This is a genomic window from Ezakiella coagulans (assembly GCF_003096635.1).
Taxonomy (GTDB): Bacteria; Bacillota; Clostridia; order Tissierellales; family Peptoniphilaceae; genus Ezakiella; species Ezakiella coagulans.
The window spans coordinates 57672-115342 of sequence record NZ_QEKV01000004.1; the positions used below are offsets into that span (position 1 = coordinate 57672).

Annotated in this window: 55 protein-coding genes (1 of these 55 only partly in view); 43 read left to right on the forward strand and 12 right to left on the reverse strand. The window is 35.2% G+C overall.

Translation table 11 applies throughout. The features are described from left to right. Together C7381_RS04130 and C7381_RS04135 are read left to right on the forward strand one after the other, a co-directional pair. Window positions 1-409 carry the end of an MATE family efflux transporter gene (locus C7381_RS04130; RefSeq protein ID WP_116479994.1) on the forward strand. It extends 965 nt beyond the left edge of the window, so the window shows 409 of its 1374 coding nt (coding positions 966-1374); its start codon lies beyond the left edge, outside the window; its stop codon occupies window positions 407-409. A 15-nt stretch (window positions 410-424) separates the two neighbouring features. After that, window positions 425-1303, forward strand: a complete 879-nt coding sequence (locus C7381_RS04135) for a DegV family protein (protein ID WP_116479995.1) — start codon at window positions 425-427, stop codon at window positions 1301-1303. Between the two features lie 119 nt (window positions 1304-1422). Here the strand turns inward: C7381_RS04135 and C7381_RS04140 are convergent, their stop codons facing one another. The 4 genes from C7381_RS04140 to C7381_RS04155 all read right to left on the reverse strand — a co-directional run bounded on the left by C7381_RS04140 (window position 1423) and on the right by C7381_RS04155 (window position 7196). Then, window positions 1423-2706: a stalk domain-containing protein gene (locus C7381_RS04140; RefSeq protein WP_116479996.1), complete on the reverse strand. Its 1284-nt coding sequence runs from the start codon at window positions 2704-2706 to the stop codon at window positions 1423-1425. Window positions 2707-2854: 148 nt separating this feature from the next. Continuing rightward, on the reverse strand, window positions 2855-4237 hold the full coding sequence (locus C7381_RS04145; protein WP_116479997.1) for an ABC transporter permease: 1383 nt from the start codon (window positions 4235-4237) through the stop codon (window positions 2855-2857). Continuing rightward, complete coding sequence (locus C7381_RS04150) at window positions 4230-6416, reverse strand: COG1361 S-layer family protein (protein ID WP_116479998.1); 2187 nt, start codon at window positions 6414-6416, stop codon at window positions 4230-4232. Before C7381_RS04150 ends, C7381_RS04145 begins: the two co-directional genes overlap by 8 nt. 18 nt (window positions 6417-6434) lie before the next feature. After that, window positions 6435-7196, reverse strand: coding sequence for an ABC transporter ATP-binding protein (locus tag C7381_RS04155; protein WP_081935411.1), 762 nt, complete (start codon window positions 7194-7196; stop codon window positions 6435-6437). 150 nt (window positions 7197-7346) lie between these two features. On the opposite strand from C7381_RS04155, the gene C7381_RS04160 reads away from it, so the two are divergent. Further along, window positions 7347-9005, forward strand: coding sequence for a nucleoside kinase (locus C7381_RS04160; protein ID WP_116479999.1), 1659 nt, complete (start codon window positions 7347-7349; stop codon window positions 9003-9005). Window positions 9006-9045: 40 nt separating this feature from the next. Here C7381_RS04160 and C7381_RS04165 read toward each other — a convergent pair whose 3' ends face one another. Genes C7381_RS04165 through C7381_RS04180 form a run of 4 tightly spaced genes read right to left on the reverse strand, consistent with a single transcriptional unit; the run spans window position 9046 to window position 11460 of the window. After that, window positions 9046-9291, reverse strand: a complete 246-nt coding sequence (locus C7381_RS04165) for a hypothetical protein (protein ID WP_034545401.1) — start codon at window positions 9289-9291, stop codon at window positions 9046-9048. Further along, window positions 9291-9869, reverse strand: coding sequence for a DUF1700 domain-containing protein (locus tag C7381_RS04170; RefSeq protein ID WP_034545398.1), 579 nt, complete (start codon window positions 9867-9869; stop codon window positions 9291-9293). The genes C7381_RS04165 and C7381_RS04170 overlap by 1 nt, the downstream gene beginning before the upstream one ends. Beyond that, window positions 9859-10308: a hypothetical protein gene (locus tag C7381_RS04175; protein WP_116480000.1), complete on the reverse strand. Its 450-nt coding sequence runs from the start codon at window positions 10306-10308 to the stop codon at window positions 9859-9861. The genes C7381_RS04170 and C7381_RS04175 overlap by 11 nt, the downstream gene beginning before the upstream one ends. Before the next feature lie 12 nt (window positions 10309-10320). Further along, on the reverse strand, window positions 10321-11460 hold the full coding sequence (locus C7381_RS04180; protein WP_116480001.1) for an FtsW/RodA/SpoVE family cell cycle protein: 1140 nt from the start codon (window positions 11458-11460) through the stop codon (window positions 10321-10323). A gap of 85 nt (window positions 11461-11545) precedes the next feature. On the opposite strand from C7381_RS04180, the gene C7381_RS04185 reads away from it, so the two are divergent. Together C7381_RS04185 and fusA are read left to right on the forward strand one after the other, a co-directional pair. Next, window positions 11546-12499: an epoxyqueuosine reductase gene (locus C7381_RS04185; protein WP_052085342.1), complete on the forward strand. Its 954-nt coding sequence runs from the start codon at window positions 11546-11548 to the stop codon at window positions 12497-12499. Between the two features lie 232 nt (window positions 12500-12731). Beyond that, on the forward strand, window positions 12732-14789 hold the full coding sequence (gene fusA, locus C7381_RS04190) for an elongation factor G (RefSeq protein WP_116480002.1): 2058 nt from the start codon (window positions 12732-12734) through the stop codon (window positions 14787-14789). Between the two features lie 180 nt (window positions 14790-14969). Here fusA and C7381_RS04195 read toward each other — a convergent pair whose 3' ends face one another. After that, window positions 14970-16787 (reverse strand): ATP-dependent helicase, encoded by a 1818-nt coding sequence (locus tag C7381_RS04195; RefSeq protein ID WP_116480003.1) that lies wholly within the window; start codon window positions 16785-16787, stop codon window positions 14970-14972. A 142-nt stretch (window positions 16788-16929) separates the two neighbouring features. On the opposite strand from C7381_RS04195, the gene C7381_RS04200 reads away from it, so the two are divergent. The 15 genes from C7381_RS04200 to C7381_RS04270 all read left to right on the forward strand — a co-directional run bounded on the left by C7381_RS04200 (window position 16930) and on the right by C7381_RS04270 (window position 30701). Then, window positions 16930-17562, forward strand: coding sequence for an MBL fold metallo-hydrolase (locus C7381_RS04200; RefSeq protein ID WP_116480004.1), 633 nt, complete (start codon window positions 16930-16932; stop codon window positions 17560-17562). Continuing rightward, on the forward strand, window positions 17562-18953 hold the full coding sequence (hemZ, locus tag C7381_RS04205; RefSeq protein ID WP_116480005.1) for a coproporphyrinogen dehydrogenase HemZ: 1392 nt from the start codon (window positions 17562-17564) through the stop codon (window positions 18951-18953). Before C7381_RS04200 ends, hemZ begins: the two co-directional genes overlap by 1 nt. A gap of 52 nt (window positions 18954-19005) precedes the next feature. Next, complete coding sequence (gene aspS / locus C7381_RS04210) at window positions 19006-20793, forward strand: aspartate--tRNA ligase (RefSeq protein WP_116480006.1); 1788 nt, start codon at window positions 19006-19008, stop codon at window positions 20791-20793. Continuing rightward, window positions 20780-21469 carry a tRNA threonylcarbamoyladenosine dehydratase gene (locus C7381_RS04215; protein WP_116480007.1) on the forward strand — a complete coding sequence of 230 codons (690 nt, stop codon included), beginning with the start codon at window positions 20780-20782 and terminating at the stop codon, window positions 21467-21469. Before aspS ends, C7381_RS04215 begins: the two co-directional genes overlap by 14 nt. A 4-nt stretch (window positions 21470-21473) precedes the next feature. Continuing rightward, window positions 21474-21875, forward strand: coding sequence for a SoxR reducing system RseC family protein (locus C7381_RS04220; RefSeq protein ID WP_034545376.1), 402 nt, complete (start codon window positions 21474-21476; stop codon window positions 21873-21875). 101 nt (window positions 21876-21976) lie between these two features. Continuing rightward, window positions 21977-23209 (forward strand): serine hydroxymethyltransferase, encoded by a 1233-nt coding sequence (locus C7381_RS04225; RefSeq protein WP_034545373.1) that lies wholly within the window; start codon window positions 21977-21979, stop codon window positions 23207-23209. A 101-nt stretch (window positions 23210-23310) separates the two neighbouring features. Beyond that, window positions 23311-24627 (forward strand): ribosome biogenesis GTPase Der, encoded by a 1317-nt coding sequence (der, locus tag C7381_RS04230; RefSeq protein WP_116480008.1) that lies wholly within the window; start codon window positions 23311-23313, stop codon window positions 24625-24627. Next, window positions 24627-25214 carry a glycerol-3-phosphate 1-O-acyltransferase PlsY gene (gene plsY, locus C7381_RS04235; protein ID WP_116480009.1) on the forward strand — a complete coding sequence of 196 codons (588 nt, stop codon included), beginning with the start codon at window positions 24627-24629 and terminating at the stop codon, window positions 25212-25214. The genes der and plsY overlap by 1 nt, the downstream gene beginning before the upstream one ends. Further along, window positions 25214-26218: an NAD(P)H-dependent glycerol-3-phosphate dehydrogenase gene (locus C7381_RS04240; RefSeq protein WP_034545366.1), complete on the forward strand. Its 1005-nt coding sequence runs from the start codon at window positions 25214-25216 to the stop codon at window positions 26216-26218. The genes plsY and C7381_RS04240 overlap by 1 nt, the downstream gene beginning before the upstream one ends. A gap of 14 nt (window positions 26219-26232) precedes the next feature. After that, on the forward strand, window positions 26233-27411 hold the full coding sequence (locus C7381_RS04245; RefSeq protein WP_133240925.1) for a biotin/lipoyl attachment domain-containing protein: 1179 nt from the start codon (window positions 26233-26235) through the stop codon (window positions 27409-27411). A gap of 18 nt (window positions 27412-27429) precedes the next feature. Next, on the forward strand, window positions 27430-28113 hold the full coding sequence (locus C7381_RS04250; RefSeq protein ID WP_116480011.1) for a YggS family pyridoxal phosphate-dependent enzyme: 684 nt from the start codon (window positions 27430-27432) through the stop codon (window positions 28111-28113). 9 nt (window positions 28114-28122) lie between these two features. Next, window positions 28123-28584 carry a cell division protein SepF gene (locus C7381_RS04255; RefSeq protein ID WP_052085341.1) on the forward strand — a complete coding sequence of 154 codons (462 nt, stop codon included), beginning with the start codon at window positions 28123-28125 and terminating at the stop codon, window positions 28582-28584. Continuing rightward, window positions 28578-29354, forward strand: a complete 777-nt coding sequence (locus C7381_RS04260) for a YlmH family RNA-binding protein (protein ID WP_116480012.1) — start codon at window positions 28578-28580, stop codon at window positions 29352-29354. The genes C7381_RS04255 and C7381_RS04260 overlap by 7 nt, the downstream gene beginning before the upstream one ends. Then, window positions 29351-29797, forward strand: coding sequence for a signal peptidase II (gene lspA, locus C7381_RS04265; RefSeq protein WP_034545357.1), 447 nt, complete (start codon window positions 29351-29353; stop codon window positions 29795-29797). Before C7381_RS04260 ends, lspA begins: the two co-directional genes overlap by 4 nt. Beyond that, entirely contained in the window at window positions 29784-30701 is a 918-nt protein-coding gene (locus tag C7381_RS04270; protein ID WP_116480014.1) for an RluA family pseudouridine synthase, read from the forward strand. Before lspA ends, C7381_RS04270 begins: the two co-directional genes overlap by 14 nt. Here C7381_RS04270 and C7381_RS04275 read toward each other — a convergent pair whose 3' ends face one another. Next, window positions 30702-32414, reverse strand: a complete 1713-nt coding sequence (locus tag C7381_RS04275) for an Rqc2 family fibronectin-binding protein (protein WP_116480015.1) — start codon at window positions 32412-32414, stop codon at window positions 30702-30704. Between the two features lie 155 nt (window positions 32415-32569). Here C7381_RS04275 and gmk point away from each other — a divergent pair, with 155 nt between their 5' ends. Genes gmk through C7381_RS04340 form a run of 13 tightly spaced genes read left to right on the forward strand, consistent with a single transcriptional unit; the run spans window position 32570 to window position 45528 of the window. Beyond that, window positions 32570-33184, forward strand: coding sequence for a guanylate kinase (gmk, locus tag C7381_RS04280; protein WP_034545352.1), 615 nt, complete (start codon window positions 32570-32572; stop codon window positions 33182-33184). Next, the gene (rpoZ, locus tag C7381_RS04285) at window positions 33177-33368 is read left to right on the forward strand and encodes a DNA-directed RNA polymerase subunit omega (protein ID WP_034545349.1); all 192 of its coding nucleotides are present in this window, start codon (window positions 33177-33179) and stop codon (window positions 33366-33368) included. Before gmk ends, rpoZ begins: the two co-directional genes overlap by 8 nt. Continuing rightward, window positions 33368-34546: a bifunctional phosphopantothenoylcysteine decarboxylase/phosphopantothenate--cysteine ligase CoaBC gene (coaBC, locus tag C7381_RS04290; RefSeq protein ID WP_116480016.1), complete on the forward strand. Its 1179-nt coding sequence runs from the start codon at window positions 33368-33370 to the stop codon at window positions 34544-34546. Before rpoZ ends, coaBC begins: the two co-directional genes overlap by 1 nt. After that, entirely contained in the window at window positions 34546-36885 is a 2340-nt protein-coding gene (gene priA / locus C7381_RS04295; protein WP_116480017.1) for a primosomal protein N', read from the forward strand. The genes coaBC and priA overlap by 1 nt, the downstream gene beginning before the upstream one ends. Window positions 36886-36894: 9 nt before the next feature. After that, entirely contained in the window at window positions 36895-37362 is a 468-nt protein-coding gene (gene def / locus C7381_RS04300; protein WP_034545343.1) for a peptide deformylase, read from the forward strand. Continuing rightward, window positions 37352-38275 (forward strand): methionyl-tRNA formyltransferase, encoded by a 924-nt coding sequence (gene fmt / locus C7381_RS04305; RefSeq protein WP_116480018.1) that lies wholly within the window; start codon window positions 37352-37354, stop codon window positions 38273-38275. Before def ends, fmt begins: the two co-directional genes overlap by 11 nt. Continuing rightward, window positions 38259-39518, forward strand: a complete 1260-nt coding sequence (locus C7381_RS04310; protein ID WP_116480019.1) for a transcription antitermination factor NusB — start codon at window positions 38259-38261, stop codon at window positions 39516-39518. Before fmt ends, C7381_RS04310 begins: the two co-directional genes overlap by 17 nt. 1 nt (window position 39519) lies before the next feature. Further along, window positions 39520-40548, forward strand: a complete 1029-nt coding sequence (gene rlmN / locus C7381_RS04315) for a dual-specificity RNA methyltransferase RlmN (protein WP_116480020.1) — start codon at window positions 39520-39522, stop codon at window positions 40546-40548. Beyond that, window positions 40549-41271 (forward strand): PP2C family protein-serine/threonine phosphatase, encoded by a 723-nt coding sequence (locus tag C7381_RS04320; RefSeq protein WP_116480021.1) that lies wholly within the window; start codon window positions 40549-40551, stop codon window positions 41269-41271. It begins immediately after the preceding gene. 1 nt (window position 41272) lies between these two features. After that, complete coding sequence (pknB, locus tag C7381_RS04325; protein ID WP_116480022.1) at window positions 41273-43378, forward strand: Stk1 family PASTA domain-containing Ser/Thr kinase; 2106 nt, start codon at window positions 41273-41275, stop codon at window positions 43376-43378. Then, entirely contained in the window at window positions 43378-44244 is an 867-nt protein-coding gene (gene rsgA / locus C7381_RS04330) for a ribosome small subunit-dependent GTPase A (protein ID WP_034545330.1), read from the forward strand. Before pknB ends, rsgA begins: the two co-directional genes overlap by 1 nt. After that, window positions 44238-44894 carry a ribulose-phosphate 3-epimerase gene (gene rpe / locus C7381_RS04335; RefSeq protein WP_116480023.1) on the forward strand — a complete coding sequence of 219 codons (657 nt, stop codon included), beginning with the start codon at window positions 44238-44240 and terminating at the stop codon, window positions 44892-44894. Before rsgA ends, rpe begins: the two co-directional genes overlap by 7 nt. Then, window positions 44884-45528, forward strand: a complete 645-nt coding sequence (locus C7381_RS04340; RefSeq protein ID WP_116480024.1) for a thiamine diphosphokinase — start codon at window positions 44884-44886, stop codon at window positions 45526-45528. Before rpe ends, C7381_RS04340 begins: the two co-directional genes overlap by 11 nt. A 57-nt stretch (window positions 45529-45585) precedes the next feature. Here the strand turns inward: C7381_RS04340 and rpmB are convergent, their stop codons facing one another. Beyond that, window positions 45586-45771, reverse strand: coding sequence for a 50S ribosomal protein L28 (gene rpmB / locus C7381_RS04345; RefSeq protein WP_034545324.1), 186 nt, complete (start codon window positions 45769-45771; stop codon window positions 45586-45588). Between the two features lie 146 nt (window positions 45772-45917). Between rpmB and C7381_RS04350 the strand changes: the two genes are divergently transcribed. The 10 genes from C7381_RS04350 (at window position 45918) to C7381_RS04395 (ending at window position 56316) form a co-directional block, all read left to right on the forward strand. Beyond that, window positions 45918-46274, forward strand: a complete 357-nt coding sequence (locus tag C7381_RS04350) for an Asp23/Gls24 family envelope stress response protein (protein WP_034545321.1) — start codon at window positions 45918-45920, stop codon at window positions 46272-46274. Between the two features lie 8 nt (window positions 46275-46282). After that, a complete protein-coding gene (locus tag C7381_RS04355; protein WP_245893740.1) occupies window positions 46283-47926 on the forward strand; it encodes a DAK2 domain-containing protein in 1644 nt (547 codons plus the stop codon). 44 nt (window positions 47927-47970) lie between these two features. Further along, entirely contained in the window at window positions 47971-49989 is a 2019-nt protein-coding gene (gene recG, locus C7381_RS04360; RefSeq protein ID WP_116480025.1) for an ATP-dependent DNA helicase RecG, read from the forward strand. Further along, complete coding sequence (gene rsmD / locus C7381_RS04365) at window positions 49989-50552, forward strand: 16S rRNA (guanine(966)-N(2))-methyltransferase RsmD (RefSeq protein ID WP_116480026.1); 564 nt, start codon at window positions 49989-49991, stop codon at window positions 50550-50552. Before recG ends, rsmD begins: the two co-directional genes overlap by 1 nt. Beyond that, a complete protein-coding gene (coaD, locus tag C7381_RS04370) occupies window positions 50524-51003 on the forward strand; it encodes a pantetheine-phosphate adenylyltransferase (RefSeq protein WP_034545311.1) in 480 nt (159 codons plus the stop codon). Before rsmD ends, coaD begins: the two co-directional genes overlap by 29 nt. A 4-nt stretch (window positions 51004-51007) precedes the next feature. Then, window positions 51008-51478, forward strand: coding sequence for a hypothetical protein (locus C7381_RS04375; protein ID WP_034545308.1), 471 nt, complete (start codon window positions 51008-51010; stop codon window positions 51476-51478). 179 nt (window positions 51479-51657) lie between these two features. Next, entirely contained in the window at window positions 51658-52305 is a 648-nt protein-coding gene (locus C7381_RS04380) for a response regulator transcription factor (RefSeq protein WP_116480027.1), read from the forward strand. Between the two features lies 1 nt (window position 52306). Next, window positions 52307-53143, forward strand: coding sequence for a sensor histidine kinase (locus C7381_RS04385; protein WP_116480028.1), 837 nt, complete (start codon window positions 52307-52309; stop codon window positions 53141-53143). A 64-nt stretch (window positions 53144-53207) separates the two neighbouring features. Then, the gene (locus C7381_RS04390; protein WP_116480029.1) at window positions 53208-53888 is read left to right on the forward strand and encodes an ABC transporter ATP-binding protein; all 681 of its coding nucleotides are present in this window, start codon (window positions 53208-53210) and stop codon (window positions 53886-53888) included. After that, window positions 53881-56316: an ABC transporter permease gene (locus tag C7381_RS04395; RefSeq protein WP_165803591.1), complete on the forward strand. Its 2436-nt coding sequence runs from the start codon at window positions 53881-53883 to the stop codon at window positions 56314-56316. Before C7381_RS04390 ends, C7381_RS04395 begins: the two co-directional genes overlap by 8 nt. Window positions 56317-56332: 16 nt before the next feature. Here C7381_RS04395 and C7381_RS04400 read toward each other — a convergent pair whose 3' ends face one another. Beyond that, a complete protein-coding gene (locus C7381_RS04400) occupies window positions 56333-57409 on the reverse strand; it encodes a nucleotidyltransferase family protein (protein WP_116480031.1) in 1077 nt (358 codons plus the stop codon). Window positions 57410-57671 lie beyond the last annotated feature (262 nt).

The following is a 57671-nucleotide window of genomic DNA, read 5'->3' on the forward strand; positions in this document are numbered from 1 at the left end:
TTATGCAACATATATATGTGTATTTGTATTTTTAATTATAATGATATTTCCGTATCAAATTTCAAGCATATTTTTAAATAAAAATGCAGATCCAAAACTTTTACAAATGGCAGCACCTGCTCTTAGAAAAAGTATGTATGCATCGATTTTTCTTGGTGTTTCTATTACAGGGACCTCATTTTTTCAAGCCGTTAAAAGGCCAAGAATTGCGTCTACAACGTCACTTCTTCGTCAATTGCTTATACTTGTACCTCTGGTATATATAATGCCGATGTACTTTGGAATAGACGGTGTATGGTATGCATACACAGTGAGTGACTTTGTTAGTTCAATCATTGTATTTTACTTTCTATTTAAAATATTTAAACTCGTTAAAATTGAATGCGAACAAGAGGGAGACATACTTTAAATATCAGGAGGATTTATGAGACCGGTAAAACTTTCGGCAGCAACGACTGTTGATATGACAAGAGAATATTTTGATGAGAATGACATACTTCTAATTCCAACTATAATTATTATCGATGGGGAAGAATATGCTGATGACTATGAGCAAATAACTCCAAGATTCTTATACGATAAAATTAGAGAAGGGAAGCTTCCGACAACTTCCGGTAACGGAACCATGGTCTATTATGAAAATTGGAAGAAAATTGTCGAAGATGGATATGATATTGTTCACATAGATCTTTCAAGTGGGCTTTCAGGAACGCATAACAGTGCAGTTATGGCTGCCGATATGATAGAAGATGAAGTGGGAGAGAAGAGGGTTTATGTGCCGGATACACTTGCAGCATCTTCTGGAGAAGGACTTATTCTTGATTACGCAAATGACTTAAAAAACGAAGGCAAAAGTGCAAGTGAGATTTATGATTGCATATTAAAAGACAGAATGAAGGTAAATCATTGGTTTACTTTAAGTGATTTTTCTCACCTTTTTAGGGGAGGCAGAGTAAGCAGAACAAAAATGATTTTGGGCGCAGCACTAAATATTTATCCTATAATGCGAATGGATATTAATGGCAAACTTGTTCAAAAGAAAAACACGCGTGGTTCCAAAAAAGCTTTTAAAACACTTGTAGACATTATGGAGAAGCGTGCTGAGTGTGGTAAAGATTACAATAAAAAAGTATTTATATCTCATTCAGATTATATCGACGGAGCAAAGGAAGTTGAAAAATTAATAGAAGAAAGATTTGCAAATGTAAAATCAATTGAAATATTTGACATTCATCAAATTGGAGTTCATACAGGGCCCGGAACTGTTTCGTTATTCTTCTGGGGCGAGGAAAGAATAGATTAGAACAATTATAAATCTCTCTTTAGCAAATAAATGCTAAGGGGAGATTTTTTATTATAATAAAATTTTATAAAATAAAAAAAGATGCTGCCAAGATTGGCAAGCATCTTAAAATTGCGTTTTTATTTTTTTATTCTTGGGTTTTTTACAGGAATTACTTGTAGCACGGATACATTGTTGGTAATATCATAAACAAATATAATTTGATCATCCGTACCGTAATCAAAAGTATAAGTCACACCACGTGTTAAAAATGTTCTTCTTTCAGCCATTCTATATGTGTATTTTGGATGGAAAATGTCACGTCCTTTGGCCTTATCGTTTAAAAATTGTATCATTTCTTCTTTGCTGCCTGAGAGCCCTAAATTTTGATAGTTTTTATAAGCGTCATCATAGTTTTTATTTGCAAAATTATCATGTAAACTAAATACATTCGCAAGCCTTATACCTGTGTCGAACTCTGTTACGAAATAACTTGAGTCCAGGCTTCCATCGGTGAAATCGTGTCCGGTATTCATAACAAAACGCAATTGATTTTCTGTTTTGTCAATGTTCGATTTAAAATAATCGAATGCTACATAGTGATCATTGAAATTAAATGCGGTCATATAGCCCTTACCATCATCATAGTTTTCAATCACTTTTTCAATTTTGTAGCCATCTTTTATTTCCTTTATGCCACCATTTTTGAGGATATCTCTGATTTGCTTTTCAAAATTTGCACAGCCTTCATCACTAAAATCCGGGTGAATATATTCTCTAAAGAATCCATAGATTCCATCTTTATCGTTTTTTCCAAGAGAATTATAGAAGTTTTCGATTGCATTAAAGACTTTTTCATCTTCTTCTGTAAAAGTTTTTGAAATGAAGCCGTAGTGAGTCTCATCTTTATAATCGGAAACAAGTTTAATTGTTCTAGTTTCTTTATCATAATCGACATGAATTCCTACCAATTCGCCGAGATCTCTCAATTGTAGGTAGTTGTTTCCGTTTATCAAAGCTGTTTTAGCATCTCTTTTTTCATATATATCTGATCCTTTTGGATTATGATTAATATAAACAGTTTTTGTAGAGAGCATAGCTTTTGCTTTTTCAGATTTAATTTCTTCGAGATCACCTTTTATTTTTTCATATGGTCTATATCTTTCAATTATGAAGGTTTTATTTTCATTGTCGTATGAAATGTTGAATTTCTTTTCAGTTTCATTTAAAATTACAGCTAAATCACGAAGCTTAATATAGTTTGATCCGTTGATATTATAGAACGGAGCTTCTACATCTTTGCCGTCAAGAGTCAATTTTTGATTGGCCTTCTTTGCTACAACAGTTTCGCTTTCAGCGAAAGTGATTGGGGTTAACGCAACCAGCATGAGTATTGCTAGGAGCAATGAAAATTTTTTGTTCATAGTTTCCTCCAAATAATTTATTATGTTGATTAATTAAATCAACTTACAAATATTATACCATTAAAAAACCGGAAGCACAAATATAATTATTTACAAAAAAGTCCCCTATAAAAGGGGACTTTAAATTATACAAACATATAACTGTATTTTATTGTGTTCTAATTGCTTCGAGAGGGGAAAGCTTCGTTGCTTTACGAGCAGGGTAGTATCCACTTAAAATTCCGACTATAGTCGCAAATAAAAGTGCAACGAGTATGAGCCATATTGGAATTATAGAAATTTTTCCTTCTCCCATCATAGGGAGGCCTCCCATCATTCCGCCCATGTCATCAGGATTACCTTTTTTTGAAAGATAATTTATGATGGCACTCGCTATATAACTTACGCCAATGCCCAAGGCACCTCCAAAAAGTCCAATAAACGCAGCTTCTGTCAAAAACATTTTTTTGATGTCTGAAACATTAGCACCGATAACTTTCATAATGCCGATTTCCTTGATGCGTTCATAGATACTCATAACCATAGTATTTGCAATTCCGATTGCAGCAACAAGAAGACTGACGGCACCGATTCCGCCAAGTATTTTTTGTGTACTTTCAACATTTTTGTTTAAAGCGTCGGTTGCTTGAAGATTTGATTGAGCGTTGTATCCAAGTGCTTTGACCTTGTCATTTACAGCTCTCATATTCTTAATATCATCGACTTTGACAATAATGCTGGAATACTTGCTTGTGCTGTTTCTGTCTCTGTATCCCATTCCGCCGACCATTCCATCAGCTTTTTGCTTATCGTTCTCACGTTTGATTTCTCTTTTTAATTTCAATGCAAAATCCATTGGTATATATACATTATATGCGGTTTCCCAATCCTCTTCGGGAAGTTCTCCAACAACTTTTATTTTGTGAGTCTTTGAATATTTTCTTTGTTCAGTTTCCGGGTCATAGCCCTCTCCAATATTCATTGTTATCGGATCCTTCTCAAGGTCGACAAGCGTTTTATCCGGATCATTCATGTCATTCATTCTGCCGCCTCTACTTTTTTGATCGTACCATGAACGTTTGAGACCGCCACCGAAGACAGCTACTTCTCCGTCAGAAGCTTCAAGAAAACGACCCCATTGCATTTCCGGATTCAATAGTGCATATTTTTCAGGGTCCACACCAATGATTTGTGCAAAGTTTGAATATTTTTTAGAGGCGATGTCAACTCCATCAACTTCCAAAGTCGGAATTGTCACTTGTACATTTTCAATTTTCGAAATTTCTTCAATTGCTTTATCATCAAGTGGTTTTGCATCTTTTTGTTTCTGTGTCTCAGGATCGTAAATAGGGTAGGAAACAACTTTTATAACATCAACCGGACCCATTTGAGCTAGAAGCTTTTTGTTTTGCTCCTTCATGCCGAAGCCGAGGCTCAAGGTGGTGATGATTGATGCTGTGCCGATTATAACACCAAGCACCGTCAAAAGAGTTCTAAGTTTCCTACGCCAAAGATTTCCAAGAGACATCTTAATTAAATCTAAATTAGACATCTAAAGTCAAATCCTTTGTTTCTTTTTTCTTTTTTAATTTTTTTACAACTACAAATGTGATTCCACCGACTGCAAGAAGTCCAACCCAAAGATACCATTTCTTTAAAATATTTAAAATTTTATCTTTAAGTCCCGGTTCTTCAGCAGGCATTTGATTTTCCGGAGCATTCGGGTCAAAAGCCGGAGCTTCTGAGACTGTGTATTTTACTTCTTTTTTAACTTCTTGTTTTTTACCGGTTGAGTCTTCGTAGGAAAATACAATATTTCCTTTCTTTTCTCCAGCTTCCATTGCATTTACTTGAATGTCGTAATTTTCAGTTGAACCTTCGAGGAATTTTCCGACATAATAAGTTGAATTTTGTGCTTCCAACTCATCTGATTCAAAACGAACCATCATGTTGTAGAGTGTAACTTTTCCGGTGTTATAGAATGTAACGGAAAGTGGAGTACCTTCGCCGACATTAAATGCCTCTTGTGTTTGAACTTCACCAATTTCAAGTCTCGATGATTGAACAACTGGGATACCGATTTCTTCTTCGGCTTTAAATTGGTTATTAGAGCCATCTTCATATTCAAATGAACATGTTACATTATATGTCTTTGCCGTTGCATCAGGGACAGTGTAAAGATTTATAGTTTTTTGAACTACACCATTTGGCATAATCTTGTCGATGAAGAATGTATTTGAACTGTCGACAGGTGTAAAGATATTAGAACCTCCTGAATCCTTGCTGTCAGTGCCTTTTGGAGAGTTCATAGAAATCTTTATGTTTTTTACAACCTTTGTTGATGAAGTGTTTTGGAATTCCAAATCCATTGCAAATTCTTTTCCCGCTTCAGGAAGCTTAGGATTGAAAGTGTATTTTCTGATGATTACTTTCGGAGTCGAAATTTTATCTTCTTTTCCATCACCTGAGCTATCTTTCTTTGGATTTGAAACAAATATTCCGGAATACTGTTCAGTTGTTAGAGGATCGCCTTCAGTTTGGTCTTCGTCTCTATATTCAACTTTGATTGTAATCGGATAGTTTTGTGTTGAACTTGCAGGCGTTGCAAGATAGGTAAAGCTGAAACTTTGAGTTTCTCCAGGTGCGAGGGTTTCAATGAAATGTTGACTGATTGATTTATTTACAAGCCCGTCACCTTCAACGCTGCTCTTAATCAAAACTCTCTTTGCTGCTTTCTTTCCTCTGTTTGTAACGTCAAACGATAGGGTAGAGGACTTGCCCGGATAAAGTGTGTTTGCCGGTGTTACAAGATTTTCAATAACAACACTTGAAACATTTGATGGGTCTTTTTTTAGAGTTAAGAAAAATGATTTTTCGCTTTTTGATTGTCCGCCTTCAATGTGTTGATCGAAATAAGAAAGAGTTACTTTGAACTCATGGTTGCCGGCTTTTGCATTAGGTCCGGCTGAAAGAACAAAACTAACACGCTTTTCTTCATTTGGAAGAATGGTGTCGAAGTTTTTAACATTAAAGTCTCTTTCGAGCGTAAATCCGTCAGAACTCATTCCTTCAAGTCTAACCTCAACGTTGTTTATTTCATTATCGGTAGGGTTTTTTATCGTAAATCCGGCAATGACATCTTCTCCCGGGGCAATATTCATATTGTTCGGCATAACTCTTATGTCGGAAAGAACAAGTCTGGAAGCTTGTCTAGGATCATATTCAACCCTTACATAGGTTGTGACGCTTTTTGTTTGTCCGTCGCTAGTATATACGTTAATGTCAATAGGATATGTTCCAGGCTGTGCATTGTTTGCAATTTGCACGGTAAATTGAAGGTCAATTGATCCCCCCATCATTCTTCCTCTGAATTCTTTACCAGGCATTCTTTCGTCTGAGCCTTTCAGCATAAAAATATTATTATTTCCTTTAGAGTCAGCGTTTCCGCTAATTGTAAAATATCTGCCAATCATTGGAAATCCACTTTGATCTAATGGATAGTTGAAGTCAACAAACGCACGGATTTCCTTTGTTTCACCAGGTTTGCCGACAACAGTGCTACTTGCACTTATATGTGTAATTGATGATGGTGCAGCTTGTGAAGGGGGAGTTGAGGGTTCGGTTACTCCTCCATCGCCAGGTTTTCCAGTGGGGCCATCCGCAAAAATACTTACACTTTGAAATATCATAACTAATGATATTAATAAAATTAAAAATTTGTTTTTTCTCATATTTTCCTCCAATATTAACTATATCTCGCTGTTTATTTCTTCTATCTTATCGAATCTGCTTCGAATAACTTCCTCTGAAGGAAGTGGTTTTGGTATTTGTGTATCAATTTTTTCAATCGTTCCGTCTCTAAAATGTATAATTCTGTCAGAATAGACAGCTGTTTCAATGTCGTGCGTTACAACTATCATAGTGCTGTTATTTCTTCTAACCATATCGGTCATAAGTTCGATAACTTCGATTGAGGTTTTCGAATCCAAATTTCCGGTTGGTTCGTCTGCAAAAATTATTTTCGGGCTATCCACAAAAGCTCTCGCAATACTTACTCTTTGTTGCTGACCACCGCTCATTTCGGAAGGTTTGTGGTAGAGTCTTTTTCCGAGTCCAACTTCCTTTAAAATTTTTTCTGCCATTTCAATTCTTTTTTTCTTAGGGACACCTTTAAAAGCGAGTCCGAGCCCAACATTTTCAACTGCTGAAAATGTCGGTATAAGATTGTAAGCCTGAAAAACAAAACCGACATTTAGTTGTCGGAACCTTGTTGCTTGTTCTTCAGTTAGATTTTCCATGTGAATGTTTCCTATTATAACTTCTCCGGATGTTGGTCTTTCAAGTCCGGCGCACATATTTAAAAGAGTTGATTTACCGCTGCCGGAAGGACCGACAAGACAAATACATTCACCCTTATAAATATCAAGACTGACGTGACGCAAAGCAACTATTTTTTCCTGTCCCATTTTATAGACTTTCGTTAAGTCCTTAAGTTCTATTAACGGTTGCAATCTATCACCTCCATGATTACATTATAGCAAATAGTAGTGTTTTAATCAATTATAATTGTGTGTTTTTTTATTACATTTGCGTGACCTTATTGTTAAGATTCGAAATGGGTATAAGTATAATGCTATGAAAAATGAAAAGAAGGGGATTAGATGAAAATAAAATTTAAAATGCCACACGAGGCAAAAAAAGTAGAAGTTGAATATAAGAATGGAGAATCCATCGTTGAAATAATAAAGAGAGAGTTTAAAAACTATAAAAGATTTTTAGGTGCGGTTGTGAACGCTGAACTAAAAAGTCTATGCTATAAACCCAAGGCAGACGATGAAATAGTTCTTTTGGACATTGAAAACTCTCTTGGTCTTAGAATTTATACAACAAGTCTTTCCATGATTTATGCTTATGCAATAAAAAGTCTATATCCAAACATGAACACAGTTATAGAGCATTATGTTGGAAGCACAATTTACACACAAAAAATTGGAGAAGAACCGTTTACTATTGAAGAAGTAAAAAGTATCGAAAAAAGGATGCGAGAAATAGTAAAAGAGAATATTGATATTAAAATGGAAAAATGGAATTCTGAAAAGGCCATTGATTATTATAGCAAAATCAAACGAGACGATGTTGTTAAACTTTTAGAAACAAGCAAAGCTATGGACGTAAATATGTACAGAATGGATAACTTTTTAGAAAAGTTTGAGGGCGTTTTAGTTACAAGTTCAGAATTTATTGAAAAATTCGAATTGTCATATTATTATCCTGGGCTTTTAATTCGCTTTCCATCTAGTGATAAAAATTTTGAGATTGATATAAATGAAGAGGAAGCAAAGCTTGCGAAAACATTTCAAGATCACACCAAGGATGCACATATTATTGGAGTAAATTATGTTGGAGAGTTGAATGATAAAATTTTGAGTGGGAAGAGCAGAGATTTGATTTTGGTTTCAGAGAGTTTTCTTGATATGAGAATAAGGGATATTGCAATAAAAATTGCTGAGGACTCTGCAAAGCGAGTTGTTCTTATAAGCGGACCTTCAAGCAGCGGAAAGACAACCTTTGCACAAAAACTTAAAATCGCACTTACAATGTATGGCCTTAATTCAATTGAAATTTCAACCGACGATTATTTTGTAGACAGAAAGATGACACCTAAAAATCCTGACGGCACATACGATTTTGAAACAATTGATGCTGTTGATATAGAATCGTTAAATAGAGATATTATTAAATTAATAGAGAGCGGAGAAACAGAAAAGAGAAGTTTTGATTTTATTGAAGGAAAACCGATTTTCACAGGGGAAAAGCATGAACTTGGAAGCAGTGGAATAATTATAATCGAAGGGATTCATGCTCTTAATCCGATTCTTTCAAAATATGTGCCGAACAGAAACAAGTTGAAACTATATCTTTCAGCATTAACCACAATGAATATTGATTCAATGAATAGGCTATCGACAACGGACGTTAGATTTTTAAGGCGTATGGTAAGAGATGTGCGAACAAGAGGACGTGATGTTTCAACATCACTAAACGAGTGGGAAAATGTAAGAAAGGGAGAAGATAAATATGTATTTCCATTTCAGGAAGAAGCGGATATAATGATAAACACAAGTCTTTTTTATGAAATTGCCGTTCTAAAAAAACATGCTATGGTACTTCTTGAGAAAGTTCCTGAGTCTGACAGAAATTATGTTCGTGCAAACAGATTGATGGATATGCTTAGATATTTCGTTTCAATTGAGGACGATGCAATGATTCCGAACACATCTCTTATAAGAGAATTTATTGGCGGAAGTATTTTTGAATAGAGAACAAAAAAACCACGATTTTGATATCGTGGTTTTTCATTTACTTGAAGCTTTCGCTTATATTATTTTTTATTTCATGCATATGCGAATTGAATTCGTTCAAATTATTGTTTAATTGATATATACGATCATAAATCGGATATTTCCAAATCTTGTCGCTTTCATCTCCATATTCCGAATTTATTGCATTTACAATATTTTCTTTGTCATTTACATAGAATGAAACTGCACCAATCGCAAAGAATAGAAGAGTTACAGCTGTGAAAATCAATAGAAATTTTTTCATTACTTATACCTCCTTAGGAATTTAGCTTGCCAACTAAATATTAATGCAACAAGTTTGAATAGCCATTTTAAAAGGAAAAAGGCAAATACGAAACATAAAATCGAAAGGCCTATAATTCCAAATGGCAGAGTCCATCTTGTAAGAGGATTCATCAATATGAGGTGACCGTTAACATAAGCGTTTCCGTATAGTAAAACGCCAAGAGCTACCAAAATAAATGTAATCGGTAGAACTGCGATACATACAATTCCTCCAAACATTGCAATGAATGTCGGAACTAAGAATAGATTTAAAAAGAAAAATAGGACTGCATACATTGCAATGACGCCGAGGCTTCTTTTTTCTTTGATAACTGTATCTCCAACTTCTTTGTATTCTCTAATTTTTTTAGGAGCAAAGGTGGAGACAATTGTATTTAGGTTTTCAATAGAACCTCTTACTTCATCATAAGATTTTCCAAAACGTTCGCCTTCTCTAAAGTATTCGTCATAAACACGTGTGATTTCGTTTGCAGCTGTATCTTTGACACCGGAGCTTTTTAGTGAAAGTTTTAAATCATCAAGAAATTTACTTTTCATTATTATTACCTCCTTTGTCTTCAACAAATCCGCTAGAAATTTTGTCATCTACTAGTTTTGTTTCCTTAATATTTTTACCGAAAGAGGCGTATTCAACTGAATTGTCATTATTTTTTAAAATGACATTGTTGTTTTTTATATCACTGTTATGTGTATAATATTTTTTCATGGTTTCAACTTGAGAAGAAAGCTCTTTTGAAAGTTCATTCATATATTTAATGCCATTTTCTGTAAGAATTAAATATTTTAAATCATTTTCAGTATTTTCTTCAATTATATTTTGACGCCTGAAATCAATAATAGTTTTTACGATTTTAGAAGTGGTAGGGCATAGCTCACGCAAATCCTGACATACAGTATAATAAGATATTTTTTCATCTTGTTTTTTATGAATGTCATTTAAAACTGCTGATTCCAATAACATTTCGTATGTTATCATAATTTCTCCTTTCTATGTCAAAAGACTGTCTATTTTTTCTCCGGTGGATAAACTGTTCGCACCTACATGATACTTTATACCCAAAATTAATCCAATACTAATAAGATTTGCAATTTGGAAAGTTCCGCCTGATGAAATTAATGGAAGCGGAATCCCGGTTACCGGCATAAGGCCCATTGTCATAGCGATATTTTCCCATATATGAATCAAAAACATTGTAAAAACACCAATGGATAAAACTTTGGCAAAATAATCTGATTGTTTTGAAATATGAAGAATTCTTGTGAGGAGCAAGAAATATAAAACTAGAAGCAAAGCTCCGCCTAAAAATCCGAGTTCTTCTCCAATCATTGGGAATATAAAGTCAGAGTGTTTGAGCATTAAAAAGTTCCCTTGATTTTGCACACCGTTATATAAACCGCGTCCTCTGAATTTGCCTGATGACAAACTTATTTTTCCTATATAAGCTTGCATTCCTGTGCCCAAAGTATCTCTTTCAGGTTCCAAAAAGTCAAAGATTCTTTCTCTTGCGTACTCATCCATATTAAACCAATGTACAGGAAGGTAAACGAGCACGGATCCTATTGCAATCAAAATGTATTTCCAATGAATACCACCGATAAAAAACATTACGGCAATTATTCCCATAAATACTACCGCTGTACCGAAGTCGGGTTGTTTTAATATAAAAGCTACAGGAATGAATGCAAGCACGAGAAGTTTTAAAAGTGTGAACGGTTCATTAAGTTTTTCTTTATTTTTATCCATAAATGCTGCAAGCGACACGATAAGTCCAACTTTTACAAACTCCGACGGTTGGAATTTAAAAGAATTAGTTCCGAGCCACGATCTTGAGCCGGAGTAGGTGATGCCGAAAAGCATTGTTGCAAGAAGAACACCAACACACACAATATAGATTGGCCATGCAAGTTTTTTTATTAAATCAGGTGGTGTTATTACAAGAATCGACATAACAATAAGCCCAAGTATGGTCGAAAGGCCTTGTGAACGCATGTAACTCGAGTGTTTTGCGGCACCATAGCTCATGGTGGTTGAATTTACCATAATTAGTCCGAACGCTAAAAGTGCAAGGACCACTAAAATCAAAAAATAATCTATTCTTTTGTAAGTTTTCTTTTTATCAAAAAACATAAAATCTCTCCCAACAAATATACATACATTATAACAGAAAAAAATTGAAATGGAAAATTTTTATATAAAATGATAAAATAAAAATATGGATAATAAATTTTTGAAACTTAAAGAAAATTTAAATTTGTTGGGCTTTGAAGAATTTGGTATAATTCCAACGGCGTGTTATATTCAACCGCATTTTATTCCATCAATGGTCGATTATTACAATGAAAATCAGATTAAAAATAATTTTGATATGAGTGCATTCAATTCTATTATAGTTTTACTTATGAACTATCGGCCAGAGAATTTAAAGAGTGGAAGAATGTCAATAGGTTCGAACGAAAAAGATTATCACATTGTGTTCAAGGAAAAGATTAGTGAGTTAGGCAATATGATGGACCTTGGAAATTTTTTAGGATATTCGGACACGGGCCCGCTTTTCGATCGAACGCTTGCACTGAAGGCAGGACTTGGTTTTATTGGGAAAAATGGGTGTTTAATAAATCCAAGAATTGGCAGTTTTTTCTTCATCGGCTATGTGTTAACAGATTTAAAATTTGAAAAGTTTATTCCATATAAGGATAGTGAGTTTAAAAATACACTTTGCGAACATTGCACTAGATGTATTGAGGCTTGTCCAACCTCAGCAATCGGTGAGGGGGAGTTTCGACCTATGAGGTGCCTTTCGCATCTTACACAAACGAAAAAACCGGACCCCGATCTTGAAGGAAAGATTAAAACATTTTACGGTTGTGATATATGTCAAAAAGTTTGTCCGTATAATTCAGATAAAGCAAGTGGTATGATTGAATTTTTATCGGGAGATGATATGAGCTATGAGGATTTATTTACACTTTCAAATAAGGAGTTTAAAAAGATTTATGGCGAGAAAGCATTTTTTTGGAGAGGTCGGTCAATTATAAAAAGAAATGCAATTATAAGGGCTCATAATTTGAAAGATGAATCAATTGTAAAATACTTAGAAGAGGAGCTCAAAAAAGATAATATTACAAAAGAATATATTTTAAAATATTTTTTGGATTTTATTAAATAAAAGATTTCTTTTGAAGTCTTTTATTTTTTTTATTATTGGGTATATATAATTTAGTTACAAAAAAATTTCAAAATATGTAACGCAATCATTCAAATATCTTTATTTTATAATTTGGATATGGTATAATGAAATTAATGAGAAAAATGTGATTTAAATTACATAATATAAATTTATATTCTAAAATGTTTTATAAATCAAATATATTATTTTTCTTAATAAAAGGAGGATTAACATGAAAGCATATACTGCGGATAACATCAGAAACATATCCCTTTTGGGGCACTCAAGCTCCGGTAAAACAACTTTTACCGAAGGAGCATTGTTTGCAACGGGCGTGACTTCAAGACAAGGAAGAGTTGAAGATAAAAATACAGTTTCCGACTTTGACAAGGAAGAAATGAGTAGAGGAGTTTCAATCGGCACTTCTGTAATTCCTGTTGAATACAACAACATCAAGTACAACATCTTGGACACACCGGGTTATTTCGACTTTATTGCTGAAATGTATGGAGCAAAAAGGGTTTCGGACGGTTCCGTAATTATTATCGACGCTCAAGCGGGTGTTGAAGTTGGAACTGAAAAGGCTTGGAACAACGTTGAAAAATACAATACACCGAGACTTATATTTTTAAATAAGATGGACAAGGAAAATGTTAAGTTTGAAAAGGTCTATCAACTTATAAAACAAAAACTTGGAGACAAAGTAATTCCATTTACAATTCCAATTGGAGATGGTGATGAATTTAAAGGTTGCTACGACGTTCTGGACAAAAAATACCACAAGTTCGACGGTCCTGACGGAGTTGTTGAAGACGCTCCGCAAGAATTGATTGACAAATGTCAAAAATACATCTCCGCTCTTAATGAAATTGTCGCAGAGAGCGATGAAGAGCTTATGGAAAAGTATTTCGCCGACGAACCGTTTACACAAGAAGAATTTATTAGAGGTATCAAATCTGCCGTTGCTTCAGGGGAACTTTGTCCTCTGTTTATTGGAGTTGCAACAAAGGGTATAGGCGTTAAGAGAATTTTAGACGCTGTTATGAGATATATCCCAAGTCCTAAGGATCACCCGATTCAAAAGGGTATTTGGGACGAACAAATTATTGAAAGAACAACTGACGTTAATGATAAGTTTTCAGCAGTTGTATTCAAGACAATTGTTGACCCGTTTGTTGGAAAGCTCTCATTATTTAAAGTTCTTTCCGGCAAAATTACAAAGAACACAGTTTTATATAACTCAGGAAAAGACAAGACCGAAAAAATGGGCGGACTGTTCTATCTAAGAGGTAAGACACAAATAGATACTGACGAAATTACAGCGGGCGATATTGGAGCTATGTCAAAACTTCAATATACTGAAACAGGTGATACGCTTTGTGACGAAGATAATCCTATTGTTTATGAACCACTAAGATATCCGAAGCCGACGTTATTTATGGCCGTATATCCAAAGAAACAAGGCGACGAAGATAAGATGGCTCAAAGTTTGTATAAACTCCATGATGAAGATCCGTCATTTGTTATTGAAAGGAACAGTGAAACAAAGGAACTTTTAATCGGCGGACAAGGAAACATGCAGCTTCAAGTTATTCAAGACAAGCTCTTAAATAGATTTGGAGTTGATGTAGAACTTAAAAATCCAAAGATTGCATACAGAGAAACAATTACAAAGGTTGCATCAGTTCAAGGTAAGCATAAAAAACAATCCGGTGGTGCAGGTCAATATGGAGATGTTTGGATTAGATTTGAACCGTGCGATGAAGACTTTATATTTGATGAAGAGGTTTTCGGAGGTGCAGTTCCTAAGAACTACTTCCCGGCTGTTGAAAAAGGCTTGAGAGAATCAATTGAACACGGAATTCTTGCAGGTTATCCTGTAGTTCATATGAAAGCTGTATTATATGATGGAAGTTACCATGACGTTGACTCAAACGAAGTTTCATTTAAAATCGCTGCACAACTTGCATTCAAAAAAGGTATGGAAGAAGCAGCACCGGTTTTATTGGAACCGATTGTAAAAGCGGAAATCTCGATTCCGGAAGAATACTTGGGGGATGTTATGGGTGACATGAATAAACGTCGTGGAAGAATTCTCGGAATGGAACAACAAAGAGACGGAAGCCAAAAGATTATTGCAGAAGCACCGCATGCTGAAATGTTCGAATACGCAATCGATTTAAGAGCAATGACTCAATCGAGAGGTTCATTTGAAATGGAATTCGTTCGCTATGAACAAGTTCCGCAAGAAATTGCAAAGAAAATCAAAGAAGCTAGTGAAAACAATTAAAAGGGATACAAAAAATATATAGATTATGTACAAAAAAACCGGGTTGATCATTCAATCCGGTTTTTGGTTGTTGTTTATTTGTTTCGAATAATTTAGTTTTAAAATAGATTTCTTGCTTTACGATTAAATTTTATGAAATTAAACGAAAAGCAAATATAACATTAAATAGTATATATGGCTTTATTTCCCGCTTTTTAGTTCATCTAAAAATCTGGAAATTTTAAATTCTTGATTAGCGTCATTTTTGTATGCATACATAAATAAATTTTCTTTAGCACGTGTCATGCCGACATAGAGAAGTCGTCTTTCTTCTTCGAGTTCGTTTTTAGTGATATGTTCGCCCGGAATCTCGCTGTTTAAAAGATCGAGAAGTATAACGGTGTCGAATTCGAGCCCTTTTGACGCATGCATGCTCATTAGTTTTATCTTACTTCTACTTTCTCTTAACGCCATATTCTTTATGTCTTCGAGGCGATTCAAAAATTCTTCGATATCATTGCATCCGTTTGAAATGATTCTTAGCGTTCTAAAATGCCTCATGTATCCTTCGAGGCCGCGGTTGTTTAAACGTTTGAAATGGTTTAGATAATCAAGATATCCACAGTGATTCAGCAATATGTCGAGACCATTTTTCGAAAAATTTTTGATAAGCGCACGTCTCGAATACTCGAGCTCCTCGATGAGTTCTTTTTTGTATGACGGCACATCGAAGTTGTTGTATATTTTTTCAAAATAAGTTTCGCCCAATGAATGCTTGATGGAATTTATTTCTTTTCTTGAAATATATCCCTTTAATTTGAAATATACATTTGAATAGCTTTCGATGTCGGAAGGGTTATTAAAGAATTTTAGAATATCAGTTATGTCTTTATATACAACTTGGTTGAAAAAGTCAATATTGTGGTCTTTTAGTTCAAATGAAATCATTTCTCGATCAAGTGCATCCATAAGCGCAACTGCTGAAAGATTGTTTCGATAAATCAATGCAACTTCGCCATTCGTGTCTTTTATGGTTTTTATAATATTACTGTATTGTGATTTCCGAGATTTCATTATCCTCACCTTTACAGTAGAGGATTTATCTTTATCTGCACAAATATTTTTTTTGTATCTTATATTGTTGTTTTTTATGAGTTTCGATGCAGAGTTTACGATCTCAAATCTCGAGCGATAATTTGTTTCGAGATAAATAATTTTTGCATTTTTAAATTCTTCGCCGAAGCGCATAAGCATTTCCGGATTCGCGCCGCGAAAACGATAAATACTTTGGTCGTCATCTGCAACTGCGAAAAGATTTTCCTTTGCAGTCAGTAGGCTTTTTATTATAGACCATTGAATTGTTGATGTGTCTTGAGCTTCGTCTAGGGAGATGTATTTGAATTTATTTTTGTAATAGTTTCTTATTTCGACATCTTCTTTTAAAAGCTTATCCGCAACAATCAAAAGGTCGTCGAAGTCATACAAATCATTCTTGTTTTTATAATTTTCGTAGTCGTTATAATATTCCTCGAAATTGTTTAATATCATTGAACGGTCTTCGGAAGATGTTGGAGAACCTAGAGTTTTCATATTGCTTATTGCACTCAAAAGATTTCGATATTCTTCTATTGTGAGTGGGATATTTTCAAGTCGCATTTTTGTATGGTTTAAAATATCAAATCTAAGACTCCCGAGTCGTCTGTCTTCAATCATTCGGAAGCGTTTGTTTTCTTTTTCACATTTGAGTGCGACAATATCATAACAAAGTGAGTGAATTGTTTTTATGTTTTGAACTTTTATGTCGTCGCCAAGTTCTTCAATTCTTCTTTTCATATCGTTTGCAGACGCACGTGTGAAAGTTAAGGCAAGAATTTGTGAAGGAAGAACGCTATGAACTTTAACGAGATTAATAATTCTCTGAATAAGTATCGTTGTTTTTCCGGCACCAGGAACAGCAAGCACGAGACATGGACCATCGACATGTTTAATTGCTTTTATTTGTGATTCCGAAAATTGCATAACCCTTCCTCCTTATGTAAAATGAACATTTATATTATACACGAAATTTTATTATATGTCTAAGATTTTGATTTTTGCTGTTTATTTTAAGATTGTTATGTTATAATTAATATATTGTATGTATTCTTTTTGGAGGTAGTATATGACTTTAAATGTTTTAAAGAAAAATCTTGGAATATACGGTGCTAACACGTATATTTTATATGATGACAAAAAAGAAGCTGTCGTTATAGATTGTGGGGGCGATGCCGATGAAGTTCAAAAATTGTTGAATGAACATGATTTAAAACCACTAGCTTTAATCCTTACACACGGACATTTCGACCACATTGCAGGCATGAACAATTTAAGAGAGATTACCGGTGCACCGATTTATGGATGCGAAAAGGAAAGGGACTTATTTGAAGATGCACAAAATAATTTATCGCAAACAACTCTTGTCGGTCCGATAACTTTAAAATGTGACCACTATTTTAATGACGGCGACGAACTTGAGTTTGGAGATATTAAATTAAAAGTTCTTGCAACTCCGGGACACACTGAAGGCTCTGTTTGTCTTTATAACGATGAAATGATATTTACAGGCGACACACTTTTTAATAGGAGTGTCGGTAGAAGTGATTTATATTCCGGCAATCAAGCACATCTTAATGAATCACTTAAAAAAATGCGAGATATGTTTGATGGAAAGCTTATTGTTTATCCGGGACATGGCCCTGAATCCACGATGAAATTTGAGGTCGAAAATAATCCATATATAACAGGTTTAGTATAATGATAGACATTAAATGCAACAACATCTCTACTCATAAAACATGGGAGGAAATGATAAAAGCATTTTTTGACTATATACCTTTCGAAGAATATGATGAAAATATCCTGTTTGAAATAACAAAAAATGATAATTCAATCAATTTAAAAATTTTCAAAGATAAGGAACTTTTTGGGGAAGGTACAACAGAAATATCTCCACTTGATGAAGTAAGGGCGACAAAAGTTCTTATTTATGAAGTTTTATCTCGAGTTTTAAAAAGAGATTTACCTTGGGGAACACTCACGGGTATTCGGCCGGTAAGTTTTTTCAATTGGACAAAAAAGCAATATGGAAATGAACTTGGGAGAGAAATTTTCTCTACAAAATATCATGTGCGCTCCGACAAAGTTGAATTATGCGAAGAAATTGAAAATATTGAGCATAAAACAATGACTAAGTATAAGGATAACCACTTGATTTATATTCATATTCCTTTTTGTGAAACCAGATGTAACTATTGCAGTTTTTCGGTTATGACAATGGACAAATTTGGAAAATGGATGGATAAATATTTCGAAACGCTTTTGAAAGAAATCGAAGAAGGTTACGATATTTTACCGCCTGAAAAAGCATGTAGCCTTTATATAGGTGGAGGAACACCGTCGACTCTTAGCATTGAGAAGACAAAGAAACTTTTGTCGGTCATAAATGAAAAGTTTAAAAATCTGGTTGAAATAACTTTTGAAGCGGGAAGGCCTGAGAGTATAACTAAAGAGCTTCTCGAAGTTTTACAGAGTGAAGGCGTTTCAAGAATTAGTATTAATCCACAGTCTATGCAACAAAAAACGCTCGACTCAATCGGTAGAAAGCACACCGTCGAGGATATATATGCTGCATTCGAGAGAGCAAAGAAATATGACATCGACGTAAATACGGATATGATAATAGGCTTTAAAGGTGAAGGCGTTCATGATGTGACGGACACACTTTCAAAACTTATTGCACTTGAACCGGAAAATATAACTGTGCATTCACTTGCACTTAAAACCGGCAGTCGAATTAAAAATCAGAACGTTGATTTTTCGTATGAAGAATTTATTGATAGAAGAAATATTTATGACATTCTAAGAAAAAATTCTTATAGACCATATTATTTATATAGACAAAAACGTCAAGTAGGTGAAGCTGAAAACATCGGTTTTTCAAAGGAAGGAAAGGAAAATATTTTTAATATTCTTTCGATGAATGACGAAAATCATGTTCTGGCTTTTGGAATGGGAGCAGTTTCAAAGTTTGTAGATAAAAATTTGGACTGCCACAGAGTTTTCGGATTTAGAGATGTCATTTATTATATAGAGCATTTAAATGAATTAAATGAAAATAAAAGAGAAATTGTAGAGAAATATTTGTAATATATGATTATAAGTATTATAATGTAGATTAGATTATTAAGGAGGATTTTTTATGAGAGGAATGGGAAGCTTAAGACGAAGCGTTATGTGCGGAGACTTAAGAAGTAAAGATATATCAAAAGAAGTTGTTGTAATGGGTTGGGTTCAAAGAAGCAGAAACCTTGGCTCACTTATTTTTACAGACGTGAGAGACTTGAAAGGCATTGTTCAAGTTGTTTTCAATGAAGAAAACAAAAATCTCTTTGAAAGTGCAGAGGAACTCAAAAATGAATATGTTGTTGCAGTAAAGGGAATTGTTCGTGAACGTTCAAGCAAAAACGAAGAACTTCCTACAGGGGAAATTGAAATTCTAGCAAGCGAATTACAAATTCTTGACGTTGCAAACACGCCACCAATCTATATTAAAGATGACGACAATGTAAAAGAAGAAGCAAGATTGAAATACAGATATCTCGATTTGAGAAAACCGAGAATGCAAAATATTTTGATGCAAAGATCAAAACTTATGCACATCATCAGAAACTTCTACTATGAACACGGTTTCCATGAATTTGAAACTCCAATCTTAGGAAAGAGCACACCGGAAGGCGCAAGAGACTATCTTGTACCGTCAAGAATTCACCCGGGTGAATTTTATGCACTTCCGCAAAGTCCGCAAATTTATAAACAACTTTTGATGGTTGCAGGCATGGACAGATATTTCCAAATTGCAAAATGTTTTAGAGACGAAGACTTGAGACAAAACAGACAACCTGAATTCACTCAAGTTGACGTTGAAATGAGTTTTGTTGACGTGGACGATGTTATTTCAATTCACGAACAATTGTTTAAACAATTGTTTAAAGAAATGGTAAACGTTGACATTGAACTTCCGATTATGAGAATGAAGTTTGATGATGCAATGGAAAATTACGGAGTAGACAAACCGGATTTAAGATTCGGAATGGAACTTAAAACTTTAAACGATTTGTTTAGAGACAGTGAATTTAATGTTTTCCAATCAACAATAAAAGACGGTGGAAGAATAAGAGCAATAAATGTTCCGGGTGGAGACGAACACATTTCGAAAAAAGGCATGAAGAAGCTCGAATCTTTTGTAAAAGATTTCAAAGCAAAGGGCCTTATCCACTTGAGATACGACGATGAAAAGTCAAGCTCAATCGATAAATTCATTACAGAAGAAGAAAAAGATAGAGTGTTTGAATTTATGGGTTCGAAAAAAGGTGATATTGTTTTAATTGTTTGTGACACATTCAAAATCACATGTGCAGCCCTTGGAAACTTGAGAAATAAACTCGCAGCAGATATGGGACTTTTAAAGAAAGGCGACTACAAACTTCTCTGGATTGTAGATTTCCCACTCTTTGAATATGACGAAGAATCAGGTAGATATGTTGCAGAACACCATCCGTTTACAAGTCCGAGATTTGAAGATGAAGATAAGATGCTCACTGAACCTGACAAATGTTATGCAAAGGCATACGATATTGTTATAAACGGAGAAGAAATGGGCGGCGGTTCAATAAGAATAAACAACTCCGACCTTCAAGACAAGATGTTTAAAGCAATCGGTTTTACTGAAGAAGAAGCTCAAAAACAATTCGGATTTATGATTGAAGCTCTTAGCTATGGAACACCACCGCACGGAGGACTCGCTCTTGGCCTCGACAGAATGGTTCAACTATTTACAGATACTCCGAACATCAGAGACGTTATTGCATTCCCTAAAACACAAAGTGCAACATGTATGATGACGGACGCTCCTTCAACCGTTTCGGATGCACAACTAGATGAAGTGCACCTCGACGTAAGAAAAACAGAATCTAATGAAGAAAACTAAGGATATAAGAACGCTTGCTCTGATTGGTGAAGAAGCATTCGAAAAACTTAACTCATGCCGAGTAACAATTATCGGTTTGGGCGGAGTTGGAGGAATTGCTTCAGAAATGCTTGTAAGAGCAGGCGTTTCTCATCTAAAACTAATAGACTTCGACGTGTTTGATGCGTCTAACAGAAATCGTCAATTGGGTGCACTAATAAGCACGGAAGGCAGAAAAAAGGTTGAAGTATTTAAGGAAAGATTTTTAGATATCGACGAGGACGCGGAGATAGAAACTATTTCAGAACCATTAACAAATGAGAATGTTGAAGAATTATTAAAGAATTCGGACTATATTATCGATATGTGCGACGATGTTGATGCGAAGTGTGCAATAATAAAATATTCCGTAGATAATAAAATTCCTTTTATATCAGCTATGGGTGCAGGAAATAGAACAGACATTTCAAAATTATTTATAAAAAAACTTTCGAAAACAAGTTATTGCCCACTTGCAAAAAAATTGAGACAAAATCTTCATAAGAGATATCAAGATAAAACTAAAGTTGCATATTATGAGGGCGAGACAGTATCGGTTGATAAAAACCTTGGATTTGTTGGCACAATAAGTTATTCTCCAAATTTTATGGGTATAAAAATAGTGTCGGAAGTTATTAATGACATTATTAAGAGGTGATTATATGGATTTACTTGGTATTATTTCCAAAATAGATGGAGATGAGGCCGAAGTTCAAATTAAAAGAGTTTCGGGTTGCGGAGGAAACTGCGAACATTGCGGTGGAAGCTGTGAGAGTGCTTTTCACGGTTTGAAAGTAAAAAACACAATTGATGCAAAGATTGGGGAGACTGTGAAAATTGAATTTAAAGAAAGCGAATCAATGAAAGCAAGTTTGATAATTTATCTGATTCCGCTTGCCGGATTTTTGCTTGGTCTTCTCGGAGCTTTTTTAATGAATATGAGCGAGATGAACGCGCTTTTGGCTGCGGTTGTCGGGCTTCTTATCGGTTTTTTTATAATTCATTTGGGCGATAAAAAATATAAGAAAAATAATATACTTGCGACGATTAAAAAATTTAATTAATTAAACATTTAAATCAGGTTGTATAAACCGGACTTTGGTGTTATAATTAGAGGTAGGGTTATAGGATTTTCTTATAACTGAAGCAAAAAGGAGGTATTATTTTGGATTTTACAAACCTAAAAAACTCAGATCCGGACATTTATAATGTCGTCATGGAAGAAAAGGAACGTCAACAATCACATATCGAACTTATTGCAAGTGAAAACTTCGTTACAGAAGCCGTAATGGAAGCAATGGGAAGCTATCTAACAAATAAGTACGCTGAAGGATATCCTGGAAAGAGATATTATGGCGGCTGTTCAGTCGTAGACGTGGCTGAAAATATCGCAAGAGATAGACTTTGTAAATTGTTCGGTGCTGATCACGCAAACGTTCAACCGCACTCAGGTGCAAATGCAAATATCGGAGTATATTTCTCATTCTTAAAACCTGGAGACAAAGTTTTGGGTATGAATTTATCAGAAGGCGGACACTTGACTCACGGTTCATCTGTAAACATTTCAGGAACATATTTTGATTTCGCAGCTTATGGTGTAAGCAAAGAAACTGAAACAATTGATTATGATGAAGTCATGGCAATTGCAAAGAAAGAACAACCAAAGCTTATCGTTGCAGGTGCAAGTGCATATCCAAGAATTATTGATTTCAAAAAATTCAGAGAAATTGCTGATGCTTGTGGAGCAAGACTCATGGTTGACATGGCTCACATCGCAGGACTTGTTGCAACCGGTCTTCACCCATCACCGGTTCCATACGCAGATTATGTAACAACTACAACACATAAGACACTTCGCGGACCAAGAGGTGGAGCTATTCTTACAAAAGAAGAATACGCAAAAGCTATAGACAAGGCAATCTTCCCAGGAACACAAGGCGGACCTTTGATGCATGTTATCGCAGCTAAAGCTGTTGCATTCGGCGAAGCATTGAAACCTGAATTCAAAACATATCAAGAACAAATTTTAAAGAACGCACAAGTTCTTGCAAATACACTTCTTGAAAGAGGTTTCCGTTTAGTTTCAGGCGGTACAGATAACCACTTGATCTTAGTTGATGTTAAATCAAAAGGATTCACAGGTAAAGAAGCTGAAAAGATGCTTGATGAAGTTGGAATCACTGCAAATAAAAACACTATTCCAAACGAAACGGAATCTCCATTTGTTACAAGCGGTATCCGTTTAGGAACTCCTGCAATGACAACAAGAGGATTCAAGGAAGAAGATATGAAAGAAGTTGGAAACATTATCGCTGACACACTCGTTGAAGGTCATGATGTTGACAAGTTGAAAGCAAGAGTTAAAGCTCTTTGCGACGCACACGTTTTATATAAATAATAAAAAATTTGGGGATTATATCCCCATTTTTTTGTACATAGATACTTAAAGACGTTTATATTTGAGATAGTTTATGATATAATAAAAGTGGAGGAGTTTATATGCGAGATAAAATAGTTACTTTAGTTGGACGACCGAATGTCGGCAAATCCACTTTATTTAATAGAATTACAAATAATCGTTCCTCAATAACCGAGGACACTCCTGGCGTTACGAGAGATAGATTATATGCAAGGGCAGAATGGCTCGGAAAACCATTTCTTCTTGTAGATACCGGCGGACTTGATCCGCAAAGTGACGACGACTTTATGCCGGAGATTATTGAACAAGCGGAAGTGGCTATTGAGTCTTCAGTAGCTGTTATTTTCATTGTCGATGGTGTATCAGGGCTCACATCGACTGATAAAACAATACTTTCAATGCTTAGAAGAATGAATTCGAATATTGTTTTGGCGATAAATAAATTTGATAGCAAAGAATCACAAGATAATTTCTATGATTTTTATGAACTTGGTATAAATGAAATGGTTCAAATTTCAGCTGAACATGGAACCGGTGTCGGAGATTTGCTTGATGAAGTTTTTAAATTTTTCCCACAAGACGAAGAAATCGAAGAAAATCCGGATGAAATAAAAGTTGCACTTATAGGTAAACCAAATGTTGGAAAGAGTTCACTTCTAAACAATATTTTGGGTGAAAAAAGAGCGATAGTTACAAATATTCCTGGAACAACTAGGGATTCAATCGACACATTTGTTGAAATAGGGGGCAGAGATTTCAGACTCATAGACACAGCGGGACTTCGAAAAAAATCAAAAATTACGGAAGCTGTTGAAAGATTTTCTGCTATAAGAACACTTTCCGCAATTGATGAAAGCGATATATGTGTACTTGTAATTGATGCTGTTGAAGGACCTACGGAACAGGATACAAAAGTTATGGGATACGCTTTTGAGAATAGAAAAGGCGTGGTTATTGCTATAAACAAATGGGATCTTGTTGAAAAGGACAGCTTTACTCAAAGGGACTATGTAAAGGAAATAAGAAATAAGATACAATATGTGCCATTTGCACCGATTGTGTTTATCTCTGCTAAGACCGGTCAAAGGGTAGACACTCTTATAGATACAGTTGTAAAGGTTTATGACAACTACAACAAGAGAATTCCTACGGGAGTACTGAACAAGATTGTTTCAGACGCAATACTTCTTAATGTAACTCCACAGGACAAGGGTAGAAGACTCAAAATTTATTATGGTTCACAAGTTAGTGCTGCACCACCGGTTGTAATTTTTTATGTTAATGATACGAAACTTACTCACTTTTCGTACACGAGATATTTGGAAAATTCCATAAGAAAAAATTATGATTTTGAGGGAGTACCTATTTCGATAGTTTATAAAAACAGGGGAGAATAATGAATTATCTTTATTATCTTCTTGCATATATCATTGGCAGCATCAGCTTTTCTTATCTTTTAGTTAAGATTTTTAAAAATGAGGATGTAAGAAATAAGGGAAGTAAAAATGCCGGAGGAACAAATGTCATAAGGATTTATGGATGGAAACTTGGACTTCCGGTTGCAATTTTGGATATTTTTAAAGGTGTATTTGTAACATTTATTTTTAAGAAATACGATTTGGGATATCCGGTTGTAGCACTATTTTTTGCTGTGCTTGGACATTGCTATCCGATTTTTATGAAATTCAAAGGCGGCAAGGGAATTGCAACAACGGCAGGAGGTTTTATATTTTTATTTATAAACATTTTTCCGTTTGGATTGGCTGTTTTTGCCGGACTTGCGGTTCTTACAGGATATGTATCAGTTGCAAGTATATTTATGGTTTTCACAAGTGGGATCTTGATAATTTACACTTATGCTTTAGATAAGATAGAGATTGTTGCGATTGCAGGGATTATTCTTCTTGCAATAATAAGACACAACTCAAATATAAAAAGATTAATCCGAAGAGAGGAAAATCAATTTCGGATTGGAGGGAAATAATGAAAACGTGTATAGTTGGCGGAGGGAGTTGGGGTATTGCTCTTGCAAGTGTACTCTCAACTAATGGCCGAGATGTCACACTTTATATGAGAAGCTCAGAACAAAAAGAATATATTTTAAAAAATAAAAGAAGTCCAAAATATTTGAAGGATTTTATTTTTCCAGATAATATTAATCTTACAGATGATTTAAGATCGCTAGATGGATGTGATCTTGCGGTTATAGCAACTCCTTTTCAGAAAATGGAGGAGATTTTAATTGAGATAAAACCTCATTTATCACAAAAAACAATAATTTTAAATGTTTCAAAAGGACTTAATATTGAAAACTGTGAAACGGGAGAATATTTTGCAAATAAAATCTGTCCGGATAATAAGTATGCAGTTTTGAGTGGACCGTCACACGCTGAAGAAGTTTCAAAAAAAATGATTACAACTGTAGTTATATGCTCAAAAGATATTGAAGTTGCAAAGAGTCTTCAAGATTTATTTATGAATGAATATTTCAGAGTTTATATTCATACCGATGTTTCGGGAGTTGAAGTTGCGGGTGCATTAAAAAATGTAATTGCGATAGGTTCCGGTATATTAAAGGGTATAAATGAAGGGGATAATGCAAGAGCAGCTTTAATTACAAGAGGGCTTTTTGAAATTGCACGACTCGGTAAAAAGTTGAACTGCAATATGATGACATTTATGGGTCTTGCAGGCATGGGCGACCTCATAGTTACAGCGACTTCAGTGCACTCAAGAAACTTCAGAGCTGGAGTTTTAATTGGAAAAGGTGTTCCGGTTGAAAGGCTTGAAGACGAAGTTGGAGAAACAGTTGAAGGTCTTAAGACTGTAAAGGCTGCACATATTCTTTCCCAAAAATATAACATCGAGATGCCTATAACGGAAGCTATATATAAGGGTATTTATGAAAATAAAGATCCACATAAAGCGATACTCGAACTTATGACAAGAAGTAAGAAACACGAATTTTTAGAGGAGATGGTATTATAGTGAGCGAAAAAACGGTGGATAAAAAAAGCAGATTCACAAGTTGGATTGTAATATTTTCGCTTATTTACATTATATTTCTTGAAATTGTTGTTAAACCAAAAATAATGGCTGTTGGCGGAAAATTTGTCACACCTGTTGAAACAACTTATTATGATGGCATAGAAACGGAGTTTGTACTTTTGAAAGATGAAACGCCTTTCAACGCCGCCAGCGTAAATGAACCTATGCATTATGATGAAGGCACGCGTCTTGGATTTGGTGAAATAAAAGCGGGAAAAACAACTTCAAATGAATATGCACTACTCTCAAAAAGACTACAAGATATAAATGATAGAATATCAATTTATAAAAATCAAATTAACGACATAGACAAAGAATTAAGACGCTCGATTATAAATGGGAATTACAGTCTAGCGGTTGATCTTGTCGGAAGTTTCTCATATCAAAATAATGAGAGTGTGGGGCAAATAAATGTTGAGGACCTTGAAAAGGAAAAAGCGAATATAACAAATCAAATAAATCACATGGCGGGCGAAATTATTTGGAATCCGCCGGGAATTATAAGTTATACGTTGGACGGTTTTGAGGATTTGAAAAATGAAAGTTTGTACTTAACTTCAAGGGATGAGTTCAAATCTATATTAAATAGACCGGTTGTGAAGAGTTATTCAAGAGACTTTAAAATCATTGATAATTTTAAAGCTACGGCAATGTTTTACGCTCCGAATAACGGAAGACTTAAAGAACTCGATGGCAAGTATGTTACTTACAGCATCGACAACTTTAATACATTTGGAAAAGGCATCGCATTGGTGCCGGCTGATTATGACAAAGAGGGCGTTGCCGGTATTTTTATAAACAGTCACATCGAAGACATATATCAAATGAGAAAAGGTAAGATTAATGTTATTTTTGATTCTGTCAAAGCTTTAATTATTCCAACCGGAAGTCTAATAAAAAAAGATGGCGTCGTTGGAGTTTTAGCAAGAGATGTAAATGGTATAATTCAGTTTAGGCCGGTCAAACTTTTAAAACGAGAAGCGGAAAAAAGTTATGTTTCCCAAGGGAATGAAAAGGGAATGATAAATGTAAACGGTGAGGATGTACTCACTTTACAATATTATGAAGACGTCGTTTTGAGGCCTGACCCTGACATGATCGGTCAAATTTTTATAAGAAATGAATTTAAATAGTGCTTTGGAGGTGGTTATTTGACAATAAAAGACAATGTTAACGAAGTTAGAGAAAACATAGCAAAAGCCGCTTTGAGAGCCGGGAGAAATCCCGAGGATGTAACCCTTTGCGCAGTAAGTAAATATATTGATGTACCAAGGATTAAAGAAGCGCTGGAAGCAGGCGTAACTGTTCTTGGAGAAAACAAGGTACAGGAACTTGTTGAAAAGCTTCCGCAATTTTGTGAAGATGTAAATTTTCATATGATTGGACAATTGCAAACAAATAAAGTAAAATATATAATAGACAAAGTTAAACTTATTCATTCGCTTGACAGGATGAGTTTGTTAAAAACTTTGGACAAGGAAGCGAAGAAAAAGAATATAATTTCAGATACATTAATTCAAGTGAATTTGACCTCGGACCCGAATCGTGGCGGTGTCTCTGTTGAAGAATTGCCTAAGTTTGTCGAAGAAGTTGGGAAATATTCATCTATAAGAGTTAGAGGTTTAATGTGCGTTGCACAGAATGTAGATGATGAAAAAATAATTCGTGAAGATTTTAAACGAATGAGACTAGAATTTGAGCGTTTAAAGTTGTATAATATATATAATGTTTCTGGCGAGATTCTTTCTATGGGTATGAGTCATGATTATGAAATAGCTGTAGAAGAAGGTGCTACACTTGTTAGAGTGGGTACCAGAATTTTTGGAAAGAGATAAGGAGGAACTATGAGCATTTTAGATAAGATGAAGAATTTAATCATCGCTCCGGATACGGATGAAGAATACGAAGAAGAATATGTAGAAGCTGAAAAACCTGTTGTTGAAAAGAAAGTTTTTACAACAACACAAACACCGGCTACAAGACCAAGTGTGACAACTCAAAGAGCTGCTGTTTCAACAAGAACAGGGGCACTACCTTTTAAGATTCAAATTCAAGACCCACTCAAATATGACGATGCACCAAAGATTATCGATAAATTGATTTTAAATGATGCAGTTGTGGTTAATTTTGAGCACTTAGAACCTGAACTAAAAAGACAAGTTTTTGATTTTATCAATGGCGGAATTTATGCAATCGAAGGCAGAATTCAAAAAGTTACACAAGACATTTTTATTCTTGCACCAAAGGATGTAGCTATTGAAGGTATAAAAGAAGAAATTCTTGAAAGTGGCTTGTATTCTTGGTAGAAGAGTTATCCTTTCTAAACAAGGAAGAAGTGTCTTTTTATAAGATGCTCGAGGAAAAGGTTCTTATATCAAATCGAAGAAATTCATATGAAGAGACAGATTTTTTAGATCCATTTTGGCAAAAGATGTTGATTTCTATTGCCAACAAATATGATGGGGTGTCTGTTTCTTTTTTCGGTGCTTTCAATAATGCGGAAAGATGTGTAGGTGTTATTTATAACGACTATTTGCCGGTGCCAATAGAAGACGAGTACATGAGCGTGCTTGCTTTTGATTCTAAGTTTGACGATGTCAAGCACAAAGATGTATTGGGGAAGCTTATGAGCATGGGCATTGAAAGAGAAACGGTTGGAGATATTATATTTTATAAAGATGCTTGCTTTTTTAGTGTGAAGAAGTCCGTTGAATCATTTTTGTTATCTCAGTTTCAAGATATAAGGAGACACAGCGTGAGCCTTTATAGCGTTGACGGCGAAGGACTAAAGGTTGTTGAATCTGAAAAAACGACAGAGGTTATTATCGCTGCATCTTTACGTGCGGATTTACTTGTTGCAAAAATTTATAATATTAAAAGAAATATAGCTACATCTATGATATCAAAAGGTTTGATGAAGCTTGACTATAGAGTTTTTACAAGAGGGGACAGGCAAATCGAACTTCCGGCTCTTATTTCTCTTCGCGGATATGGCAGAGTTTATGTCGATGAAGTAGTTGGGAGGACAGGAAGTGACAACTTGAAAGTTAAATTACGTCGGGAGGTTTACAGTTGATATACTTATTTGTTATTTTATTTGTATTATTGGATCAGGTTACTAAATTTGCGGCATCCAAGTATTTAATTCATAATTCAATAAAAATTTTTGACTGGTTTAAACTAGATTATGTTGAAAATAGAGGAGCGGCATTTGGATTTCTCGATGGGAAACAAACATTTTTTATTGTTGTAACTGTTTTTGTTCTAGTATTTTTAGCATTTTTTATTTACAAACACTATTCTTCTCTTTCTACGCTTGAAGTTTGGGCATCTATTCTTTTGTTTTCAGGAGCGATTGGAAACCTCATTGACAGAGTTGTTCAAGGCTATGTTATTGATTTTATCTCAGTTAGAATTTTTAATGTGTATGATTTTCCGGTTTTCAATTTTGCAGATATTTATGTAACATTTGCAGTTATTGTTTATTTATTAAGTGCTATAAGTCATGAGAGAAGTTAGTTTTACCTATTTGCAAAATGATGAAAACAGGGTTGACAAATATTTTGATTTATTTGGATTTGACTCGCGTTCTGAATTTCAGTCTATTATAAAAGACGGAAATTTTTTTGTTAATGGGAAAAAAGAAAAACAAAATTATAAGTTTAGAGAAAATGATATTGTTAAAATTATTTTTCCCGAAGAGATAAAACAAAGCACTGAAGGAATTGATGTTCCGATTCTTTTTGAAAATGAAAATATTATTGTTTTAAATAAACCACCTTTTATCGCTGTTCACGGTGCTAAAAGTTATTCCGGCCCGACGCTTGTCGATTGGCTCTTGGATCGAGGTTATAAACTTAGTGACGGGGAAGATGATACAAGGCCGGGTGTCGTTCATAGACTCGATGCGGACACAAGCGGAATTATAATTTTTGCAAAAAAAAATGAATCACATTCGATATTAAAAAAAGATTTTCAGGAAAAGAATGTGTCGAAACATTATTTTGCTATTTCAAACGGAGTTTCAAAGAGTGATGAGTTTACTATTGATAAGCCGATTGCAAGAAGCAAAAATCCGGTAAAGATGGGAATTGTTAAAGGTGGAAGAAGGGCAGTTTCAATTGTAAAGAAATTGGATGGGAATGATTTTTTTACACTGTTTGATGTGAAAATTATCACCGGAAGAACTCATCAAATTCGCGTTCACCTCGCTTCGGAAAATCTTCCGATTTTAGGGGATAAAGTTTACGGAATGAAACGTGAAAGAATTAATGTTTCAAGACAAATGCTTCACGCACATTCGATTGAATTTTTTGAGCCGTTAACTCGAGAAAAAATAAAAATTGAAGCACCTATTTTTGATGATATGAAAGAAGCATTAAAAAAAGCCGATTTATCTATCGATAAAACGACTTATATATAATTATAATTTAATTGGCTCGACAGTAATTGTTTTGAAGTCCTTGTATGTTACAAGTCCCGGTTTTGCACCGGGTATTTTTTTTACGTTTTTTACTTCAGTATAGTCGATATCAGATTTTATTGTTTTCCCTGAAAGAGCTGCGGCAAGGGAAGCACAATAAACAATATCTTCTTCGGTAACTGTTTCATTCGCAGACGACAAAATCACATGTGTGCCGGGTTCATTTCTAAGATGGAACCAAAGGTCACTTTTGTGTGCAAGTTTGTTTGTTAATTCATCGTTTTGAATATTGTTTCGTCCTGCACGAACAACAAGTCCACTCGGGGATTTAAATTCTCTGAATTTAAGTTTAGGCTCACGTATCTTTTTCTTACTTTTAACTTTGAAATATCCGCCGTCAATAAGTTCTTTTCTAATTGCACTTATTTCGTCGATGGTTTCAGTTTGTCTCAAATTTAAAAGTACGCTGTTTAAATAGTAAATCTCATTTTTTATGTGGGGTATACGCTTTTTTAAAACTTCTTCTGTGTTTTTTAGTTTGGTATACTTATTATACATCTTATCCACATTTTGTTTCGGAGAAAGTGTTTCGTCAATATTAAGAGTAATCTCGGCATTGTCTTCACTATAAAAATTATTAACGATGATTTTTTTATCACCTTTTTTTATTTTGTAGATATTCGCTGCAAGAAGATCAGCCTTTAACTTTATCGACTCACGGTCGCTTGCTTTCAACATATCTTTTTGATTGTTTGCCAGTGCTCTTTCAAGACTTTCAACTTTATTTTTTATCTTCTTCTCGAGTTCGTGAATTCTTGAAGCTTGAAGTTTGAGAAATGCACGATTTTCGTAGAAAAATTTAACTGCATTATTCATCGAGTCAAATATCTTTTTATCGTGTGGACGCGGAGTGTCGAACGGTAAAATTCTAAATGGCTTGTCGTCTTTTAGAAGCACAGTTGGAGTAAAATCATTATTTAAAATTCTATTTTTAATCACAATTATTTCATCGACGACTCTATTTTTGTCGGTGTCATCTAAGCTTGAATAATTTATATTTTCATCAAGATTTAATTTGAATAAAATGTCCAGCACAATATCCGGACTAAAACCTTCAAAATATCTATAGAGCGACTTTGAAAGTGGTTGAAGAGCATTTTCTTCAAGCACTTTTTTTATATCCTCAAAATCCATTTTTAAAATATTTTTCTTGTCGCTCACCGGAAGAGTGTATTCTTCTTTTGGAAGGACAAGGCGAACGCTGCTCATGTCGGGATAAACTCTTATAAGTGCATCCAAAATATTTCCGCTTTTTGTTTCATACAAAATCAAATTTGAATATTTTCCCATAATTTCAAAATTAAGGGATACTTTATCCAAATCAAAAACGTCGCCAGCGGTATCAAAATCAATTGAGATGACTCTGTCGAGACCGATTTGCCTTATGCCCGAAATCTTTCCGTTGGTTAAATATTTTCTAAGAAGCATCGTAAACATTGGAGGTTCTTTCGGATTGTCAAATTTATTTTTTGTCAGATAAAAAGCAGGGTTATCTGCAGAAAAACAAAAATATAAGGACATATTTTCACCTTTGTTTCTAAGATATATTATTATATCTCTGTTTTCTTGATAAATTTTATCTATACGTGCATTCAAAAGCTTTTCCTGCATTTCATTTTTTAAAGCATATAGTGATACGCCGTTCATGCTCATAAAAATCACCTCGTTGTATATTATATAAGATTTTAGTTTTTACATCAAATATTAAGAAAAATTAATATTTCGTTGAATAACTAACGGCTATCCTATATAATATAAGTAGAATGAAAATAAACAAAGGAGTTATTATGAAAAGGTGGTGGAATGTGATGTCAAAAGGTTTTTTATTAGTTATATCAGGGCCATCCGGAGTTGGCAAAGGAACAGTTTGTGATGAATTGTTGAAAGAAGTTAATGACGTTGTTATGTCGGTTTCTGCAACTACACGCGATATGCGTCCGGGCGAAGTTGACGGCGAATCTTATTTCTTCGTTGACGACGAAAGATTCGAGGAAATGGTTGAGAACGAAGAGTTTTTAGAACATGCGAATGTACATGCACACAAGTATGGTACCCCAAAAAAATTTGTATTTGATAAAATCAAAGACGGAGAGGTTGTCATTCTTGAAATAGATGTTCAAGGTGCACTTCAGGTCAAGAAAGTTTATGATGAAGCAGTATTTATTATGCTTCTTCCGCCGAGCATGGTCGAACTAAAAAATAGAATTGTCGGCAGAAAAACGGAAACAGAAGAAGCAATAAATCTTCGAATGAACAATGCTTTTAAAGAACTCGATTTTGTTACTGACTACGATTATTTCGTTGTTAATGACACGGTTCATGAGGCGGTTCAAAATATAAAGTCAATTATTGATGCAGAAAAACATAGAGTAAAGAGATTTAAATATATTAAAGAGAAAGTGTTAGGTGAAAAAGATGTATAATCCATCGACAAAAGTTATAGGTGAAAATGAAAGCCGCTATACACTCGTTATGGTGGTGGCAAAGAGAGCACGCCAATTGGTTGCAGGTTCTCCAAAAAAAGTGGAAACGGATTTAACAAATCCGATTTCAATTGCGCTTGAAGAAATGAAGGAAGGCAAGATTAGTTTCGAGGAGAGTAAATAATGTTTGAGGGCAAGAGGGTCGTTCTTGCTGTTACAGGCGGCATTGCGGCATACAAATCAATTTATCTTGCAAGTTTACTCAGAAAAAAAGGTGCGATTGTCGAAACCATTTTAACTGAGGCCGCACAAAAATTCGTCACGCCTGTTTCCTTTAACGGAGTTACGGGGCACGGAGTTTACTCGGACGGTTTTCAAAATATAAATGACGAAATTCCGCATATTTATCTTTCGAAAGCGGATATGATTATTGTTGCTCCTGCTTCAAAAAATGAAATTGCAAAGCTTGCATGCGGTATGGCGGACAATCTTTTGACGAGCACGATAAGCGCGACGAAAAGTCCGGTTTTTATTGTGCCTGCAATGAATACAAACATGTATTTGAATCCGATTAATCAAGAAAATCTTAAAAAGCTTAAAGAAATCGGATATATTATTATTGAACCGGTTAGCGGAAATCTTGCTTGCGGCGATGTCGGAATCGGAAAGATGAGAGAGCCTGATGAGATTTATAATTTCATTTCGGATTATTTTAAAAACGCTGAAGACGATTTTTATCGCGGTATGAATGTTATTGTGACCGGAGGACCAACAATTTCGAAACTCGACCCGGTAAGGATTTTTACAAATCAGTCGAGCGGAAAGATGGGCGAAAGAATATGTGAAAGTCTCATAAAGAGAGGTGCAAACGTCACATATATAAGTTATAAAAAGCCGGCGAACGAAAGAATAAATCATATAAAAATCGAAACTACAGAGGATATGCTCGAGGAAATAAAAAAGAGAATGAGCGAAAATAAACTCCTTATCATGAGTGCAGCACCGCTTGATTACGAATTCGAATCATATCACGATGAAAAGATTAAAAAAGGCGAGGCGCTAACTTTTAAAATGAAGAGAACGCCGGACATCTTAAAGACTATAAAGCCGTACAAAGGGGATTTAAAGGTGATCGGTTTTGCAGCTGAGAGCGAAAATGCGTATGAATATGGATTGGAAAAGCTCAAAAATAAGGGAATGGATATGATTTTTATAAACAACATTTTGAAGGACAATGTTTTCGGCTCGGAAGAAAATAACGGCATCATGATTTCGAAGAACGGCGAAGAAAAGAAAGTTCCTCGAATGGATAAAAGTCTCATCGCAGATGCAATTCTCGATTTTTTTAAGGAGCAAAATTAATGTATATCAGTGTAGTTGTAAATAAAAGCAACGATGCACTTGATAAGTCTTTCAGTTACACAGTTCCGAAAAATCTTGAGAGCGAAATAAAAAAATATAAGCGTGTAATTGTTCCATTTGGAAGGGGCAACAAACCGCTCACCGCAATAATAACTGAGGTTTTTGACAAAGAGCCGGAATTTGATTTTAAATTGAAGGACATCATCTCGGTTGTCGACGACAAGCCGTTTATAAATGATGACGATGCAGATGTCGCCGGTTATATTTCGAAAATAACAGGAGCAAATTTTGTGGATTCTCTGAAACTTTTTTTCCCGCCGGTGAGTTTTGATTCGATTCTGACGGGATATAAAAAGAACACAGAATTTGATGATTCGGGTATTTTCTCAAATGATTTTTTAATCGACGAGGAAAAAATCCGAGAAAACAGAGAAAAGCTTTTGAAGTGGGAAGACGATGGGCTTATAAGACAGTTTTTTAAATTGAAAAATGAGCCGAAGATTAAAACGGAAAAAGTTTTGGTTTCAACCGGAAATATTTCGGATGATTTGACTGAAAGACAGAAAGAAATTTTTAAAGAAATTCAAAAGAAAAAATACACTAAAGCTCAATTAAAATCTACTTTTGGTGTGAGCGACAGCGTTATTAATCAATTACTAAAAAAGAATCTGGTAAAAGTAGTGGAAGTAGAAGTCGGAGATTTAGAAGATGAGAGTGAATCTTATCTCAAAATTTCTCTAAATGCTGATCAGCAAAGAGTTTATGACGGCATTTTAAATGAATATAGAAATAAAAAACAAAACAATTTTTTACTTCGTGGAATTACGGGCTCAGGTAAAACAGAAATCTATCTTCAATTGGTTGAAGAGGTTTTAAAGGAAGGGAAAAATGCAATTATTCTCGTTCCGGAAATAGGGCTAACACCTCAAACGGTGAGAAGATTTAAAGGGCGTTTCAAAGAAGATATAGCAATAATCCATTCGAGGCTAAATAAAACTGAGAGGTTCAGAGAATGGATGAAAATAAAGAACCAGGAAGTTCGAATAGTCGTCGGTGCGAGAAGTGCGGTTTTTAGTCCGCTAAAAAATATCGGTATAATAATAATCGATGAAGAGCACGACAGCTCATACGTCTCGGGGAAAACTCCGAGATACAAGACGGTTGATGTTGCGAGATATAGAGTAAAAAAAGACGACGGAATACTTCTTCTTGGAAGTGCAACTCCGTCAATCACGACATATTTCGAGTCGAGTAAAGGACTTTTCAGTCTTTACGAACTCGACAAGAGAGCGAACGGTAGGCCGGTTCCTGAAATAGAGGTTGCGGATATGCGTGAAGAGTTAAACGAAGGGAACACTTCGATTTTCAGCTTAAAACTTTACGAAGCAATATTGGACAATCTCGAGAAAAAAGAACAAGTTATACTTTTCTTAAACAGACGTGGATTTTTCGGCTCGGTTTCTTGCAGAAGCTGCGGTGAAAGCATTAAATGTGAACATTGCGACGTTTCTATGACATATCACAAGCGAGAAAATCTTTTGATTTGCCACTATTGCGGTCGCACGAAAAGATATCCTGAAAGTTGTCCGGTTTGCGGTTCGAAGAAAATCAAGGAGTTTGGAATCGGTACAGAACAAGTCGAGGATATTACGAGAAAAACTTTTCCTAATGCACGAGTACAAAGAATGGACAGAGACACGACTGCAAGAAAAAATGCACACTCGAATATTTATAACGAAATGAACGACGGTAAGATTGACATATTGATCGGCACACAAATGATTGCAAAGGGGCTCGACTTTAAAAACGTGACACTCGTCGGCATTTTGGCGGCAGATATGACACTTAGAATTCAAGACTACAGAGCGCCCGAATGGACATACAGCCTTATAAGACAGGTCGCAGGTAGATCCGGGAGAGGTGACAAAGACGGCAGAGTAATTCTTCAGACTTACCAACCGGACCACTATGCGATTGATTACAGCGTGAAGTCATCGTATACCGATTTTTATAGAAAAGAAATACTGATAAGAGATGAATTTAAGTATCCGCCATTTTATAATATAATTGTTCTGAAAAACGAAGGGGCGGACAATAATAAGACATATAATGATTTAAAAGATATTTATGATAAGGTTTATCTGGAGCTCCAAAGAGTGAGGATTGATGCGGTTGTGCTGCATCCAAATCCTTGTCCGATTTCAAAAATTAACGGAGTTTACAGATGGCAGTTTATGGTGAAGGTGAGACCGGAACTTTTAAACAACATGATTGATTATATAAACAGTTTGGAATTAGGGGATATAACAGTAAATGTGGACCCTATAAATATGATGTAAGGAGATTTTATGGCAATAAGAAAAATAAGAATTGATGGTGACCCGATTCTTCGCAAAATATCAAAGCCGGTAAAGGAGCTCAACGATAAAATTTATGAGCTAATAGACGACATGGTGGAGACTATGTTTCACGAGCAAGGCGTTGGAATTGCAGCAGTTCAAGTTGGAGTTTTAAGACGTATAATCGTTATTGACCCTGAACCGGAAAACGAAGACGGCGATATAATGGTTTTGATAAACCCTGAAATTGTCGAGTCGAGCGGTGAAGAAGAAGGCCTTGAGGGCTGTCTTTCAATTCCGGGCAGACGTGGAATTGTGCCGAGACCGACTTATGTTAAAGTAAAATATGTAAATGAAGATGGCGAAGATGTGGAGTTTGAAGCTCGAGATTTTGTTGCGAGAGAACTTTGTCACGAAATTGATCACATCGACGGCATTTTATACAAGGATAAGATGATTGGAGATTATGAACAGTAGTATTGTATTTTTCAGCTCAACTGACTTCGGAGCTTCGATTTTAGAAAAACTTATTGAAGAAAATGAAAATGTTGTTGCGGTTGTGACGAGAACGGACAAGGTGAGAAAACGTGGAAACAAGGTTGACATGACACCTGTAAAAAAAGTTGCACTAGAACATAATATCGAAGTTTTGGAATATGACAGAATCGATGATGAAGGAAAGGCAAAACTTAAAGAAATTTCGCCGGACTTTTTTGTCGTTGTCGCATATGGAGCGATTTTAAGTGAAGAGGTTTTAAATATTCCGAAAATTTCTCCGATAAATATTCACGCATCGCTACTTCCGAATTTAAGGGGAGCAAGTCCGATTGAATCCGCAATTTTACTGGGGGAAAAGAAAACCGGAATCAGCTATATGAGGATGAATAAAGGACTTGACACCGGAGATGTCTATAGAAAAATTGAAGTTGAAATTTCTGATACAGAAACGTTCGATACACTGAATGAAAAACTTTTGAATGTAACGAACGAGTCGATAAATACGATTTTAAAAGATGTTTCGGAAGGTCTTGAACCGATTCCACAAGAGGGCGAGAGTTCGTATGCGAAAAAGATTTTAAAAGACGACACGATAATCGATTTTTCAAAAAATGCGGTTGACGTAAAGAATATGATAAATAGTCTTTCAACGCATATCGGTGCGGTTGCTTTTATCGAGTCAAATCGGTATAAGTTTTTTAACGCAAGGACTACGGATTTAAAACTTGCACCGGGTGAAATCAAATGCGACGGAGGCAGGATTTTTATCGGTGCTGGAGATGCGACGGTTGAGATTTTAAATATTCAAGCACCGGGCAAAAAGAGAATGGATACAAAATCGTTTTTACTCGGAAATAATTTAGAGGGTTTTGTGGATGGCAAAGATAATTAAAAAAGAAACACCGACAAACGACAGAGAGATTATCTACAATGTTTTGTATGATTCAATAATAAACGGCAGATTCTCAAACGATGCACTTAGACGTGTTAAAAGTGAGCACATGCCTTTTATTACAGACACGGTTTACGGAGTCATAGAAAGAAAGATCACTCTTCAATATATTTTGGACAGTTTTTCAAAGATGAAGAAAAACAAGATTCAAGACGAAGTCAGGATTTTGATTTATATCGGCATTTATCATCTTCTTTATACGAATACAAAATCGTATGCTGCAATCTATGAGGTTGTGGAGATGGTAAAAAAGAAGACTAACAAAGGCGCAGCAAGTTTTGCAAACGGGATTTTGAGAAGTGTTCAAAGAGAAAAGAATAAGATTTTAAAAGATATAGAAAACTCCGACTTTTCAATAAAATATTCCGTGAGCGAAGAATTCATCAAGCTTCTAAGAGTGAATTTGAGTGATGAAGAAATCGAAAGTTTTTTAAAACACAGCTTTGAAAGTCCACTTGTTCACGTTTATGTGAGAAGAAATGAAGAAGATATTTTAAAGACACTAGATGAAAATGCAATGAATTACACCAAAAAAGATGATTTTATTTTTATAAAAAATTTCAATCGAAATGCACTGAAGCCATTTTTTGAAAAAGGTGACGTGGCGATTTTGGACTATTCGACCTCATTCATAAGAAAGGCATTTTCAAATGAAAAAACAAAAAATATAAAAACGGCGATAGACCTTTGTGCGGCACCTGGAGGGAAAACACTTCTCGTTTCGGATGCGCTCGGCTCTCCGAAAATCGTTTCGGAGGATATAAATGACACACGTGTGAATCTTCTTTTGAGAAATATAAACACATGGGGGTTAAGCAATGTCGTTGCAAAACTTTCAGACGCGACGGAATATGAGGGCGGAACCTATGATTTGGTTGTCGCCGACGTTCCGTGTAGCGGAAGCGGTGTTATAAGAAGACGTCCGGAGCTTAAATACAAGATTGATAAAAGTTCCATCGATGAGTTAAACGTTACGCAAAAAAAGATTCTTTCGAATGCAAAAAATTATGTGAAAGACAACGGATATATAATTTATTCGACTTGCTCTATTTTAAACCAGGAAAACGAGGATGTGCTTAAATATGCAGAGCATGAACTCGGAATGGAAGTTTTGTGGCACGAAACATTTATGTTAAACGAAGAACATGAAGGATTCTTTGCAAGTTTATTAAAAGTGAGATAATATGATTTATTTAGATGATTTGGATTTTTTAGAAATGGAAAAATTTGCCGAAAAACATGGACTGCAAAAATATAGAGCCGGTCAGATTTTTTCGTTTATTCATAAAAACAAAGCCAAGTCGCTCGATGAGATAACAGTTTTAAAAAAAGATTTACGTGAGAAACTGAAAAACGAATGCACACTTACGGAAGTAAAAATAATTCATAAAGCGGTATCGAAAATCGATGACACAATAAAATATTTGCTCGAACTTCCGGACGGAGAAATTGTCGAAGCGGTTTATATGGCTTATGAAGATAGAAAATCTATATGTATTTCATCGCAAGTCGGCTGCAATATGGGGTGCATTTTCTGTGCATCGACCAAAGGCGGAAAGGCAAGAAATCTTACCGCAGCTGAGATGCTCAGACAAATTTATGAAATTGAGAATGAAAACGGTCGCATAGAAAATATTGTAATTATGGGGCAGGGCGAACCGCTCGATAATTTCGAAAACTTGGTTAAGTTTTTAAAAATTATAAGTGATGAACGAGGGGCTGACAAGTCTCTTCGAAAAATAACGGTGTCGACTTGCGGAATCCCTGAAAAAATTAGAGCACTTGCGGATTATGATTTTCCAATCACTCTTGCACTTTCACTCCACAGGACAACCGATGAAGAGAGAAGCAAGCTCATGCCGATAAATAGAGCATATAATATCGAAAGTGTGATGGATGCTCTCTCGTATTATTACGAAAAGACGAATCGAAGGATTTCATTTGAATATATGGTTATTGGTGGAGAAAATGATTCGCCGGGCGATGCAAAGAGAATTAGGGAATTTGCAAGACGGATTCATGCTCACGTGAATATTTTGGAATTAAATCCAATTAAGGAATACAGCGACGGCGGCAAGAAAAATGCCGCGAGGGAGTTTTGTGATTTACTCATGTCAAACGGAGTGAACGCAACATTTAGAAACAGTAGGGGTAAGGACATTGACGGAGCTTGCGGTCAATTGAGACGCAAGTACAAGGAAAGGAATTGTTAAATGATATATAGTGCTAAAAGCGATGTCGGCAAAATACGGCCGAACAACGAAGATGCTTATTTAATCAAAAATGAAAACGGACTATATGTTTTTCTTGTTTGTGACGGTATGGGAGGTCACAAAAAAGGCGAAGTTGCCAGTCAGATGGCAAGAGATTTTGTGGAGGAATTTGATTTTTCATTTGACGGCAAGTCTGACGATGAAATTCTTCAAATACTAAGAGACCTCGTGAATAAAGCCAACATAAAAATTTATTTGAAAGGCAAGAACGACGACGAAATGCGCGGCATGGGAACTACTTTCAGCCTTGCGGTTTTGTATAATAAAAAAATTTATTACGCACACATAGGCGACAGCAGAATTTATGTTTTGAAGGACAAGCTCATGATGATTTCGAAGGATCACACCTTGATTGGCGAACTTATTGAAAAAGGTGTAATTTTAGACAGCAAGGATAGGGCGGATTTGAAAAATTATATAACTCAAGCCCTTGGATCCTCATCAATTGTTGAACCGGCAATCGGTTCGATTGATGCAACCGATGTCAAAAAGATTTTTATTTGTTCGGATGGCGTTACGACTTATCTTGATGATAAGAGCATTGAAAAGTTTGTTGCATGCAAAAAAAGCCCGCAAGAAATTGTCGACGCAATTGTTGATGAAGCGTTAAAACTTGGCGGAAGAGATAATATTACCTGCTTGATTGCAGAGATCGGAGATTAATATGGAAATTGGTACTATTTTACTTAATAGATATGAAATTTTGGAGCAAATCGGCGAAGGCGGTATGGCGACTGTTTATAAGGCAAAATGTCACACGCTCGACAGATTGGTTGCAATAAAAGTTCTTAAAAGCGAATATGCTGAAGATGAAGAATTTGTGAAGAAGTTCATGATGGAATGTCAGTCTGCGGCAAAGCTGAATCATCCAAATATTGTAGGTATTTATGATTTTCACGAGATAGAACTCGATGGAAAACCGGTCTATTTCATTGTTATGGAATATATCGACGGTATCACATTGAAGGAGCTCATAGAAAAGAAGGGCTTCATTCCGGAAGAAGAAGCAGTGGATATTGCACTTCAAATTTTGGAAGCGCTTAAAGAAGCTCACAGCCATGGAGTTATTCACAGAGATATTAAACCACACAATATTATGATTTCAAAAAGCGGCATTGTTAAGGTGACGGATTTCGGAATTGCAAGGGCAACTTCAAACCACACAATGACAACTACGATGGATGCAATAGGCTCTGTTCATTATTTCAGTCCGGAACAGGCACGTGGTGCATTTACTGACCAAAGAACGGATATCTATTCATTTGGTATTGTGTTCTATGAAATGCTCACCGGTAAGCGTCCGTTTGTAGGTGAAAACCCGGTCACAATTGCGATGAAACATATTCAAGAAGACATAACTCCTCCGGGCGAAATTAACGAAGATATTTCCGAAGGCGTCGAAAGAGTTGTCTTGAAGTGCACTATGAAAAAACAAGCGGAAAGATATCAAAATGTCGATGAAATCATCACCGACTTAAGGAGTACGGCGGGTTCAAAGAGAACTTTCGTGCCAAGCGATGTGATTGATGATTCGCTCGATCAAACAAGAGTTATACCGACTGCGGAGATTGATAAGATGGTTCAAAAGAATAAAAAGGTTAAGATCAACAACAAAGACGATTATTACGACGATGATGACGATTATGATGATGACGACTATGACGATGATGATTATTATGACGACGACGATTATGATGACTATGATGACGACGGTAAGCATAAAAAACTCGGTATTATTCCAATAATTCTCGGAATTTTAGCGGCATTTGTTTTGACGACAGGACTTTATCTTGGATTCACAAAGTTAAAACAAATTCAAAAGGATTCAACGGTTCAAGAGATAGCACTTCCGAATTTAATCGGAATGACAGAAGCAGAAGCTAGAAAAGCTGTTCAAGACATGGGTTTAAAACTTGAAGTTAAGAGCGAAACGACAGATTCATCAAAGCCATATGGTGTTATAAGTCAAGATCCGCAATCAGGCATGACTGTAAAAGAGAATAGCACAGTGTATGTAGTTTTGAATGTCGACTCAAATTCAACGAAGATTGATTCGTACGTCGGAATGAAACTCGAAGAAATTGAAGCCAAAGTCAAGGAACTTGGATTAAAAATCGAAGTGGATTATGTCGACGACGATTCGGAAGAAAACACTATTATCGCACAAAACCCGATAGCAGGTTCTTCAATAACTGAAGGTGACACACTTTATCTTTCTATTTCAAATGGAAAAGGCAGTGAAGATAATCTTGTTCCAAATGTTTTGGGAATGACTTTTGACGAAGCTAAGAAGATGCTTGAAGAAAAGGGCTTAGTTGTCAAAGACCCTGTATATGTAGCTTCAGAAGAAACTGAAAAAGACAGAGTTATCTCTCAATCGATCGAAGCAAATAAACCGTTTGAAAATGGAGATACTATCGAACTTAATGTTTCAAAAGGACCGGAAGAAAAGCCGGAAGAAAATGAACAAAATCAAAGCGAACAACCTACTGAAGAAAACAAACCGGATGAAAAACCTGCAGAACCTGAAAAACCAAAAGCTAATACAACAAAATTCAGCGTTGCAGTTCCACTTCCATCGGATGTGCCTGAAAGCGTTGTAAAACTTGTAAAAGTTGTTGACGGAAATCGTGAAACGGTTTATGAAAACACTTTCTCAAAAGATGAAGAAGTCGCTTATATAAATCTTAAAGATCAACCGGTCGGTGAAATTTTGGAACTTTATATAAATGATGAATTCGCAGAAACCTTTACGGTTCAACAAAGATAATGAAAAAAGCTGTAATTAAAAGTGTTTCAGGTGGAATTTTTACAGGAATTGGTGAAGAACACGAAGAAGTTGTTCTTCACAGTCCCGGTAAAATAAAAAAATTCGGTAAACTTTTGGTAGGCGACATCGTTTATTATGACGAGTCGACTGAAAACAATACGATTATTGAAGTTGCTGAGAGAAAAAATGAATTTATAAGACCCAAAGCCGCAAACATCGACGTTTTTCTTATCGTTCAATCGATTGATGAGCCGAGATTTGACAGATATTTGATCGATAAACTCACGGTTTATGCTTTTAAAGAAAAAACGCACCCTATTCTTCTTGTGACAAAGGCGGATTTGAATGAAAAGCTGGCGGAAGAATTATATAATGAATACAATTCTGTCGGAATAAAAACTTTTTTGGGTCGAATCGAAAACAACAATTACGATGAAATTTTTGAATATTTGAGCGGAAAGATAGTCCTTCTTGTTGGAAACAGCGGTGTTGGGAAGAGCACATTTTTAAACAATGTGCACGGATATGATGTACAGCGAACAAATTTTATTAGTAAAAAATTGGGTCGTGGTAAGCACACCACAAGACAGGTCGAAATTTTTCCAATTGACGATTTTTATCTCATTGATACGCCGGGCTTCTCAACTCTTGAACTCGAAACATTGGATGAAGGAGAGAGGTTGGCGGATTATTTTCCGGAATTTCAAAAGTATAAAAGTGAGTGCAGATTTAACACTTGCACGCATATAAACGAACCGGGATGTCGAGTCAAAGAAGCGTTGAAAGATGGAGAAATATGTAATTTGAGATATGAAAGTTACTTGAGATTATTTAAAGAGTTGAAGGAGAGGAAAGAAAAATGGTAAGAATCGCACCGAGCATATTGAGTGCAGATTTTCTAAATCTGGAAAAAGATATTAAGATGATGGAGAGTGCCGGAATTGATTTGTTTCACATGGATATTATGGACGGAATGTTTGTCCCTAACATCAGCTACGGCCCGATGATTTTGGAACACATAAAAAAGATTTCGAATGTGGGAATGGATGCGCATTTGATGATTATGGAGCCGAACAGATATTTCGATATTTATCAAAAAATCGGAGTTGAGTATCTCACAATTCATTCAGAAGCTTCGACTCACCTTGAACGTGATTTGTCTCAAATCAGAAATCTCGGCATGAAGTCAGGCGTTGCACTAAATCCTGCCACATCTGAAGAAGCAATCAAATATGTTCTTGAAGTGGCTGACATGGTTCTTGTGATGAGTGTTAATCCGGGATTTGGTGGACAAAAATTCATCGCATCGCAATTAAAGAAAATCGAAAAGATTAAGAGCATGATTGTAAATGCGGGACTAGACACAAAAATCGAAGTTGATGGCGGTATCGGTGTGAACAATCTAAAAGATGTTGTTGATGCCGGAGCTGACATTGTTGTTAGCGGTTCATCTCTTTTAAAGGGCGACTTTAATAAAAACTATCAAGCATTCAAGGATGTTTTAAATGGCAAATAAAGCTCTTGTCGTCGGTGCTTCAGGTTTTTCAAAAAAATATATCAAAAAAATAATTGCCGACTATGACTTTGTGATTGCGTGCGATAAAGGTGCTGAAGCATTTTACGGCACGGATATGGAGTTTGATTTATGTATTGGCGATTTCGATTCACTCGATAAAAATGTTAGAGAATATTTTAAATCGAAAGATACAATTAAGTATCCGGTCGAAAAAGATTTTTCTGATCTCGAGCTTGCAATAAACTATTTAATTGAAAAAGATTTTCAAAGAATAGATTTTACAGGTGTTTTGGGTGGAAGGCTTTCGCATGAGCTCTTTAATTTAGGCCTATTTCTTAAAATAAAGAAAGAGGGTAGGCGTGTATCCATAAGAGAAGCAGCTACGAGATGTGACTTTCTTTCAAATAACGAAGTTCTGAATATTCCGAAAGGCCTTGAGGTGTCGGTCGTTCCTTTTTATGATGACGATACGACAATAAGCATGAAGGGATTTAGATGGAATCTAAAGGATAAAAAAATAAACCGTGGCAGCACGCTTACACTTAGCAACTACACGGTTGAGGAAGGCTATATCATGGTAAAAGGGAATCCCGTTATGGTTGTGATAGAGCCTATTGAGAAAAAAATTCAATAATAAATAAAAAAGACCCGTAGAAATAATTTTTCATAAAACCATTTCTATGGGTTAATTTTATGCATCTTGGTTAACTTTTTTAAGACAGCTTGCGCAGACTTTTATTCTCTTAGGAGTTCCGTCTTCAACAATTCTTACTCTTCTTAAGTTAGGAGCCCAAGATTTTGCTGAATGTCTGTGAGAGTGGCTTACTTTTTTGCCAAACATTTTACCTTTTCCGCAAATTTCACATACTTGTGCCATTGGTAATACACCTCCTTATGATTAACATATATATTTTACAACAAATATTAATCTAAATCAAGTCTTTTTCGAATTTTTTTACTTGATAAGTAAAAAAAAATGATGTATAATGATAATAGAATTAACAAAAAAGGAGAATTAATAATATGACTGCAACGAAAAGAACCGAATTTGGTTCAATAACAATTTCAGACAATGCTATAGCAACTATTTCAGGTTTGAGTGTCATGGAAACATACGGCATAGTAGGAATGGCTGCAAAAAACGCCGCAGACGGTTTTCTCGAAATGTTAAAATCTGACAATCTCACTAAGGGAATTAAAGTTAATTCGGAAGGTGACGATTTGTCTTTAGATATATATATAATTACTCAATATGGAGTAAATATTTCCGTTGTTGCGGAAAATCTTAAGGAAAAAGTTCGTTTCAACGTAGAAAAATATACCGGACTTAAGGTGCCTGAAATAAACCTTGTCGTTCAAGGAATCAGGACCAATAAGTAGGAGGCGGCATGACTAATATTAATGCGGGCATGATGCGCAATGCGATAAAAAGTGCCATCAAAAACTTAGATGTAAATAAAGAAATGGTTAACTCCCTGAATGTTTTTCCGGTTCCTGACGGAGATACCGGGATTAATATGTTTCTTACAATAAAATCAGCAGGCAATTATGCTTTGGCAGAAGAGACAACTCACTGTGGTGAACTTTCGCGAGCTCTTAGCAAAGGTGCACTTATGGGTGCAAGAGGAAACTCCGGCGTTATACTTTCGCAAATTCTTAGAGGATTTTATATGGGAATTCAGGATTTCAAGGAACTCGACGTAAGAGCGATAAAACGCGGCTTTGAATCTTCAAAAGAGATTGCTTACAAGGCGGTTATGAAGCCTACTGAAGGAACAATTTTGAGCGTTGTAAGATATATGGCTGCCTTTGCTGTTTCAAACCAAAGTAAGTATAGCGACACAATCGAATACCTTGAAGCAATATATGCGGAAGGTGAAAGAGCTCTTGAAAAGACTCCTGAAATGCTTCCTGTTTTAAAAGAAGCGGGAGTTGTGGACTCCGGAGGAAAGGGACTTCTCGTTTTGATGAGGGGTGCTATTGACGGTCTTAAAGGTGAAGAAGTCCAATACACTGCTGAAGTTGTAGAAACAAAAACACAGAAAGTTGTGTTTGATGAAAATATTAAGTTCGGATATTGTACTGAATTTATTATTCACACCGACAATACAGACCAACATGACGCAGACACGCTCAAGGAAGAACTTTTGAAGTTTGGAGATAGTCTTGTTTGTGTTAAAGTTGAAGATATTATAAAAGTTCACGTGCACACGAATCATCCGGGAAAAGCTCTTGAGCTTGCACTTGAAAGAGGATATTTAACCGGTATTAAGTCAGACAATATGAGGCTTCAAAATGCTGAAGTAAGACGTGCACATGAAGAGGAACAACAAAAGAAATATGAATCTTTAAAGGCACAGGACGCTGGACCTCAAAAAGAGTATGGATTTGTTGCTGTTGCATCAGGCGATGGTATTATGAGTGTGTTCAAAGATTTCGAAGTAGATGAAATCGTTTCGGGCGGACAAACTATGAATCCGAGCGTTGAAGATTTAACCAAAAAAATCGAAAAGATAAATGCAAAAACTATTTTTGTGCTTCCAAATAATTCAAATATTGTTTTGACGGCACAAAAAGCTGCTGAAGTTTCTGACAAAAATGTTATAGTCATACCGACAAAGACAATTCCACAAGGCATTTCAGCAATGATTAATTTCGACTTTGATTTGGATCTTGATGACGCAATTGAGACGCTAAATGATGCTATAAAAGCTGTTAAGAGCGGTTCAATAACATACGCTGTGAGAGATACCACTGTTTCAGGCAAGAAGATAAACCAAGGCGATTACATGGGAATTTTGGAATCGGAAATTGTATCTTCGAGCGAAGACATCTATGAAACAGTTCTTGAAACTTTGAAAAAAGGAATAGATGAAGATTCTTCTATCGTGACGCTATATGCCGGTCAAGATGTTACCGAAGTACAAATGGAAGAGCTTATAGAAAAACTTGAAAATGAATTTGATGACATTACGATCGAAGGCTTAATGGGTAATCAACAAGTTTACTATTATTTGATAAGTATTGAATAATAAAGGGCCGATTTCGGCTCTTTATTTTAATTTGAGGAGATTTTTTGGAGCTTAAAGACATAAAGAAAATCGGTCCGAAAAGACTTGAGGGCCTCCGAAAATTAAATATTACCGACATAAATGATCTCGTCTTTTATTCGCCGAATTACTATGAGGACAGAAAGACTCTGGTGCGTGTAAAGGATTTGGATTTCGAAAAGAAACAGCTTGTGCATTTAAAAATTGTTGCGGGACCGGCAAGGCGAAAGACGGCAAGCAATATGACGATGGTTTCGTACAATGCGACTGACGGCGAAAGACCGGTTGAAATTGTTTTCTTTAATCAAAGCTTTGCGGTTTCTTATTTTAAAAAGGGGCTGTCTTATTATATTTTTGGAAAGCCTAGTATTTATAACAACAGAGTGAGCTTTTCAAATCCGATTTTTTCGCAAGTGAAGGGCAAAGACCTTGGAGTCATAGTTCCGATTTATCCGCTTAATGCCACGATTACAAATAAGATTTTGCGTGAGTCGATAAAAGCGGCACTCGACAATTTTATGGATATAAGACTTTTGCCGGACGAAATTGTAAAAAAATATAATTTCTTGAGTATAAAAGCGCTCCTTCGCATGATACATTTTCCGGAAGAGATTGAAAAAGCGAACTATGCGATAAAATCAATGGCTTATGTAGAAGCGTTTTTGTTAAATGTTATGAAATATTCGAATTTCAGCTTTACAAAAAAATCCAAAGGAAAAGTTATAAGGGACACGAGTGAAGAACGCGATTTTCTGAGGGGTTTGCCGTTTCTTCTGACCGAAGGGCAAAAGGATGCAATTGTCGATATTAAACGCGATTTGGAAGCGGATTATTCGATGAATCGCCTCCTTCAAGGGGACGTCGGCTCGGGGAAGACTGTTGTCGGACAATATATGGCGATAAAGACGGTTGCCGGGGGAAGACAAGTTGCTTTCATGGCGCCTACAACACTTCTTGCGGTTCAAAACTATGAGAAGCTTAAAACATTTGCGGATAAATTTAATATGAACTGCGAACTTTTAATTTCGAAGACAAAGAAAAAAGACAAGGAACGTATATACGAAGAAGTTCAAAACGGAAACATCGACATTCTTGTCGGTACGCATTCTCTTTTAAACGAGGACATAAATTTCAAGGATTTGGGTTCGGTAATTATCGACGAGCAACATCGCTTTGGAGTAAATCAACGAAACAATTTGATTGAAAAGGGCAACGGTACAAATGTTCTTGTTATGAGCGCAACTCCGATTCCAAGAAGTCTTTCGATTATTCTTTACGGCGATATGGATATTTCCGAGATAAAAACAATGCCGGAGGGAAGGCAAAAAATTGACACTTATGTGCTGACGGAAAAAGAAATGGACAGCATAAACAGTTTTGTTCGGCGTGAACTTCAAAACGGTAGACAGGCGTACTATGTTTGTCCGCTTATCGAGGAGAGTGAGAAGTCGGATTTAAACTCAGCGACGGAACTTTATGAAAGATTAAAAGAAGAATTCACCGGAAAAAATGTGGCACTTTTGACAGGGCGAACTGACGACGAAGAAAAAGAAAAAATCATGACCGACTTTAAAGACGGTTTAATAGATGTTCTCGTCTCGACAACTGTTATAGAAGTCGGGATTGACGTGCCTAATGCAACGACAATTGTCATTATGAACGGCGAGAGATTCGGTCTTGCACAGCTACATCAGCTTAGAGGACGCGTGGGCAGAGGTCAGTATAAAAGCACGTGTATTATTGCTCACAATGCAAAGAATGATGAAACATACTCAAGGCTTAAAACTATTGAAAGAAGCAACGACGGATTTTATATTGCAATGGAGGACTTAAAGCAAAGAGGACCCGGAGAAATTTTGGGTCTCAAGCAAAGTGGTGCACAGAAATTTAAATTTTTGGATTTTGAGACGGATTTAAACATTGTAATGAGAGCGAAAAATGATTTCGATGAATATATAAAAAATGCAAGCGAAGCTGAAGTGACGGAGCTAAAAAACAATGCGGAGCTTTTGCTCGGGAAAATAGAAAGCGGTGTACTAAATTAATGAGAGTTATTTCGGGAAAAAACAGAGGAACAAAACTAGTAGCACCTGAGGGAATGACGACACGACCGACGGACGACATGTTAAAAGAAAATATTTTTAATTTAATTGGACCTATAATGCCGGAGTCAAGCGTTTTGGATTTGTTTGCGGGTTCCGGTCAAATCGGCATCGAATTTTTGTCCCGCGGTGCAAAGAGTGCGGTTTTTGTGGACAACAATATAAAGGCGATAAATTCTATAAAACAAAATTTAGAAAAAACAAAACATATTGAAGATGCAAAAGTCATTAAATCCAATGTAAATAGTGTATTTTCAAGACTATCGGGGGAGAAATTTGACTATATTTATCTCGATCCGCCGTATGATGATAAAAAAAATTTGCTGGAAGTGTTTAATATTATTGAAAAATCTGATATAATAAAACTAAGCACGGAAATTATTATTGAAACGGTAAAAGATTTTTCAATTTCCAATGTGAATATAATAAAAGAGCGTGTTTATGGAAAGAGAAAAGTTTTAATTATCGGAGGTAACTATGATAGCAGTTTATCCGGGGAGTTTTGATCCGGTCACAAATGGACATATAGACATTATACAACGTGCGGCAAAACTTACAGATACATTATATGTAGCTGTACTTACAAATCCATCCAAAAAGCCGTTTTTCACAGTTGAGGAAAGGATTAGCCTGCTCGAAAAAGTGACGGAAGATATTCCTAATGTTAAAATTGAACCTTTTAGCGGATTACTGATAGATTATGCAGAAAAAATCGGTGCAAAGATTATATTTAGAGGATTGAGAGCTGTGTCGGATTATGAATACGAGTTGCAAATGGCTCTTGCAAACAAAAAATTGAAGGGCGACACAGAGACATTATTTATGGTTGCAAACTCGAAATATTCATTTTTGAGTTCAAGTTTAGTAAAAGAAATCGCAACATTTGGCGGTGATTTAACCGGAATGGTTCCGGATTTTGTTATAAGTGAAGTAGAGGCTAAAATAAAGAGGAGGTAGCTAAATGGATGTTTTAGAAATTATAGATTCCATTGAAGATTTAGTTGAAGGTGCAAAACCGGCATTTTTCAGCAACAAAGTTGCAGTCGGAAGAGAAGAAATTCTTGAACTTTTGAGTGATTTAAGGCTCAAATTGCCTGATGACATCAAACAAGCAACATGGATTAAAGGCGAAAGAGAAAGAATACTTAATGAAGCAAGAATGGATGCGGACAAAGTTATCAATGACGCAAAAGTTGAGCTCGGTCGACTCCTTTCGGAAGAAAGTGTTTTGATTGAAGCAAAGAAACAAGCAGCACAAATAATTAAAGCTGCAACAGAAAAGTCCGTTCAAATTTCTATGGGCTCAATTGAGTACACCGACAAAATTTTAAACGGCACTCAAGAAAACTTGAATAAAGTTATTGATACTCTAAATGACAATCGTCGTCAACTTGCAGAGATGGCTTCGGAAATCAAAAGAAATAATCAATAGTAAAAAATATTATGCTCGATTTAAATCGAGCTTTTTTTATAGAAATAAGTTTGTATTGACGAAAGCTTGAAAAAATAATTTAATTTAAGGACATGAGAGTTTTCGCTCTTGTGTCTTTTTTGTTGTGGAAATTTTTATGATATAATAAATATACTATAAAAAAATTAGCGAGGAATTTTATGAGAAAGATTTTAATAGTTGAAGATGAGAAGGATATTTTAAAAAGACTTTCAATGTTTTTGAGCGAACACAATTTTAATATTATCGTGGCATCGTCAATTGATGAAGTTTATGAAAAAACTGATGCTTCAATCGATCTTGCGCTACTTGATATAAATCTTCCCGATGGAAAGGGAGATGAATTAATTAAGTATTTTAAAGAACGGGATATTAGAATTATAATTACAACTGTAAAAAATGATTCAAATTATATTGCGAAAGCTCTTGATAAAGGTGTCGATGATTATATAACAAAACCGTTTGATTTAAATGTTTTGAGGGCGAGAGTTGACGCAACTTTAAGAACTGTTTGTGTTAGCGATGAGAATATTATTTTTAAAGATTTAAAAATAAATATGGATGAAGGGACAGTCTATTATAAAAACAGTCCAGTGAATTTGACTGCTCTTGAATATGGCGTGATTTCGCTTTTTATAAAGAATCCGAACAGAATATTTACACGAGAGCATCTTCTTCAGATTTTTTGGGAAGACAATGAGCAGTTTGTAAACGACAACACATTGACGACGACAATAAAGCGAATTCGAGATAAAACTTCGAAGGATCTTATTACAACTATTCGAGGAATTGGATACAGGATGGAATAATATGATTTATTTTTTTATACCGATTTCAATAGTTATTTGCTATTTTTTTATGAAAAAGCGAGAAAATAAAAGAATTGAAGAAATGGTTTTGATGATTGAAAATTTTAACAATGGAGAATATTATACTCCGATGAAGCAAGATAATTTCTCGATTTTGGAAGACAGTATTTACAAGTTGTTTTTGAAAAATGTCGAGGAGCGGGAAAATATAAAACGATTATCTAAAAGTCAAGTTGAAAATTTCGAGAATATTGCACATCAAATAAAAACGCCGATAACATCAATGCTTATTGATTTGGAATTTATAAAAAAAGATGGTGTCAATGTTTCATGTATTTCCGATGGTCTTAAAAGACTAAATTCACTTTCGGATATACTTCTAAAACTCTCGAGTCTCGATGCAAATTTGACAGAGATGAAGAAAGAAAAACTTAATATTGCCGAGATATTACAATATGCGTTTGATATTTTGAACTTATCGGATGACAGTATGAAAATAACAGAAAGTTATAATTGCAAGTCGTTCACCGGCGATTTTTATTGGATTAGTGAAGCTGTGATAAATATTTTAAAAAATGCTTCCGAAAAATCGTCGGAGATTATAATTTCAAGCTCCGAAAATCCGATTTATGTTGAGATTTGTATTGAAGATGACGGAGGGGGAATAGATAATACGGAATTTAAGAAGATTTTTAGACGTTTTTATAAATCACCTGATTCAAACGGTTTCGGAATCGGACTTAATATGGCGAAGACAATTGTCGAAAAAAACAACGGCACGATTTCTGTAAAGAATGGAGAAAAAGGTGCGATTTTTTCGATGAAATTTTATAAATGATTTTCACTTGTCACAGAAAAGTCACTTTCATTATGTAAGATTGGGTTAGTGAAAGGAGCATTCTATGGAAATATTAAAAATAGAAAATTTAAAAAAGATTTATGGCAAAGGGGAAAATCTTGTAAATGCTGTAGATGATGTTAGTTTTTCGATCGAAAGAGGGGAGTTCATTGCAGTTGTTGGACCGAGTGGTTCCGGTAAGTCGACTCTCCTACATTTAATTGGAGGGGTGGATCGTCCAAACGACGGAAAGATTTATATTGAAGGAACTGACATTTCCAATTACAACTCAAAGGAGCTTGCACTATACCGAAGGAGAAAGGTCGGTATCGTTTATCAGTTTTACAATCTAATTCCAAATTTGACTGTGAAACACAATATTGAGTTGCCACTTACGCTTGACGGAAGGCGAGTGAATGAGAAGCTTTTCGATGACATTGTGACCAAACTTGGAATTTCAAAAAAGCTAAACAACTTTCCAAGCGAACTTTCGGGTGGTCAAAATCAAAGGGTTGCAATTGCAAGAAGTTTGATTTACGAACCGTCGCTTTTGCTATTGGATGAACCAACGGGAAATCTGGATCGCAAAAACTCAAATGAAATAATTGAAATTCTTAAATATTTCAATCACACTTCGAATCAAACAATAATTCTTGTTACACACGACGAAAGTGTGGCACTTGAATCTGATAGAATCATAACTATTGTTGACGGGAAAATAGCAGGAGATGAGATTAATGAATAAAAAGAATTTCCCGATTTTTATATCTCTACTTATAATGAGCGTGTTCATTACATTTATATTTTATCAAGGATATTCAAATATAAATTCCAACAAAAAATTAGTGCTTTCAGATAACTACTATCATGCCGAAATTGGAGAAAAGCTCACGCCGGAAGAAATAAAAAAATTAAACAATGTAGAAAATGTGGTTTTAGCAGGTGGAGTGCTCCCGGAAAATACTTCAGCGTTAATAAATGAATCAAGGATTGCAATTTCTTACGAAGATCAAGATGCGATAAATATGCATGAATTTTCATATTTATTGGATGGAGAGTTTCCGAAAAATACGAATGAAATTTTGCTTTCAAAAGATGTGTGCGAAAAAAACGATTTAAAAATAGGTGGTAATGTCGAAATAAGTTTTGGAAAAAGAATTATAAACGGAGAAGAAATAAATCCGATAGACTCAGTTATAAAAAATGAAACTTTTAAAACCGAGTTTACGAAAAGTTTAAAACTTGTCGGCATATATGAGAATCAATATAATAAAAATTCAAAAATCGCCTATGGACTTATGATGCCGGATGTAAATATGAGTCTTGTGCCGGTTTTAAAATTCAAGGATTTTGTGCATGCATATAAGAACAGTCAATCAATTGAGTCAAATATAGATGAAGTATTGGGTCGAACAGAGAGTGTAAGGTTTAACCAATCACTTGTGCATTATTACAGCGCGGACAGAGATTTCACAACAAAAATTGCATCAAAAATTGTAACAATATTCATTATTTTAGTAACAATAATTTTGTTTGTATTTTTTATAAGAAATCTTTTCAAGGTTTGGGCAATCAAAAAAATAAAAGAACTCTCTGTCTATAAGTCAATTGGCTCGACGGATTTTCAAATCTATAAAATGCTTTCTAAGGAAGCGGTTTTTATTTCTATAATTCCGATATTAATCGGACATATTATAGGTTTTATTGGAATTTTCTTTTTGTTTAAATATATACGCGGAGTTGATGCGCCTTCAATATTTATAAAAGTCGAATTTAACTCAGTTTTGAGTGTTGTTATTCTTGCGATTTCATTTATCGTGGTTTTGCTTTCGATAATTTCTCCTGCACGGCAAGTGTCCAAAATCAATATAATCGACGGCATAAAAGGAAATATAGATTACAAAGAATCTAAAAAGAGAAGGAGCGAAAACATTTGGGCGGAACTTAGTAAAAACAATCGAGCAAATTTAAAATCGCAAAGATATATTTCGTCAATCGGGATTATAATAATTTCATTTTTCATTGTTGCATTATCAATCAACTCATATTTTAATGATTACTACTTTTACGATGACGGTTACAATATTTTGGTACAATATTATAGTCGGAAAAATCAAATTCCAACCGTTTTTGAAAAAATCATTAATGGAGTTCAAAATGACAAGAGTTATATTTCGAAAAAGAAATACATCTCAGTGAAATATGATTTTGATTTATCGGATGAGGCTATCTCTAATAATGTTGATAAAAATCTCAAAAGATATCTGAAATCTAAAGAAAAAGAATCGCTCGACGGATATGTAATTGCGCTTGATGACGATGCATTTAAAAAGTTGGGCGGAGAGAAGGGTGAAATTTTACTCTTTAACAATGTGCAGACGGATATGTATGAGCCGAATTACAAGGCAAAAATGGTTTCGTATATAGATGAGCCGGATGAACTTTCAATAAAACTTTATAATGGCGAGGAGAAGAAAATTCATATTGACGGTATTATAAGTGACAGAAAAGACTTTGAAACATATTTTAGACCTTATGTAATTTTAATATATACGGATTTTGATGAATATTTTAAACTGTTTGGCGAAAAAAGTGAGCCGCGGTATGAAGGTTCGTCGTTTGTGCTGAGACTACACACAAACGATTTGAATTCTAAAAAACTCGAATCATTTATCTCGGAGACAATTAATGAAAACTTGTCGAAAGGAGAGAGCTATGACTATGAAATCGGAATGGAAATTCAGGAAAAGCAAGAAAAGTCTTCGCAATTGTTTAAACTTATTGTGCTTGTAATCTCAGCGATAATAATCATTCTAAATATAACAAATGCATATTCGTCAATCAACCTCAGCCTTATGAGTAGAGAGAGGGAGATAGGTTGTCTTTATTCGTGCGGAATGGATAAGAAAATGATTCACACGCTATTAAGAAAGGAATTTATTGTGGAGGAGATAAAATCGTTTGTAATTGCAGTTGTTACAACGTTTGCGTTTATGTTTATTTTGTCAGCACTCTCGGATGAATTTAATTTCAAAATTTTACTCAAAGAATATGGTTATTTAGAATTCTTAATCTCGTCAGTGCTCGTTTATGTAATAAATATTTTTATTTATAATATAACTCTTCGAAAAATTTTACAAAAACCGATTATAGAAATTATAAAAGAAGAATAAAATAAGCCCGATTTTATCAGGCTTTGTTTGTAAAAATATTTCTCGTTCTGTCGGTATAACGCTTGCGGTCATAGAACGCGTGATAGACTTCTGTGAATTTTTCGTTTAGATAAAAGAGTTCTCGAGATTTTTCGGGAACTTTTTTTATGTCCGAATGCTTCAAGATGAGTGCATCTTTATTATTTATTTCCAAAAGTTTTTCGATGCCTTTTTCGCTTGCGGCGAGAGGGCGAATGAATTTTGTGGCCTTGTGGTTTATATAGTCGCTGTTTTTCATTCCGATTACCGCCTTTAAAGTTTCCCTCTTTATGCGGGAGCGAGAGAGCCTTTTGTGGTATGCGTTTTCAATAAATTCGTCGAAATTTTTTGAATTGAATGCAGCAGTTTGTATGCGTGTGACGTCGGAGTCGTCCAGATTTTCGAATTCTCCGTTTATTGCGGCAATCAAGATCGACGAAAAGATTTTGTCATTTGCGTTAAAAAGCACCCCTCCTTCCGACTTAATTTTTTCCCGTATCGGACTTGCGCTAAATCCTGTAAGGTCTGTGCTGTTGTAGTCGCTCACAACGCGTTCTATCGGAAAGAATCCGATTTCTTTCGGAAGATTTTCGATATATTCTATAGCAAGCAGGTCGTTACTTTCAGGATATATCCCGAATTTTTCTCGAATTTCTTCTCGAAGAAAAATATTGTACGAGATTTTGTCGTCAAACTTTTCGAGAACTTTTCTTTTTTCCGAAATAAATTTTGCGGCACCGGATAAAAAGTTTTTGTCAGCGTGCTCGGCACCAAAGAAAATTTGGTCGATGATTCCGGTTTCGGATAATATTCGCACGGACTCTTTTGAAAACACTGTCGCACCGTTTAAGGAGTAGATTGCAGGAAGTTCGAGAACAATGTCAACTCCGGCGTCAACTGCGGTCTTTGCACGTGTCCATTTATCGAAAATTGCAAATTCACCACGCACTGTGTAGTCTCCGCTCATAATTGCGACAATTGTTGCGTCCGGAAATTGTTCGCGTGCTTTTTTTATTATGTACTTGTGTCCTTCGGTCGTCGGATTAAACTCCGCAACAATTCCAAGTGTCGTCATAATATCCTCTCTTTCACATATAATTATATAATTGAAATAAATTAATTGCAAGTTTATAAAAAAAACTACCACGCAAACATGTTGACTCACTACATTGTTTGTCTAATAATATAATTAGACAACATTTCGATACACTGCGATAAAGTAAGTTGATAATTAAATTCTGGCTGTTTGCGGTCTATTAATCTTTAATGAAATTTTAATATTTCTTTAGTGTGTATTATGCAATTTTAATACAAGAAGATAAAGCTTAAGTTAATTA

Coding starts and splice junctions, on each gene's coding strand:
- C7381_RS04400 (WP_116480031.1), bottom strand. CDS start 57,409: ATGACGACACTTGGAATTGTTGCGGAGTTTAATCCGACGACCGAAGGA.
- rsmD (WP_116480026.1), top strand. CDS start 49,989: ATGAGAGTTATTTCGGGAAAAAACAGAGGAACAAAACTAGTAGCACCT.
- C7381_RS04375 (WP_034545308.1), top strand. CDS start 51,008: ATGGATGTTTTAGAAATTATAGATTCCATTGAAGATTTAGTTGAAGGT.
- hemZ (WP_116480005.1), top strand. CDS start 17,562: ATGATAGACATTAAATGCAACAACATCTCTACTCATAAAACATGGGAG.
- C7381_RS04170 (WP_034545398.1), bottom strand. CDS start 9,869: ATGAAAAGTAAATTTCTTGATGATTTAAAACTTTCACTAAAAAGCTCC.
- fusA (WP_116480002.1), top strand. CDS start 12,732: ATGAAAGCATATACTGCGGATAACATCAGAAACATATCCCTTTTGGGG.
- rpe (WP_116480023.1), top strand. CDS start 44,238: ATGGTAAGAATCGCACCGAGCATATTGAGTGCAGATTTTCTAAATCTG.
- rlmN (WP_116480020.1), top strand. CDS start 39,520: ATGATTTATTTAGATGATTTGGATTTTTTAGAAATGGAAAAATTTGCC.
- C7381_RS04275 (WP_116480015.1), bottom strand. CDS start 32,414: ATGAGCATGAACGGCGTATCACTATATGCTTTAAAAAATGAAATGCAG.
- C7381_RS04320 (WP_116480021.1), top strand. CDS start 40,549: ATGATATATAGTGCTAAAAGCGATGTCGGCAAAATACGGCCGAACAAC.
- rpmB (WP_034545324.1), bottom strand. CDS start 45,771: ATGGCACAAGTATGTGAAATTTGCGGAAAAGGTAAAATGTTTGGCAAA.
- C7381_RS04195 (WP_116480003.1), bottom strand. CDS start 16,787: ATGCAATTTTCGGAATCACAAATAAAAGCAATTAAACATGTCGATGGT.
- C7381_RS04150 (WP_116479998.1), bottom strand. CDS start 6,416: ATGAGAAAAAACAAATTTTTAATTTTATTAATATCATTAGTTATGATA.
- plsY (WP_116480009.1), top strand. CDS start 24,627: ATGAATTATCTTTATTATCTTCTTGCATATATCATTGGCAGCATCAGC.
- pknB (WP_116480022.1), top strand. CDS start 41,273: ATGGAAATTGGTACTATTTTACTTAATAGATATGAAATTTTGGAGCAA.
- C7381_RS04350 (WP_034545321.1), top strand. CDS start 45,918: ATGACTGCAACGAAAAGAACCGAATTTGGTTCAATAACAATTTCAGAC.
- C7381_RS04390 (WP_116480029.1), top strand. CDS start 53,208: ATGGAAATATTAAAAATAGAAAATTTAAAAAAGATTTATGGCAAAGGG.
- C7381_RS04140 (WP_116479996.1), bottom strand. CDS start 2,706: ATGAACAAAAAATTTTCATTGCTCCTAGCAATACTCATGCTGGTTGCG.
- C7381_RS04240 (WP_034545366.1), top strand. CDS start 25,214: ATGAAAACGTGTATAGTTGGCGGAGGGAGTTGGGGTATTGCTCTTGCA.
- coaD (WP_034545311.1), top strand. CDS start 50,524: ATGATAGCAGTTTATCCGGGGAGTTTTGATCCGGTCACAAATGGACAT.
- rpoZ (WP_034545349.1), top strand. CDS start 33,177: ATGTATAATCCATCGACAAAAGTTATAGGTGAAAATGAAAGCCGCTAT.
- C7381_RS04340 (WP_116480024.1), top strand. CDS start 44,884: ATGGCAAATAAAGCTCTTGTCGTCGGTGCTTCAGGTTTTTCAAAAAAA.
- def (WP_034545343.1), top strand. CDS start 36,895: ATGGCAATAAGAAAAATAAGAATTGATGGTGACCCGATTCTTCGCAAA.
- C7381_RS04160 (WP_116479999.1), top strand. CDS start 7,347: ATGAAAATAAAATTTAAAATGCCACACGAGGCAAAAAAAGTAGAAGTT.
- coaBC (WP_116480016.1), top strand. CDS start 33,368: ATGTTTGAGGGCAAGAGGGTCGTTCTTGCTGTTACAGGCGGCATTGCG.
- C7381_RS04255 (WP_052085341.1), top strand. CDS start 28,123: ATGAGCATTTTAGATAAGATGAAGAATTTAATCATCGCTCCGGATACG.
- C7381_RS04215 (WP_116480007.1), top strand. CDS start 20,780: ATGAAGAAAACTAAGGATATAAGAACGCTTGCTCTGATTGGTGAAGAA.
- C7381_RS04180 (WP_116480001.1), bottom strand. CDS start 11,460: ATGTTTTTTGATAAAAAGAAAACTTACAAAAGAATAGATTATTTTTTG.
- C7381_RS04355 (WP_245893740.1), top strand. CDS start 46,283: ATGACTAATATTAATGCGGGCATGATGCGCAATGCGATAAAAAGTGCC.
- C7381_RS04270 (WP_116480014.1), top strand. CDS start 29,784: ATGAGAGAAGTTAGTTTTACCTATTTGCAAAATGATGAAAACAGGGTT.
- gmk (WP_034545352.1), top strand. CDS start 32,570: ATGTCAAAAGGTTTTTTATTAGTTATATCAGGGCCATCCGGAGTTGGC.
- C7381_RS04385 (WP_116480028.1), top strand. CDS start 52,307: ATGATTTATTTTTTTATACCGATTTCAATAGTTATTTGCTATTTTTTT.
- rsgA (WP_034545330.1), top strand. CDS start 43,378: ATGAAAAAAGCTGTAATTAAAAGTGTTTCAGGTGGAATTTTTACAGGA.
- C7381_RS04145 (WP_116479997.1), bottom strand. CDS start 4,237: ATGTCTAATTTAGATTTAATTAAGATGTCTCTTGGAAATCTTTGGCGT.
- aspS (WP_116480006.1), top strand. CDS start 19,006: ATGAGAGGAATGGGAAGCTTAAGACGAAGCGTTATGTGCGGAGACTTA.
- C7381_RS04395 (WP_165803591.1), top strand. CDS start 53,881: ATGAATAAAAAGAATTTCCCGATTTTTATATCTCTACTTATAATGAGC.
- C7381_RS04200 (WP_116480004.1), top strand. CDS start 16,930: ATGACTTTAAATGTTTTAAAGAAAAATCTTGGAATATACGGTGCTAAC.
- C7381_RS04220 (WP_034545376.1), top strand. CDS start 21,474: ATGGATTTACTTGGTATTATTTCCAAAATAGATGGAGATGAGGCCGAA.
- C7381_RS04380 (WP_116480027.1), top strand. CDS start 51,658: ATGAGAAAGATTTTAATAGTTGAAGATGAGAAGGATATTTTAAAAAGA.
- C7381_RS04185 (WP_052085342.1), top strand. CDS start 11,546: ATGGATAATAAATTTTTGAAACTTAAAGAAAATTTAAATTTGTTGGGC.
- C7381_RS04135 (WP_116479995.1), top strand. CDS start 425: ATGAGACCGGTAAAACTTTCGGCAGCAACGACTGTTGATATGACAAGA.
- fmt (WP_116480018.1), top strand. CDS start 37,352: ATGAACAGTAGTATTGTATTTTTCAGCTCAACTGACTTCGGAGCTTCG.
- C7381_RS04165 (WP_034545401.1), bottom strand. CDS start 9,291: ATGAAAAAATTTCTATTGATTTTCACAGCTGTAACTCTTCTATTCTTT.
- priA (WP_116480017.1), top strand. CDS start 34,546: ATGTATATCAGTGTAGTTGTAAATAAAAGCAACGATGCACTTGATAAG.
- der (WP_116480008.1), top strand. CDS start 23,311: ATGCGAGATAAAATAGTTACTTTAGTTGGACGACCGAATGTCGGCAAA.
- C7381_RS04310 (WP_116480019.1), top strand. CDS start 38,259: ATGGCAAAGATAATTAAAAAAGAAACACCGACAAACGACAGAGAGATT.
- C7381_RS04175 (WP_116480000.1), bottom strand. CDS start 10,308: ATGATAACATACGAAATGTTATTGGAATCAGCAGTTTTAAATGACATT.